Annotated in this window: 51 protein-coding genes (2 of these 51 cut by a window edge); 22 read left to right on the forward strand and 29 right to left on the reverse strand. The window is 33.5% G+C overall.

Going from position 1 to position 57671, the window contains the following annotated elements:
• Both B0I10_RS10095 and B0I10_RS10100 read left to right on the forward strand, forming a co-directional pair.
• Nucleotides 1–2595: the 3' portion of a putative LPS assembly protein LptD gene (locus tag B0I10_RS10095; protein WP_112086392.1), read on the forward strand. The gene continues 129 nt to the left of window position 1, outside the view; 2595 of the gene's 2724 nt are visible here — the last part of the coding sequence; its start codon lies off the left edge, out of view; it ends in the stop codon at nucleotides 2593–2595.
• A 34-nt stretch (nucleotides 2596–2629) separates the two neighbouring features.
• Nucleotides 2630–3010, forward strand: a complete 381-nt coding sequence (locus tag B0I10_RS10100; RefSeq protein WP_112086393.1) for a RidA family protein — start codon at nucleotides 2630–2632, stop codon at nucleotides 3008–3010.
• A 45-nt stretch (nucleotides 3011–3055) separates the two neighbouring features.
• Here the strand turns inward: B0I10_RS10100 and B0I10_RS10105 are convergent, their stop codons facing one another.
• From B0I10_RS10105 to B0I10_RS10130, 6 genes are all read right to left on the reverse strand, one after another.
• Entirely contained in the window at nucleotides 3056–3430 is a 375-nt protein-coding gene (locus tag B0I10_RS10105) for a methylglyoxal synthase (protein ID WP_112086394.1), read from the reverse strand.
• A gap of 3 nt (nucleotides 3431–3433) precedes the next feature.
• Complete coding sequence (locus tag B0I10_RS10110) at nucleotides 3434–3967, reverse strand: energy transducer TonB (RefSeq protein WP_112086395.1); 534 nt, start codon at nucleotides 3965–3967, stop codon at nucleotides 3434–3436.
• Nucleotides 3968–4017: 50 nt separating this feature from the next.
• Nucleotides 4018–4869, reverse strand: a complete 852-nt coding sequence (locus tag B0I10_RS10115) for a BadF/BadG/BcrA/BcrD ATPase family protein (RefSeq protein WP_112086396.1) — start codon at nucleotides 4867–4869, stop codon at nucleotides 4018–4020.
• 69 nt (nucleotides 4870–4938) lie between these two features.
• Nucleotides 4939–5946: a type I glyceraldehyde-3-phosphate dehydrogenase gene (gene gap / locus B0I10_RS10120; protein WP_112086397.1), complete on the reverse strand. Its 1008-nt coding sequence runs from the start codon at nucleotides 5944–5946 to the stop codon at nucleotides 4939–4941.
• A gap of 65 nt (nucleotides 5947–6011) precedes the next feature.
• Nucleotides 6012–6998: a 6-phosphofructokinase gene (pfkA, locus tag B0I10_RS10125; protein WP_112086398.1), complete on the reverse strand. Its 987-nt coding sequence runs from the start codon at nucleotides 6996–6998 to the stop codon at nucleotides 6012–6014.
• 149 nt (nucleotides 6999–7147) lie between these two features.
• The gene (locus B0I10_RS10130; RefSeq protein ID WP_245942976.1) at nucleotides 7148–11623 is read right to left on the reverse strand and encodes a translocation/assembly module TamB domain-containing protein; all 4476 of its coding nucleotides are present in this window, start codon (nucleotides 11621–11623) and stop codon (nucleotides 7148–7150) included.
• 167 nt (nucleotides 11624–11790) lie between these two features.
• Between B0I10_RS10130 and tsaD the strand changes: the two genes are divergently transcribed.
• Genes tsaD through B0I10_RS10160 form a run of 6 tightly spaced genes read left to right on the forward strand, consistent with a single transcriptional unit; the run spans nucleotide 11791 to nucleotide 17046 of the window.
• Nucleotides 11791–12813 carry a tRNA (adenosine(37)-N6)-threonylcarbamoyltransferase complex transferase subunit TsaD gene (gene tsaD, locus B0I10_RS10135; RefSeq protein WP_112086400.1) on the forward strand — a complete coding sequence of 341 codons (1023 nt, stop codon included), beginning with the start codon at nucleotides 11791–11793 and terminating at the stop codon, nucleotides 12811–12813.
• Complete coding sequence (locus tag B0I10_RS10140; protein ID WP_112086401.1) at nucleotides 12813–13517, forward strand: 16S rRNA (uracil(1498)-N(3))-methyltransferase; 705 nt, start codon at nucleotides 12813–12815, stop codon at nucleotides 13515–13517. Before tsaD ends, B0I10_RS10140 begins: the two co-directional genes overlap by 1 nt.
• Nucleotides 13518–13526: 9 nt before the next feature.
• On the forward strand, nucleotides 13527–14162 hold the full coding sequence (locus B0I10_RS10145; protein ID WP_112086402.1) for a DUF4159 domain-containing protein: 636 nt from the start codon (nucleotides 13527–13529) through the stop codon (nucleotides 14160–14162).
• 29 nt (nucleotides 14163–14191) lie between these two features.
• On the forward strand, nucleotides 14192–15280 hold the full coding sequence (locus tag B0I10_RS10150; protein WP_112086403.1) for an AI-2E family transporter: 1089 nt from the start codon (nucleotides 14192–14194) through the stop codon (nucleotides 15278–15280).
• A gap of 7 nt (nucleotides 15281–15287) precedes the next feature.
• Entirely contained in the window at nucleotides 15288–16475 is a 1188-nt protein-coding gene (locus B0I10_RS10155; protein WP_112086483.1) for a class I SAM-dependent methyltransferase, read from the forward strand.
• A gap of 4 nt (nucleotides 16476–16479) precedes the next feature.
• Nucleotides 16480–17046 carry a hypothetical protein gene (locus tag B0I10_RS10160; protein WP_112086404.1) on the forward strand — a complete coding sequence of 189 codons (567 nt, stop codon included), beginning with the start codon at nucleotides 16480–16482 and terminating at the stop codon, nucleotides 17044–17046.
• On the opposite strand, the gene B0I10_RS10165 is transcribed toward B0I10_RS10160, so the two are convergent.
• Complete coding sequence (locus B0I10_RS10165) at nucleotides 17043–17606, reverse strand: M15 family metallopeptidase (RefSeq protein WP_317047188.1); 564 nt, start codon at nucleotides 17604–17606, stop codon at nucleotides 17043–17045. The two genes, B0I10_RS10160 and B0I10_RS10165, sit on opposite strands and share 4 nt — an antisense overlap.
• A 102-nt stretch (nucleotides 17607–17708) precedes the next feature.
• Nucleotides 17709–18179 (reverse strand): hypothetical protein, encoded by a 471-nt coding sequence (locus B0I10_RS10170; protein ID WP_146740340.1) that lies wholly within the window; start codon nucleotides 18177–18179, stop codon nucleotides 17709–17711.
• A 460-nt stretch (nucleotides 18180–18639) separates the two neighbouring features.
• On the opposite strand from B0I10_RS10170, the gene B0I10_RS10175 reads away from it, so the two are divergent.
• Nucleotides 18640–21708 carry a DUF4397 domain-containing protein gene (locus B0I10_RS10175; protein WP_112086407.1) on the forward strand — a complete coding sequence of 1023 codons (3069 nt, stop codon included), beginning with the start codon at nucleotides 18640–18642 and terminating at the stop codon, nucleotides 21706–21708.
• Between the two features lie 100 nt (nucleotides 21709–21808).
• Here the strand turns inward: B0I10_RS10175 and hutH are convergent, their stop codons facing one another.
• Nucleotides 21809–23311, reverse strand: a complete 1503-nt coding sequence (gene hutH / locus B0I10_RS10180; protein WP_112086408.1) for a histidine ammonia-lyase — start codon at nucleotides 23309–23311, stop codon at nucleotides 21809–21811.
• Between the two features lie 123 nt (nucleotides 23312–23434).
• Between hutH and B0I10_RS10185 the strand changes: the two genes are divergently transcribed.
• The 3 genes from B0I10_RS10185 (at nucleotide 23435) to B0I10_RS10195 (ending at nucleotide 25505) form a co-directional block, all read left to right on the forward strand.
• Nucleotides 23435–23704, forward strand: coding sequence for a hypothetical protein (locus B0I10_RS10185; RefSeq protein WP_112086409.1), 270 nt, complete (start codon nucleotides 23435–23437; stop codon nucleotides 23702–23704).
• A gap of 29 nt (nucleotides 23705–23733) precedes the next feature.
• A complete protein-coding gene (locus tag B0I10_RS10190) occupies nucleotides 23734–24813 on the forward strand; it encodes a TlpA family protein disulfide reductase (protein ID WP_112086410.1) in 1080 nt (359 codons plus the stop codon).
• A 92-nt stretch (nucleotides 24814–24905) separates the two neighbouring features.
• Nucleotides 24906–25505 (forward strand): hypothetical protein, encoded by a 600-nt coding sequence (locus tag B0I10_RS10195; protein ID WP_112086411.1) that lies wholly within the window; start codon nucleotides 24906–24908, stop codon nucleotides 25503–25505.
• 51 nt (nucleotides 25506–25556) lie between these two features.
• On the opposite strand, the gene B0I10_RS10200 is transcribed toward B0I10_RS10195, so the two are convergent.
• A complete protein-coding gene (locus tag B0I10_RS10200; protein ID WP_112086412.1) occupies nucleotides 25557–27053 on the reverse strand; it encodes an NAD(P)H-hydrate dehydratase in 1497 nt (498 codons plus the stop codon).
• A 270-nt stretch (nucleotides 27054–27323) separates the two neighbouring features.
• Between B0I10_RS10200 and thrA the strand changes: the two genes are divergently transcribed.
• Together thrA and B0I10_RS10210 are read left to right on the forward strand one after the other, a co-directional pair.
• Nucleotides 27324–29771 (forward strand): bifunctional aspartate kinase/homoserine dehydrogenase I, encoded by a 2448-nt coding sequence (thrA, locus tag B0I10_RS10205; protein WP_112086413.1) that lies wholly within the window; start codon nucleotides 27324–27326, stop codon nucleotides 29769–29771.
• A 100-nt stretch (nucleotides 29772–29871) separates the two neighbouring features.
• Nucleotides 29872–30795, forward strand: a complete 924-nt coding sequence (locus tag B0I10_RS10210) for a homoserine kinase (RefSeq protein WP_112086414.1) — start codon at nucleotides 29872–29874, stop codon at nucleotides 30793–30795.
• A 190-nt stretch (nucleotides 30796–30985) separates the two neighbouring features.
• Here the strand turns inward: B0I10_RS10210 and can are convergent, their stop codons facing one another.
• The 4 genes from can to B0I10_RS10230 all read right to left on the reverse strand — a co-directional run bounded on the left by can (nucleotide 30986) and on the right by B0I10_RS10230 (nucleotide 34155).
• A complete protein-coding gene (can, locus tag B0I10_RS10215) occupies nucleotides 30986–31621 on the reverse strand; it encodes a carbonate dehydratase (protein ID WP_112086415.1) in 636 nt (211 codons plus the stop codon).
• Nucleotides 31622–31647: 26 nt separating this feature from the next.
• The gene (locus tag B0I10_RS10220) at nucleotides 31648–33246 is read right to left on the reverse strand and encodes a SulP family inorganic anion transporter (protein ID WP_112086416.1); all 1599 of its coding nucleotides are present in this window, start codon (nucleotides 33244–33246) and stop codon (nucleotides 31648–31650) included.
• 72 nt (nucleotides 33247–33318) lie between these two features.
• Nucleotides 33319–33609 (reverse strand): hypothetical protein, encoded by a 291-nt coding sequence (locus B0I10_RS10225; RefSeq protein WP_112086417.1) that lies wholly within the window; start codon nucleotides 33607–33609, stop codon nucleotides 33319–33321.
• 66 nt (nucleotides 33610–33675) lie between these two features.
• On the reverse strand, nucleotides 33676–34155 hold the full coding sequence (locus B0I10_RS10230) for a Dps family protein (protein ID WP_112086418.1): 480 nt from the start codon (nucleotides 34153–34155) through the stop codon (nucleotides 33676–33678).
• A gap of 106 nt (nucleotides 34156–34261) precedes the next feature.
• Here B0I10_RS10230 and B0I10_RS10235 point away from each other — a divergent pair, with 106 nt between their 5' ends.
• Nucleotides 34262–35206: a LysR substrate-binding domain-containing protein gene (locus tag B0I10_RS10235; RefSeq protein ID WP_112086419.1), complete on the forward strand. Its 945-nt coding sequence runs from the start codon at nucleotides 34262–34264 to the stop codon at nucleotides 35204–35206.
• A 33-nt stretch (nucleotides 35207–35239) separates the two neighbouring features.
• Here the strand turns inward: B0I10_RS10235 and B0I10_RS10240 are convergent, their stop codons facing one another.
• The 6 genes from B0I10_RS10240 to B0I10_RS10265 form a co-directional block, all read right to left on the reverse strand.
• Entirely contained in the window at nucleotides 35240–35437 is a 198-nt protein-coding gene (locus B0I10_RS10240) for a hypothetical protein (protein WP_112086420.1), read from the reverse strand.
• A 102-nt stretch (nucleotides 35438–35539) separates the two neighbouring features.
• Complete coding sequence (locus B0I10_RS10245) at nucleotides 35540–36331, reverse strand: TIGR00266 family protein (protein WP_394336191.1); 792 nt, start codon at nucleotides 36329–36331, stop codon at nucleotides 35540–35542.
• Nucleotides 36332–36348: 17 nt separating this feature from the next.
• The gene (locus B0I10_RS10250; RefSeq protein WP_112086422.1) at nucleotides 36349–37089 is read right to left on the reverse strand and encodes a hypothetical protein; all 741 of its coding nucleotides are present in this window, start codon (nucleotides 37087–37089) and stop codon (nucleotides 36349–36351) included.
• Nucleotides 37090–37153: 64 nt separating this feature from the next.
• Complete coding sequence (gene mnmD / locus B0I10_RS10255; RefSeq protein WP_112086423.1) at nucleotides 37154–37813, reverse strand: tRNA (5-methylaminomethyl-2-thiouridine)(34)-methyltransferase MnmD; 660 nt, start codon at nucleotides 37811–37813, stop codon at nucleotides 37154–37156.
• 5 nt (nucleotides 37814–37818) lie between these two features.
• On the reverse strand, nucleotides 37819–38271 hold the full coding sequence (locus B0I10_RS10260; protein WP_112086424.1) for a hypothetical protein: 453 nt from the start codon (nucleotides 38269–38271) through the stop codon (nucleotides 37819–37821).
• The gene (locus tag B0I10_RS10265) at nucleotides 38271–38765 is read right to left on the reverse strand and encodes a DUF4920 domain-containing protein (protein ID WP_112086425.1); all 495 of its coding nucleotides are present in this window, start codon (nucleotides 38763–38765) and stop codon (nucleotides 38271–38273) included. The genes B0I10_RS10260 and B0I10_RS10265 overlap by 1 nt, the downstream gene beginning before the upstream one ends.
• Before the next feature lie 300 nt (nucleotides 38766–39065).
• Here B0I10_RS10265 and B0I10_RS10270 point away from each other — a divergent pair, with 300 nt between their 5' ends.
• On the forward strand, nucleotides 39066–40133 hold the full coding sequence (locus tag B0I10_RS10270; protein WP_112086426.1) for a branched-chain amino acid aminotransferase: 1068 nt from the start codon (nucleotides 39066–39068) through the stop codon (nucleotides 40131–40133).
• Nucleotides 40134–40176: 43 nt separating this feature from the next.
• On the opposite strand, the gene B0I10_RS10275 is transcribed toward B0I10_RS10270, so the two are convergent.
• Nucleotides 40177–40560, reverse strand: a complete 384-nt coding sequence (locus B0I10_RS10275) for a pyrophosphohydrolase domain-containing protein (protein ID WP_112086427.1) — start codon at nucleotides 40558–40560, stop codon at nucleotides 40177–40179.
• A 369-nt stretch (nucleotides 40561–40929) separates the two neighbouring features.
• Here B0I10_RS10275 and B0I10_RS10285 point away from each other — a divergent pair, with 369 nt between their 5' ends.
• From B0I10_RS10285 to B0I10_RS10295, 3 genes are read left to right on the forward strand one after another with little or no spacing between them, the layout of a single operon-like run.
• The gene (locus B0I10_RS10285) at nucleotides 40930–41421 is read left to right on the forward strand and encodes a hypothetical protein (protein WP_112086429.1); all 492 of its coding nucleotides are present in this window, start codon (nucleotides 40930–40932) and stop codon (nucleotides 41419–41421) included.
• Entirely contained in the window at nucleotides 41421–43223 is a 1803-nt protein-coding gene (locus tag B0I10_RS10290; RefSeq protein ID WP_112086430.1) for an ATP-binding protein, read from the forward strand. Before B0I10_RS10285 ends, B0I10_RS10290 begins: the two co-directional genes overlap by 1 nt.
• The gene (locus B0I10_RS10295; RefSeq protein WP_112086431.1) at nucleotides 43220–43831 is read left to right on the forward strand and encodes a response regulator; all 612 of its coding nucleotides are present in this window, start codon (nucleotides 43220–43222) and stop codon (nucleotides 43829–43831) included. The genes B0I10_RS10290 and B0I10_RS10295 overlap by 4 nt, the downstream gene beginning before the upstream one ends.
• A gap of 161 nt (nucleotides 43832–43992) precedes the next feature.
• Here B0I10_RS10295 and B0I10_RS10300 read toward each other — a convergent pair whose 3' ends face one another.
• Both B0I10_RS10300 and B0I10_RS10305 read right to left on the reverse strand, forming a co-directional pair.
• Nucleotides 43993–44841: an isoaspartyl peptidase/L-asparaginase gene (locus B0I10_RS10300; RefSeq protein ID WP_112086432.1), complete on the reverse strand. Its 849-nt coding sequence runs from the start codon at nucleotides 44839–44841 to the stop codon at nucleotides 43993–43995.
• A gap of 93 nt (nucleotides 44842–44934) precedes the next feature.
• Nucleotides 44935–45807: a cyanophycinase gene (locus tag B0I10_RS10305; protein WP_112086433.1), complete on the reverse strand. Its 873-nt coding sequence runs from the start codon at nucleotides 45805–45807 to the stop codon at nucleotides 44935–44937.
• 283 nt (nucleotides 45808–46090) lie between these two features.
• On the opposite strand from B0I10_RS10305, the gene cphA reads away from it, so the two are divergent.
• A complete protein-coding gene (gene cphA, locus B0I10_RS10310; protein ID WP_112086434.1) occupies nucleotides 46091–48715 on the forward strand; it encodes a cyanophycin synthetase in 2625 nt (874 codons plus the stop codon).
• 84 nt (nucleotides 48716–48799) lie between these two features.
• Here cphA and B0I10_RS10315 read toward each other — a convergent pair whose 3' ends face one another.
• From B0I10_RS10315 to tgt, 6 genes are all read right to left on the reverse strand, one after another.
• Nucleotides 48800–49984 carry an asparagine synthetase B gene (locus B0I10_RS10315; protein WP_394336192.1) on the reverse strand — a complete coding sequence of 395 codons (1185 nt, stop codon included), beginning with the start codon at nucleotides 49982–49984 and terminating at the stop codon, nucleotides 48800–48802.
• Between the two features lie 212 nt (nucleotides 49985–50196).
• A complete protein-coding gene (gene dnaB, locus B0I10_RS10320) occupies nucleotides 50197–51741 on the reverse strand; it encodes a replicative DNA helicase (RefSeq protein WP_112086436.1) in 1545 nt (514 codons plus the stop codon).
• 140 nt (nucleotides 51742–51881) lie between these two features.
• Nucleotides 51882–52835: an acetyl-CoA carboxylase carboxyltransferase subunit alpha gene (locus B0I10_RS10325; protein WP_112086437.1), complete on the reverse strand. Its 954-nt coding sequence runs from the start codon at nucleotides 52833–52835 to the stop codon at nucleotides 51882–51884.
• Nucleotides 52836–52936: 101 nt separating this feature from the next.
• The gene (locus B0I10_RS10330; RefSeq protein ID WP_112086438.1) at nucleotides 52937–53824 is read right to left on the reverse strand and encodes a DMT family transporter; all 888 of its coding nucleotides are present in this window, start codon (nucleotides 53822–53824) and stop codon (nucleotides 52937–52939) included.
• Entirely contained in the window at nucleotides 53811–54887 is a 1077-nt protein-coding gene (locus tag B0I10_RS10335; RefSeq protein WP_112086439.1) for an LptF/LptG family permease, read from the reverse strand. The genes B0I10_RS10330 and B0I10_RS10335 overlap by 14 nt, the downstream gene beginning before the upstream one ends.
• 47 nt (nucleotides 54888–54934) lie before the next feature.
• Nucleotides 54935–56065, reverse strand: a complete 1131-nt coding sequence (gene tgt, locus B0I10_RS10340) for a tRNA guanosine(34) transglycosylase Tgt (protein ID WP_112086440.1) — start codon at nucleotides 56063–56065, stop codon at nucleotides 54935–54937.
• A 191-nt stretch (nucleotides 56066–56256) separates the two neighbouring features.
• On the opposite strand from tgt, the gene B0I10_RS10345 reads away from it, so the two are divergent.
• On the forward strand, nucleotides 56257–57105 hold the full coding sequence (locus B0I10_RS10345) for a transketolase (protein WP_112086441.1): 849 nt from the start codon (nucleotides 56257–56259) through the stop codon (nucleotides 57103–57105).
• A 9-nt stretch (nucleotides 57106–57114) separates the two neighbouring features.
• On the forward strand, nucleotides 57115–57671 hold the 5' portion of the coding sequence (locus tag B0I10_RS10350) for a hypothetical protein (protein WP_112086442.1). Its footprint extends 67 nt past the window's final position; only the first 557 of its 624 coding nucleotides appear in the window; its start codon is at nucleotides 57115–57117; the stop codon falls past the right edge of the window.

A 57671-nucleotide genomic window follows, 5' to 3' on the forward strand; every position in this document is an offset into this window, starting at 1 on the left:
TTGCCTAATAAGTCTTTGCGAATTGAAGCTGAAAAAGCACCTGATAGTCTGATAATCAAAGAAGAAGATTTTACCAGAATTAATGATACAATAAAAAAAGACAGTCTTCCGCAGCTTGAAAAAAAATCGCTTTTAGAGGGCAAAATAAAATATACTGCTGAGGACTATGCTAAAATTGATCAAAAGAACAAACGGATTACTTTGTATAATAAAGCTGAACTCTATTATCAAGATATCGAATTAAAAGCCGGTATCATTATTATGGATTATGAAAAAGATGAAGTTTATGCCGGAAGAATTAAGGATTCAACAGGAATTTATACTCAATTACCTATTTTTAAACAAGGTTCGAATGTGATAGAACCGGATTCTATTCGATTTAATACAAAAACAAAAAAAGCATTAATTTGGAATTCCAGAACCGACCAGGGTGAGTTTCGAGTAAAAGCTGAACTTACAAAAAAAGAAAACGATTCGGTTTATTTTCTAAAAAATGCACGTTTTACAACTTCCAAAGACATTGAGAATCCTGAATATTATTTTCAAACCAATAAAATTAAATTGGTTCCTAAACAAAAAGTTGTAACCGGATTAACCAATATGGTTATTGCTGACGTTCCCACTCCTATTGCGATTCCTTTTGCCTTTTTTCCGATGACCGACACGAGTCAGTCCGGTCTAATTATACCCACATTTCAAGACACAAGACGACAAGGTTATTCGCTGCAAAATGGGGGATATTATTTAGCTTTGAGTGATTATTATGACTTAGCAATCATGGGTGATTATTACACAAACGGTAGTTGGGCACTTCGATTTGAATCCTCCTACGCCTACATGTATAAATTCAGAGGTAACTTCAATATTCGTTTTGAAAATCTTATCCAGAGTGAACGAGGTTTTCCTGATTACAGTAAGTCAAAAATTTACAACATTCAATGGTCACATTCTCAAGATGCAAAATCAAATCCATCCTCTAGATTTTCTGCCTCGGTTAATTTAGGAAGCAGCACATTTTTTCAACAATCTCTTAATCAGGTAAATATAGGTTCCGCTCTAAATAATAACTTGAGCTCATCAATATCCTATTCTAAGACTTTTAATTCTGTTCCGCAAGTGAATATGTCGCTCACCGCCACGCACAACCAAAACTCCAGAACACAAGAAATTAATATGACGTTGCCAACTCTTCAGGTGAGTGTTGATCGAATATTTCCATTTGCTCCAAAAGACGGAGCAAAAAAAGGTTTCTTTAAAAACATTAACTTTCAATACAATTTAAGAGGAGAAAACAGAATTTCAACTACTGATTCTTTGTTTTTTAAACCTGAAATGTTTAGAGATGCAAACAGTGGTTTTCAGCATTCCATTCCGTTAAGTACCAACTTCAAAGTTTTCAACTACCTAAGTGTTACAACGAGTGCCAATTATAATGAAGTATGGTCATTAAAAACAATTAACCGCCGTTTTGATTCAGAGAGTAATACTCTTGTTACAGAAGATGTGAATGGTTTTGATGCCTTTCGAACGTATAATTTTTCCACCAGTGTAGGAACCACAATTTACGGAACATTTAATTTTGGAGAAACAAAAAAAATACAAGGAATTCGTCATACAATGCGTCCTTCTGTTTCGCATAGTTATACGCCAAGTTTTGAACAATATTTTGATACTTATGCCATGGATGCGAGCGGAAGAATGGCTGAATATACCCGATTTGAAAGTGGTATTTTTGGTGCTCCCAGTAATAATTATGCCAATAATTTAGGATTTAATCTTAGTAATACCTTTGAAGCCAAAATAACTGACAAAGACAGTACAAAGGTTGAACCCAAAAAAATAATGCTATTGAATCAATTGAATTTTTCAACGAGTTATAATATGGTGGCCGATTCATTGCGTTGGAATCCCGTTAGAATGAGTGGAGGAACAGCTTTATTTGACAACAAAATGAATGTTAATTTCGGTGCAACCTTGGATCCGTATGCTATTAATGCTGCCGGTAGAAGAATAAATACATGGAATATTGATAACGGAGGAAGCTTATTCCGAATGACGAGTGCCAACATGACCATTAATTATTCTCTTTCAAGTCAAGGAGACAAGAAAAATAATGAGAACTCGCAAGGTTCCCGCAATGGTGGTCGAGAAGATGATTTGTTTGGAACGAATACCGATTTAAGCGATCGAAGACAAAGTCAATTTAAGGATAATGATGGTGAAGATGCTGAAGACAAACCTACTGAATTTTATAACGCTAAATTACCATGGGATTTGACATTTGCCTATTCGTTGACCTACGGCAACAACAATAGAGAAAGTACAATAACTGGTAATTCTGTCATGATTTCAGGAAATATAGACCTGACTCCACGTTGGAAAATGGGTGTTTCCTCCGGATACGATTTTGTTCAACAAGGTGTTACGTTTACCCAACTCCGTTTTGAAAGGGATTTGTTGAGTTGGCGAATGGATTTTAATTGGGCTCCTTTTGGAGATTTTGCCTCTTGGGGATTTTTTATCGGAATCAAATCGTCTGTGTTGAGTGATGTTAAATGGGAAAAACGTGCGTTGCCGGATAGACAGTTGAGATAATCTTTTAACTTTTTTATATCAAATATACATCATCATGAAAAAAATAATTTTTACCGATAAAGCTCCCGCTCCTATTGGTCCTTATAACCAAGCTGTTTTAGTAGGGAACACATTATATACTTCAGGTCAAATTGCGATAAATCCACAATCGGGCGATCTAATTTTAGATTCTATTGAAACCGAAACCAAACAAGTGATGGAGAACATGAAAGCAGTTTTAGAAGCCGCTGATATGAATTTCGAAAACGTTATTAAAACCACTATTTTCATCATGAATATGTCAGATTTTGCTAAGATTAATGGCGTTTACGGTGGTTATTTTGATGAAAGCTTAGCACCAGCGAGAGAAACAGTTCAAGTAGCAGGTTTACCAAAGGGGGTAAATATTGAGATTTCGATGGTGGCGGTGAAGTAGTCCTTTGTTTGTAATCCGTTTTTATGTAATCGGTTATGGTGTAAATTAATCAAGCAACAATCCATTTAACAACAATTGAGCGGTAGCTTCATTGGTGGCTAACGGAATATTATGCACGTCACAAATACGAATAAGCATGTTTACATCCGGTTCATGAGGATGACTGGAAAGTGGATCTTTAAAAAAAAGCACCATTTTTGTTCTTCCTTCTGCTACTCTGCCGGCAATTTGTGCATCGCCTCCTTGCGGACCTGAAAGCATTTTTTTTACCTTAAATCCAGCATTTTCGGCTTTACTTCCGGTAGTTCCGGTAGCGATTAACTTAATGTTTTCATGAAGTAAAATGGCTTTGTTTTTATTTAAAAACTGAACCATATCAGCTTTTTTTCCGTCGTGGGCTATTATTGCTATTTCAGTCATAAGCTAATCTACTATAAATGTAATAGGAATTTTGTGTGATATTCTTATTGGTTGACCGCATTGATAAGCAGGAGTTAATATTGGAAACTTTGAAAACATTTGTATAACTGCCTCTTCTAAAATTAATCCATTTTGAGGACCATCAGCGGAGATAATTTCTAATTTTCCAGCTTCATCGATTTCAAATTCTAGTACTACCTTTCCTTGAATTTTATTGTCAATGGCAAAATCAGGAAAGAAAAACTTTGATTTAATAAATTTCTGCACACTTGCTGTAAAGCATTCTTTATGAGAAAGATTTTTTTCTGAATCACAATTTGGAAATTTTGGTGGAGTTACATTCGGTAAATCACATTCTGCAATGTCTTCAATAGTAACAGCATTAGATTTTCTGTCTACTTTTCTATTTTTTTCTTTTTCAATCTTAGCTTTTTCAACTTTAACCAAATAATTATTCCATTCTTTACTTCTAGAACTTTGGGCTACTGTGTTAAAAGAAATAATTAAAAGCAGTAATTGAAAAAATATAGTTTTCATCTGATAAATTAAAAATTAAAAAAACTAGGATATGAAAAAGAATTTAAAAACTATTTATTCAAAACATGATAAGCTATCAAACCGTCAATTGGTCTTCGCAGCACATTTCCGATTTTAATATCGTATTTGGTTAAAATTTCTTCCAATTCATCTTTTAAATAAAACGCAATTGAACCCACAAAGTGAACATACACATCTTTGCAATTATCATATTGCATGATATAATTTTTGGCAAACTTTTTTAATTCGCTTCTAATAATTTTTTTGCAAAACTCATTTTCTTTATGCTTGATAATAAATTTTGCCAAAGTTGCCAAATACGCATTTGGATTAGGCTCTTTGTACAAATTTGCCTTGATATAATCGGCATCTAAATTAAACTCTAACTCAAATTCTTTGGCAAGTTCTTTAGGCATTTTATTAAAATAATAACCTCTTAATAAGTGTCTTCCAAAACGATTTCCTGAGCCATCATCCATGACAATATACCCTAACGACTGAACTTTTTGATGCAGTATTTTACCATCAAAAAAACTACAATTTGATCCTGTTCCTAAAATACATACAATCGCTTGCTCCTCTTTTGGTGTAGTGGCATAAACAGCGGCATAAGTATCTTCCTGAACATCAACTATGGCATTTTTAAAATAGGATTGAAAAATTTCTTTTAAAAACAGTTTCATCCTATCGGTACCGCAACCGGCTCCGTAAAAAAACAGCTGCTTGACTTTATCTTTATTTTGAGAGATATCAAAACGATCTTCTAAACGACTGATGATTTGTTCTTTATCCAGCACTTCAGGATTTAGTCCTAATGATTGCGTCGTAAATTGTACTTTTCCTTTATCGTCAATGGCAATCCAGTCGGCTTTGGTTGAACCGCTGTCTACTAATAATTTCATGTGGTTGAGTTTGTTTGTTAGAAAAAAAAGTCCTGTTATGTTATAACCACAACAGGACTTTAATGAAAATTATAGTTTTGCGATATGAACAGCTAAATCAATCATTTTACTTGAATAGCCGTATTCGTTATCGTACCAAGAAACTAGTTTGAAAAACGTTGAATTTAAACCAATACCTGCTTTAGCATCTACAATTGAAGTTCTTGGATCTGAGATAAAATCTTGTGAAACCACATCGTCTTCGGTATAACCTAAAATTCCTTTTAACTCGTTTTCGGAGGCTTTTTTCAAAACTGCCATTATTTCTTCGTAGCTTGTTTCTTTGGAAAGTTTCACTGTTAAATCAACGGCTGAAACATCTGCTGTTGGAACACGCATTGACATACCGGTTAATTTTCCATTTAATGAAGGAATTACTTTTCCAACCGCTTTGGCTGCACCGGTTGACGATGGAATCATATTTAATAAGGCTGAACGACCACCTCGGAAATCTTTTCGAGAAGGACCATCAACAGTTAATTGTGTTGCGGTAGTAGCATGAATAGTTGTCATTAAGCCTTCAACAATTCCAAAATTATCGTTGATCACTTTTGCCAAAGGAGCCAAACAGTTTGTTGTACAAGAAGCATTGGAAACAATAGTATCTGCAGCAGTTGCATTTTCATGATTTACACCCATTACAAACATCGGTGCATCGGCAGATGGAGCAGAAATAACAACTTTTTTGGCACCACCATCAATGTGTGCCTGTGCAGTTGCCAATGTGGTAAAAATACCGGTACATTCTGCCACAATATCAACATCAACATCTTTATCATCCCATTTGATTAATTTTGGATCACGTTCTGCGGTAACTCGGATATATTTATCATTAACAAAAAGTTTTCCGTCTTTCACTTCTACTGTTCCTGCAAAACGCCCGTGAACCGAATCGTATTTTAATAAATAGGCTAAATGATCAACGTCTAATAAATCGTTGATGGCAACCACTTCTACATTATCTCTGTTAAATGTTTCTCTAAAAACAATTCTTCCAATTCTTCCAAAACCGTTAATTCCTAATTTTACTTTTGACATTTTATTTTATTTTTGACCCTTATAATAAAGGTCGGTTATTACTCTTTTTTATTATATATTTAAAATTAAATTGACATGATGTCTGATACTTTTAACAATTCTCTATCAATTTCTGAATGACCTTTAATGGCTTGTTCCAAAGGAGTTAATTCAACTTTATCATTGTTTAGCCCAACCATGTAACCTGATTTTCCTTCCAACAAAGATTCAACTGATTTTACACCTAATCTTGAGGCTAAAACCCGATCAAAACAAGAAGGAGAACCACCGCGTTGCATGTGACCTAAAACTGAAACCCGCACTTCATATTCGGGTAAGTTTTGATCGATATAATCTTTCAGTTCAAAGACACTTTTTCCAATTTTATCACCTTCTGCAATTACCACAATGCTGGACGATTTTCCTGAAAGTTTACTTCTGCGAAGGGATTCCAACAAGCGTTCTAATCCCATGTTTTCTTCCGGGATTAAAATTTCTTCAGCACCTGCACCAATTCCTGCATTTAAGGCAATGTGTCCGGCATCTCTTCCCATAACTTCAACCAGGAACAATCGGTTGTGTGAACTGGCTGTATCTCTAATTTTATCAATCACGTCAACCACTGTATTTAAGGCTGTGTCAAAACCTAAAGTGTGGCTGGTTCCAAAAATATCGTTGTCGATTGTTCCGGGAATTCCCATCACAGGAATTCCAAATTCTTTATTAAAGACAAGTGCACCCGTAAAACTCCCATCTCCACCAATAATAACTAATGCGTCAATATTCTCTTTTACCAAATTTTCATAAGCCTGCTTTCTACCTTCTGGCGTCATAAAGTCTTTTGAACGTGCTGATTTTAAAATGGTACCACCTTTATTTACAATATTATGAACAGAACGAGGCCCCATATCTTTAAAGTCACCTTCAATCATTCCTTGGTAACCCCTATAAATGCCCATACATTCTACTTTGTAGTAAGCACATGTTCTAACTACAGAACGTATAGCCGCATTCATTCCGGGAGAATCGCCTCCGGAAGTTAATACTCCTATTTTTTTTATCGTTTTAATCATTTTTTTATGTTTATAATGTAAAGTTAGCAAAGATTAGCGACTTAAAACAGTGCTTTTTTGAGTAATTGACATATTAACCGAAAATCAAACGTTTTCGTTGATAAGTTTTTACTTTATGATTACTATGCTGAATTGTGATTGTAAAATAGTTATTGTTCAGGAATATTTTCAGTTTCATTAGGCATTTGAACTTTTTTTGCAGTTTTTACTTTCTTTCTTTCATTTGTGAATTTGATAAAATCAGGAGCAAAATCAGAATCAGGTATATCGTCACTCGAACTTTTAACTTCCGTTAGTTTGGCGTTCTTAAAAATCTTTGTAATTAATTCATTAAATGTATCAAAGTCAACTTGATAAGAAATACCAATTCCTTGTGTGTAGCCAATTCCTTCTCCCACATAATTTATATCACTTTCTCGATTAAAAACACGCATATTAAGCGTGCCGTCATCATTTACTCGGTATAAAATTTCAACATCGCCCACTACTGCGGCATCATTAATTCCGCCCACCGGGACGCCTAAATTTCCGTTAACAGAAATACGCTCATTTAAATTAAAAGACGTTGTAACCCCCACGTTTCCGTCTGTTTCACGACCCGGAGTGTTATCAGGAGCTACATAATTTACATTCATAGAAATTTTACTATCTTCATCGTTAAAAATGTTATCAAAAACACCACTGAACGTTTCAAATAAATTATTATACAATGCATTTTGCCCCAATGCTCCGTCGGGACTTAAGAAACTGCCTGAAGCCAAAAGATAAAGGGCTTGTGTTTGTCTAGTATCTTTATCATCCAACTTTGTTTGAATTTCAGACTTTAAAACAGAACTGATGGTTGGAAAATTAATATTAAAATCAGGTTCCGGATTACTGATTGTTCCGGTAATTGCGATCCCAACTTCAACAGGTACTTTTTGGTTAACAGTTGTATTATTTAACAACATTCCGGGATTAGCCCGAGTACTGTAAACCGCTTCAAGATTCAAGCGGGCTCTCAGCGGATCACCTTCCCAAATGATGCTGCCGTATTTTTTAACATCAAATCGTTTGCTAACTAATCCGCGGTATTTAAAGTTATATATTCCATCATACACTTGGTAATCACCAAAAATATTAAACTTTCCAAATGTATTTATTTCCATTTTTATATTGCCAACTCCTTTACCAATCATATTATGACCGGTTTCTTTATCAAGAATGACTTCAATTTCCGCCTCTGTCGTTAGCGTTAAATCAAAATCGAGTTCTAATCCATTATAATTCCTATTGAATTTTGTAAGGTTGGTATTATAATTATATTTTTCTTCGGGTGAAATAAAACGAATGTAGTTCTTCTCTCCCACAGATTGTACATTTGAAATTGGAATTTTTATCGCAGTTCCTTTTTTGGAAGTCGCATTGACAGAAATTAGCAACGCGTCTGTTGGTCCGCTAATGGTTGCATTTCCTGCTATGAAAGCTTTACCATAATAATACGCTTCGTCATCATCTTTTGTATCTAAAACCACCAAATTATTTGTGTTCACTTTTAAATCCAGTTTCCAATCAGATAAATTTGAATGCCTGATATTCCCGTCTAGTACACCTGTTGTTTTATAATTTGAATCTGTAATAGTAATATTTCTGAGTAAAAATTGTCTTTCTGTTAAATCAACAACTGCATTATTCTCTAAATTATAATCTACATTTAAATAGGGTATGGTTAAACCTGCCTCATTTAAAAAGAGTCTTCCATTAATTTCCGGATTAGAAAGTGTTCCTCTAAAATTGGCATTGCCGGTCACTAAACCCCGAATATTTGAAATTACTTCGCCTCCCATAGTACTAAAGGCTCCAATATTAAATTTGTTTAATCTTAAATCCATATTCATGTATGGTTTTTCCTCTTCAAAAGAAATAGTACCTTCTGTTAAAAAGCTTTCTATTTTGTCATTTTTAATAATTCCATCAACTGCAAACGTTTTAAAATCATCAGTACCTTTTACATCTAAATTTAAGACTCCAAAATTAATATTGTTAACTTTTAAATCCATAATTTCAATCGAAGCATACGGTTGATATAATTGACCGTTTTGTTTAAAATCAATTTCACCGTTCATATTACCCTCCAAGACAAAGTTCTCGATTTCTGGAATAATTTTGCCAACATTTACTTGATTGAAATTTAATTTTAAATCCTTAAACTCTTTTCCTTTAATTTTGCCTAAAAAGTTGATTTTTTGTTCCTCATGGGTAATAGCAAAATTTTCAAAAACAAAACTGGATAACTTTTTATCAAAAACCACTCTGTTTTCATTGTTGCTTTGTTCGTTGATATACCATAGGTAGTCTTTAAATTTCAATTCAGACTTAAAAATGCCAACCACGCTGTTTTTTTCTTCGTCAATGGTGTGATAGGCATCAATATTGTAATAATCTTCGGCTTTGTTTCCTCCTTTAAACTCTGTTCTAAAAAATAATGTGTCTCTTTTAGTAACATTAATTAAATTGAAATCTGAGATTTTATAATACTTTGTTTTTACACTATCAATACTAACGTAGGTATTGAATAAGGGGTTTTTATTATCCAGTTGGATATCAACTTTTTCAAATGTATTGTCAAAAGCAATAATTTCCGGCGAATCAAAATCGAGTTTGAAATCGTTGGCGTCAGAATTTATACTTCCTTTTATAAACGTATTGGTACTTACTGTTATTTCAGGATAAAATATTTCAATAATTTTATTAAAAATTGAAAAATTAAATCGAAGGTATTGACCTTTATTGATTTTATTGGGATTATAATTGGCGTAAATACTTCCCAATGAATTTTCTAACATAAGTGGCAATTGATTAAAATCAAATTTACCTACTAGTTTTCCTTCAATTATATCGGGTGAATTAATAGAAATGGTGCGTTCTCGGCTTTCATCGAAAGAAGAAATAATACTAAAGGAATCAAAAATATAAATATCACGCTTATTTTGATACGAAGCTTGTTCAACTAATACATTACCCTGCAAATTATTTAAACTATTGCCGGAAAGATCACTATAAATTTTTCCTTTAAAAATGGATATACTATCGTTCTTAACAAAATTGAGCTTGCTCAAATCAGCATAATCTATTAAAGCATCAAATTTATAAATGTTTTCGCGTTTTGAAACATCAACAATTCCGTTAAAATCCATGAACAAATTTGGGTCATTGATGTTTACTTTTCCTTTAAAAATTGGTTTTTTAAAACTTCCATCAACAATAATTCGCTGATAATTATATTGATTATACTGAAATCGGCTTACATTTCCCTTGATTTTTGTATCGATTAGATTTTCTGTAAAACCTTTTCCTTTTACTACAACATTCATCGAAACAAAACCAATATCGTTTTCGCTTATTAATGCCCCTAAATTAAAATTATCCAACACAAGAACACCTTCATAGGAAGCATTATCAATATTTTGTAGGTTATTCATCACCATATTAGTTTGAAGATTGCCTAACACAGAATTCATTATCAAATCTGTTTTAATCGTTTGTGTTGTAAATTCTATATTACCTTCAATAGTAAATTGGCCTAGTTTTTTTAACGAAGTTGGTAACGATTTGCCTAATATATTTGGTAAAATTGATGCTAAATCGTCATAATTTGACGTTAATTTTTCAAAATCTCCTTTCAGATAAAACGAACTGTTTTCTTTAGAAAAAATATTTTTAAAATTAATAGTACCAATGATTTGAGTTCCGTTTATATCTTTTAAAACAAGATCATGTGTTGTGAAATCATTTAATGTGCCTAGTAAATTCGTTTTAAACAAAAAATTATTATTTTTCCCTAATTCATTATAAAAATACCTGATATCGTTAGAAGCTACTGAGGCAGAATCAATCCTTGCGTCAAAAACAACTTTGTTGTTAAAATCGGAGAAGTCTTCTCGTTTATAACGCAAAGCAACACTACCATTTATAATTGATTTTTTTGTTTTGGCTTCTAACTTCTCTAACAAAATATTTTCCTTGGTGTAGGTAAATTGCGTTTTTACATTTTGCACCTGCAAACCACGAAAATCTCTAAAATTCATTTTGTAGATTGTGGTATTTACATCTGATCCTTTAATTTTAAAATCATTCAACGTAGCATTTATGTCTAAAAAATCTACCACTTTTTCATTTTGCTGATTCTGATCTTCCATCAAAAACCGACTATCTTTAAGTTGCATCGATTCGGCGGTCATTAAAAATTTACCCGATGAAGGCGATCCATCGTCAAATGCTTCAATAAATTTGTCGAGATTGGTATATTTTTCTCCTTTGTATTGTTTCAAATTAAAAAACAAGGATGAAACATTGACATCGCCAAAAAGCAAATCGCCATCAAGTAAACGATTAAAATCTAAAATATTGGTTTTGATTCGATTAGCAAAAATAAGCGTGTCTTTATGATGATCGCGAATTAAAACTTCTTTGAGTTTTACGCCACCAAATAGGTTGAATGTAACTTGTTCAACATTGATATCTGTACCAAAATCCTCATTAATTGAGTTGGTTAAATACTGCCCTATTTTTGTTTGAACTGCGGGTAGAGAAAGTAGTATGCCGAGAAAAAGCAATAATAGTAGAAATACCACTATGGAACGCAATACTATTTTTTTAAATTTTTTGATACCCTTAAATGTTATAAATTTGCGGTGTTTTGGTGAAAAATCATACTTTTACACGAAACAAAAATAATTATTTTAATGTTGTGAAATACTATTCTATAACGCTAAAATAATGGTAACAAATATATTCAAAATTCGTGCCTTTTATGTCAAATGATTCCGTTTATATTTTAGCGATTGAAAGTTCGTGCGACGACACGGCTGCTGCTGTGCTAAAAAATGATAAAGTACTTTCTAATTTAGTTGCCAGACAAAGCATTCATGAGGAATTTGGTGGTGTTGTTCCGGAGTTAGCGTCACGTGCACATCAACAAAATATTGTGCCGGTGGTAGACATGGCTCTTAAAAAAGCCGGAATTAATAAAAACCAATTGAATGGAATTGCTTTCACGCAAGGTCCTGGTTTAATGGGTTCATTGCTTGTAGGAAGCTCTTTTGCCAAATCGTTATCCATGGCATTGGGAATTCCTCTGATGGCCGTGAACCACATGCAAGCACACATTATGGCTCATTTTATTGATGAAGAAGGATTTGACAAACCAACTTTTCCTTTTTTGGCTCTTACCATTTCCGGTGGACACACACAAATTGTGAAAGTTTCCGGTTTCTTTGACTTAGAAATAATTGGCGAAACCACCGATGATGCTGTGGGCGAAGCATTTGATAAAACAGCTAAAATTCTTGGTCTTCCCTATCCCGGCGGTCCGTTAATTGACCAATTTGCGAAAGAAGGAAATCCGAAAGCTTTTCCATTTACGAAGCCAAAAGTGGACGGTTTGAATTTCAGCTTTTCGGGTTTAAAAACTCAGATTTTATATTTTGTGCAAAAAAATGTTGCCGCTAATCCCAATTTTATTGAAGAAAACAAAGCTGATATTTGTGCTTCTGTTCAAAATATTATCATTAAAATTTTAATGGATAAATTGAAATTAGCTGTTGAAGAAACCGGAATCAATCAAATTGCAATTGGAGGTGGTGTTTCTGCCAATTCCGGTATACGCAAAACTCTAAAAGAAGCCGAAGCAAAATTTGGCTGGAAAACATACATTCCAAAATTTGAATACACCACCGATAATGCCGCTATGATTGGCATTGTGGGCTATCAAAAATATTTACACAACCAATTTGAAAATGCTTCCGTCGTTTCAAAAGCTCGAATTGAATTATAATGCAATTATTCTACTTTAAAGATATAAACGAACATTCACAATCATTTTCTTTTGATAAAGAAGAAAGCAAACATATATCTAAAGTTCTACGCAAGAAAGAGGGTGATATTTTATTTGTTACCAACGGTTTAGGATTTTTATTTAAAACCGAAGTAGCAATCGCTTCCGATTCAAAATGTACAGTAACTATTGTTTCTTTTGAAAAACAAGAGCAATCCAAATTACATTTACATTTAGCTGTTGCTCCTACCAAAATGAACGACCGTTACGAATGGTTTTTAGAAAAAGCTACCGAAATTGGTGTTCAAGAAATCACCCCTATTATCTGCGATCACTCCGAAAGAAAAGTAATCAAAACAGAACGATTCGATAAAATTTTACTGTCTGCGATGAAGCAATCCAATCAGTATTTTTTACCGATTTTGAATGAACCGATAACATTTAAAGAATTTGTAAAAAAACAATTTAACGGACAAAAATTTATTGCTCATTGCGAAGAAACCGATAAAAAAACCTTGAAATCAGTTTTAAAAACAAGTGAAGATTGCACGATTTTAATTGGTCCCGAAGGAGATTTTTCTGTTAAAGAAATTGAAATCGCTCTTGAAAAACAATTTTTTCCTATATCTTTAGGCAATACAAGATTGCGAACGGAAACGGCTGCTGTGGTGGCTTGTCATACGGTGGTTTTGATGAATGAATAACTTGAGATTATGAAAAAACTTCTTATTATATTTCTATTTGGTTTAATGGCTAACGCCCAAGAAATTGCCCTTTTGAAATACAGTGGCGGTGGCGATTGGTATGGAAATCCTACTTCGTTGCCCAATTTGATAAAGTTTTGCAATCAAAATATTAATACTAAAATCAAACAAAAACCAACAACAGTTGAACCGGGAAGTTCTGATTTATTTTCCTATCCTTTTGTGCATTTAACCGGTCATGGAAATGTGGTTTTTAATGATAATGAAGTGAAAAACCTCAGAGATTATTTGACATCCGGAGGATTTTTGCATATTGATGACAATTACGGAATGGATAAATACATCCGAAAAGAAATCAAGAAAATTTTTCCGAATAATGAGTTGGTAGAAATTCCATCCACGCACAAAATCTTTCAAGGTCCTTTTTCTTTTCCAAACGGATTGCCCAAAATTCATGAACATGAAAAACAAAAACCACAAGCGTTTGGTATATTCATCGAAGGAAGATTAGCTTTGGTTTACACTTTTGAAACCGATTTAGGCGACGGCTGGGAAGACGAAGAAGTGCACAATAACCCGAAAGAAGTGCGTGAAAAAGCGCTGAAAATGGGTGCCAATTTGGTGCATTATGTATTTGTAAATTAAATTTTCCTATTTTTATCAAAAATACAACTATGACTTCAAAAACCATTTCATCCGGAATTTTAAGAGCGATTGGAACCTTAGTCTTAATTGCGTTAGGTTGTTGGTTTTTGTATGCCATTCAGTCGATTATAATTTATTTGGTTATTGCTTTAATTTTAACCCTAATTTGTAATCCTGTTGTTGAATTTTTAAAGAAAAAATGCAAATTTAATAATACCTGGGCTGTAATAACGACGATAATTTTACTTCTGATTTTAGTAGCATTGTTCATTTTAATGTTTGTGCCGTTAATCTCCTCACAAGCACAAAGTTTATCGCTTTTAAACACAGAATCTATCCAGGAAAAAATCATGCTACTCTATTATGATTTGAATCTGTATTTAGTAGATCGTGGTATTCTTATAGAAGACATTTTTAAAGATTCTGATATTGCTTCCTACTTGAATATGAATTTTTTACCTTCTTTTTTCAACGGAGTTTTATCAACATTAAGTTCAATTGGAATTGGCGTTGCATCGGTTTTATTCATCACTTTTTTCTTTCTGAAAGATAAAGTCGTATTTTTAGTTGGTGCAAAAAAAATCATTCCTGATGATCATGAGGCCGAAACATTAAATTCGATTGCAAAAATTAATGATTTATTATCTCGCTATTTTATCGGTTTAATTTTCCAGCTTTTAATTTGCTTTATTTTATATTTTATTGTTTTATTGATTTTTGGAGTAGAAAATGCTTTTGTTATCGCTTTTATTTGTGCCATTTTAAACATCATTCCATATATCGGACCATTAATTAGTAGTATTTTAGCAGCTTCTTTAACCATGATTGGAGGAATTGGCGGTGATTTTCAAACCGAAATTTTACCAACCGCCATTTACGTTTTAATTGGTTTTTATGTAGTTCAATTAATTGATAATAACATCAGTCAACCATTAATTTTTTCAAACAGCACAAAATCGCATCCATTAGAAATTTTCTTGGTCATTTTGACAGCCGGTTTTATTTCAGGCATTATTGGAATGATTGTAGCAGTACCACTTTATACAATTATAAAAGTGATTGCTAAAGAATTTTTTCCTGAATATAAAATCGTTCAAGTACTCACCAGAAAATTATAAATCAACCTTGAAAAATTTTGATTTTTTAGGACTAAAAGAAGTGCAAGATTTTATCGAAGCCAATTTAAATGAAACTATTTCAAAATTAGCTTTACAAAAAAATCCTTTTCCCGAGTTAGATTGGAAAGAAATTCTCAATCAAATTGAAGCGAAATCAAAATCAAAAGATAAACTTCCTACTTGGTTTAATGCAGAAAATATCATTTTTCCAAGTAAAATTTCAGTAGAGCAAACGTCATCCGAAAAAACAGCTCTTTATAAATCAAAACTTATTTTCGGTGAAAAAATAATCGATTTAACCGGCGGTTTTGGTGTAGATGCCTTTTACTATTCCAAACAATTTTCAAAAGTTATTCATTGCGAACACAATTCGGAATTATCTGAAATTGTAAAACATAATTTTGATAAGTTAAAAGTACAAAACATTCAATGCATTTATGGTGAAAGCGATGAAATTTTAAAAGCTTACAATGAACAATTCGATTGGATATATATTGATCCATCGCGAAGAAATGATTCCAAAGGAAAGGTTTTTATGTTGCGTGATTGTGAACCAAATGTTCCAGATTTATTGGATTTCTATTTTAATTATTCTCCCAAAATCCTGATCAAAACTGCTCCTCTACTCGATTTGACGGCGGGATTAAAAGAATTAAAACATGTTTTTGCCATTCACATCGTAGCGTTAGAAAATGAAGTGAAAGAATTGCTGTGGGAAATTCATCAAGGTTATGAAGAGAAACCAGTCGTTAAAACGGTCAATATTTCTAAAAATAGCGAAGAAAAATTTGAATTCTATTTAGGTGCATCCTTAAGTGAAGCTAGTTATGGTGAACCGAAAAAATTTCTATACGAACCTAACGCTGCCATCATGAAATCCGGCGGTTTTGATGAAGTCGGCAATCAATTTATTTTGAAAAAAATTCATCCGCATTCACATTTATATACGTCAGATGAAAAAATTGATTTTTGTGGCAGAGTTTTTGAAATTATAGACGTAATTCCCTATCAAAAAAGCGAAATGAAATTGTATTTAGAAAACAAAAAAGCCAATATTACTGCTCGAAATTTCCCTGAAAGTGTTGACATTATTAGAAAGAAATGGAAAATAAAAGACGGTGGAAATTTATATACTTTTTTTACAACCGATATAAAAAACAACAAAATTGTGTTACTTTGCAACAAAATTAAATGACCCCATGAGATTCTTACTATTTTGCTTCTTATTTTTATATTTTATCCCTTCAATTGCCCAAAAAAAATGTGAATACGACGTTGAAGTAAACGACAGTATCGGTTCATTAAAAACCACCAAAGAATTTTTGATATACGAAAAAAAGTTTGGTAACAATGAAAGTTATGTCTTTCTTTCCCTTTCAAATGATAACGGAACTCCGGTGTTGAATTTTCAATTAGTACATAAAAATAGTGACTTTGTTAAAGCCTATTGTATTGACGCAAAAACAAAATTATACCTTCAATTAGAAAATGGAAAAATTGTTACAATGCTTCATCCTAACGTTGAAAACTGTGGTAGTTTCATGCGAAATGATGAAAGAAACGTCAGAATATTAACTGCTAATTTTTTGTTTTTAAAGAATCATTATGAAGATTTAAAAATAAGTCCAGTTGTTTCCATGCGAGTAAAATACACTACTGAAACAGTAGATTATATCATCCGAAAGGAACTGCAATCAGAATTATTGAATCAATTCAGTCGTCCGCAAAATTATTTTATAGACTATTTGCACTGTGTGGAGAATTAGTTACAATCCCATTTAAAATTGGATAGTTTATCGCTTTCATCAGTTTGAAGATTATAATGCCACCATTCCGATTGAAAAACTTTAAAGGAACAACTTTCCATAATTTCTCTTAAAATTTTTCGGTTTTGTAAAACTTCGTTTGAAAAGTCTTGATAGGTGTGTGCCGCTTCTTTTCCAAAATGATCAAAATCAGTACCCATAACTAATTCAACACCATTTTTATCAACCAGTGTTAAATCGACAGCTCCGCCTCTATTGTGGATAGAACCTTTTTTAGGATCGGCCACATAAATAGGATTTGAAACAATTGCCCACATTTTTTTTTGCACATCCAACGGTCGGTAACAATCGTATAACTTGATAGTGTAACCAAGAAGATTAAATTTTTGATTGGCTTCGATTAATTTTTTTACGGTTTTGAATCTTAAAAAACATTCGGCACAATCATAGACTTTGGCATTAAGGAAATTATTTTCGGTAGCATACCGCATATCATAAACAAAATCATTAGAATAATCTTTTAGATTAACAAAAACGGTATCATTTACTGATTGTCTCATTGGAACCTCTTTTAACTCTTGACCATAAGAAGAGGTTATAACGAATAAAAAGAGTATCAAAATTCTAGACATCACCTAATTTTTGAATAAATATACTGAAATTTATTCTAAAAACTCAGACCAATAAAGATGAATGAGTGCTTTGTGTTGTTCATAAAACAACTGAGCTTTTTCTCGGGAACGAAATGCTAAAAATTGAGGAAGGACTGCGATACCATAATAAGGTATAAATTCACCCGCTTTGATCTGCGGAAAAATGGCATAATTATCCAATTGATTACTCCAACCGCTAAAGTAGGATTTTAGTAATTGTGACAGTTGAGCTTTTGCCAATACCGATTTTGCTTGATTTTCAGTGGTAAAAACATTTTTGTTTTCTTCATTCACCGGTCGATTTTCGTAAGTTTCAATTTTCGAGAAACTATCAATATAAAAGCCATTTACCTCGTTTAAGTCCATCCAGCTCGCAATGAGTTTTGGATTTTCTTCGAGGTATTTTTTTAAAGCTCCAATTTCGTCCAGGTTTTTCTTCTGTTGAAGTTCGAGAGCATTTAAACGGTTAATTATGTTCAATTTTTCTTCTGGGGTCATCATTACAACCTTATCAAATCATAAAAATTGTATGTAGTAGTTGGGGCTACAAACAAGTACTTCGTAAAAAGTTAGGAAAGGTATGATTTTATTGGTAAAATTAATCAATCTTGCTTGTGAAAAGTAAAAAAAATCGTTTAAAAGTCAATTTTAGACACTTAATCTATTCAAATTAAAAACAAAATTAAAAGTTTATGAAATAGACTCAAAATAACATTATATTAAATGTTGTTTAATTTATCAGTAAAAAATTTTAAATAATTATTTACCAATTATACTAACAAAAACCTTCAAAACACGATGTGAAACATACTTAATATGCTGTTTTGTAATGTTTTAAAAGTTAAAAACAAGTGTTAAATGCTTCCTAAAAATAGCTGAATAAATTTTATTGTATATTGTTTATGATTAATTTTATAATGTTAAACAAAAAACAATAACTATGAAAAAAATTACTAATCTATTTTGGCTCTGCCTAATCTTCATCAGTAGCATTAGCTTTGCCCAAACAGCGAGAGTCCAAGTGATTCACAACTCGCCTGATTTAGCGGCATCTTCTGTAGATGTCTATTTAAATGATGTGCTTCTGCTAAATGACTTTCATTTCAGAACTGCAACACCTTTTATTGATGCACCTGCCGGTGTCGAATTGAGTATAGATATTGCTCCTTCATCCAGTTCGTCTTCGGCAGAAAGTATTTACAACCTCACTACAACCCTGAGTGAGTTTGAAACGTATATTATTATAGCCAATGGTATTATCTCACCAACAGGCTATTCCCCTAGTACACCTTTCGGATTACAAGTTTTGGTGGGTGGCCGAGAAGGAACAGCTGTTCCTGATACCACTGATGTAATTGTATTCCATGGCTCCACAGATGCTCCAACAGTAGATGTAGTAGAATTAGCTGTGCCTGCAGGAACCATCGTTAATGATATTTCTTATGGCAGTTTTTCTGAATATTTAGAATTACCGACAAATAACTATGTTTTGGCCGTTCGCGATGAAACAGGCACTGCAACAGTAGCTACTTACTCCGCTCCTTTAGCTGATTTATTTTTACAAACTGACGCGATTACTGTACTTGCTAGTGGATTTTTAGATCCATCTCAAAACAGTAATGGACCAGAATTTGGTTTATGGGTGGCATTGGCTAGTGGCGGAGATTTAATTCCTCTTCCATTATTCCACAATCCTACAGCTAGATTACAAGTTATTCATAATTCACCAGACCTAGCAGCCTCTGCTGTAGACGTTTATGTAAACGGTGCTTTATTATTGGATAATTTTGCTTTTAGAACTGCAACGCCTTTTATTGATGTACCGGCAGGAATTGCGTTAAGTATTGACGTAGCTCCGTCAACCAGTACTTCTTCTGCTGAGAGTTTATACAATCTAACTGCAACGTTGAATGAATTTGAAACGTATATTATTGTAGCAAATGGAATCGTTTCGCCTACAGGTTACTCCCCAAATCAACCTTTTGCTCTTGAAGTTTTGGTGGGTGGTAGAGAAGGAACTGCTGTTGAAGATACGACCGATGTTATTGTATTCCATGGCTCACCGGATGCTCCTACGGTAGATGTAGTAGAAACTTCTGTACCGGCTGGAACGTTGGTTGACAATTTAGATTATGGAAGTTTCTCAAATTATTTGGAACTTCCAACAAATAATTATACCATTGATGTTCGTGATGAAACAGGGACTGTAACTGTCGCTACGTACTCTGCTCCTTTGGCCGATTTATTTTTACAATTGGATGCAATAACAGTCGTCGCTAGTGGCTTCTTAGATCCTTCTCAAAATAGTAATGGACCAGCGTTTGGCTTATGGGTTGCAAAAGCAACCGGTGGAGCGTTAATTCCATTACCATTAGTAGAAACACCAACCGCTCGTTTACAAGCTATTCACAACTCAGCGGATTTAGCAGCAGCTTTAGTGGATGTGTATGTAAATGATGAATTATTATTAAATGACTTTGCTTTCAGAACGGCAACACCTTTTATTGATGTGCCTGCCGGAGTTGAATTAAGTATTGACGTAGCTCCATCAACCAGTACTTCTTCTGCTGAGAGTATTTATAACCTAACCGCTACTTTAGCCGAAGGTGAAACTTATATTTTAGTAGCTAACGGAATCGTGAGCCCAACAGGTTACTCGGTAGCTCCAAACTTTGCCATCAACGTATTTGCGCAAGGGCGTGAAGTGGCCGCTAATTCAGCTAACACAGATGTATTGGTAAATCATGGTTCACCGGATGCTCCAACGGTTGACGTGGTAGAAACGTCTATCCCGGCGGGAACTATCGTTGATAACATTTCATTCCCTGAGTTTCAAGGTTACTTGGATTTACCAAATCTTGATTTCACATTAGACGTTCGTGATGAAACAGGAACTGTAACTGTAGCTTCTTACCAAGCTCCACTTCAAACGTTAGGTTTAGAAGGTGCTGCCATCACTGTATTAGCAAGTGGATTCCTTGATCCTTCAGCAAACAGCAATGGTCCAGCATTTGGATTATGGGTAGCATTAGCTGAAGGTGGAGCGTTAATTCCATTACCATTAGTAGAAACACCAACCGCTCGTTTACAAGCTATTCACAACTCACCGGATTTAGCAGCAGCTTTAGTGGATGTGTATGTAAATGATGAATTATTATTAAATGACTTTGCTTTCAGAACGGCAACACCTTTTATCGATGTGCCTGCCGGAGTTGAATTAAGTATTGACGTAGCACCGTCAACCAGTACTTCTTCTGCTGAAAGTATTTATAACCTAACCGCTACTTTAGCCGAAGGTGAAACTTATATTTTAGTAGCCAACGGAATCGTGAGCCCAACAGGTTACTCGGTGGGTCCAAACTTTGCCATCAACGTATTTGCGCAAGGGCGTGAAGTGGCCGCTAATTCAGCTAACACAGATGTATTGGTAAATCATGGTTCACCGGATGCTCCAACGGTTGATGTGGTAGAAACGTCTATACCGGCGGGAACTATCGTAAATAACATTTCATTCCCTGAGTTTCAAGGTTACTTGGATTTACCAAATCTTGATTTTACGTTAGATGTTCGTGATGAAACAGGAACAGTAACCGTTGCTTCTTACCAAGCTCCACTTCAAACCTTAGGTTTAGAAGGTGCTGCCATCACTGTATTAGCAAGTGGATTCCTTGATCCTTCAGCAAACAGCAATGGCCCTGCATTTGGATTATGGGTGGCATTGGCTAGTGGTGGTGATTTAATTCCACTTCCGGAAATTCCATTAAATGTTGATAGTTTTAACCTTAATTCAATATCATTATTTCCAAATCCAGCTAAAGAAACAATCAATCTTTCTATCCCATTTGATTATGAAAACTTTAGTGCAACAATATACGATTTGAGTGGAAGACTTGTGAAAACAGTCACTACTCCAACTGATATTGATATAAGCGAATTAAATAGCGGTCTGTATATTTTAAATACAACCCTTAACGATCTTAGTTTTAATCAAAAGTTTGTTAAAAACTAAGCATTTTTCAAACCAGTAGTTATTGAAGGGTCATCAGCAATGATGGCCTTTCAGTTTTTAGATTCTAGCGTACAAATTATGACGGTGGAAAGCTCAAACATTATGGATACAATTCAATCTCAAAACTCCTCAAAAAAGCAATTGAATTTTCAATATCATAATGTAAAATACGATCCTCTTTTACAAACGAAACTTCTTTGCGATAGGATTTAATAAACTGTTCTATAAATTCACTCGATTGTAATGGTCTCCTAAACTCAATCGCTTGTGCAGCATTCAGTAATTCAATTGCTAAAATACGTTCCAAATTCTCAATGATTTTAAAGCATTTTGTTGCTGCATTTGCTCCCATGCTTACATGGTCTTCTTGTCCGTTGCTGGAAACAATGCTATCAATACTGGCCGGAGTGGCCAATTGTTTGTTCTGACTTACAATACTCGCGGCCGTGTATTGTGGAATCATAAAACCGGAATTTAGACCCGGATTATCAACCAAAAAAGCAGGTAAGCCACGAAGACCGGAAATCAATTGATAGGTTCTTCGTTCAGAAATACTTCCTAACTCGGCCAACGCAATACCAAGAAAATCTAACGCTAACGCCAACGGTTGTCCGTGAAAATTACCCCCGGAAACGATGATATCTTCGCCAACAAAAACATTCGGATTATCAGTTACAGAGTTAATCTCCGTTTTAAAAACGCGACGAGCATAATCCATCGCATCTTTTGAAGCTCCATGCACTTGTGGCATGCAACGGAACGAATATGGATCTTGTACGTGTGCTTTCTTTTGATTGATGATTTGACTTCCAACTAGAAAATCAGTAATGCGTTGAGCCGTCTCTATTTGTCCTTTGTGCGGACGAACCAAATGAATTAACTCATTAAACGGATCAATTCGACCATCAAAACCTTCTAACGAAATAGTTCCAATCAAATCTGCCAAATAAGACAGTTTATATGATTTTAATAAAATATGAACACCATACGCACTCATAAACTGGGTTCCATTCAATAAGGCCAATCCTTCTTTAGATTGCAAAACAATGGGGTTCCAATCAAAATGGGCGAGAACTTCTTTGGAATGGACTTTTTTCCCTTCAAAATATACTTCACCTTCACCTAGCAATGGTAAACTTAAATGTGCTAATGGAGCCAAATCGCCCGAAGCACCCAACGAACCTTGCGTGTAAATTATCGGTAAAACATCATTATTATAAAAATCAATCAAACGCTCAACGGTTTGCAATTGAATACCGGAATTTCCGTAACTCAATGATTGAATTTTAAGCAATAACATCAATTTTACAATCGAGTTTGGCACTTCATCACCGGTTCCGCAAGCATGCGATTTTACAAGATTTTCTTGAAGTTGTGAAAGATTTTCATTTGAAATTTTCACATTACACAACGACCCAAATCCGGTATTGATTCCGTAAATCGGATCGGTTTGTGATTGCATTTTTTTATCTAAATAATCGCGGCACTTTTGAATGTTAACCTTCGCTTCTTCTGATAAAGCCAACGATTTATTTTCAAGTAAAATTTGATTAATTGTATCTAAAGAAAGTAGGTCAGTGCTGATATAATGATAGTGATCCATTTATTGTTTAGTTGAGCTTTCAAAATTCCGCAAACGTTTGCATAAATGCAACATAATTGTGGTTTTTTTAATAACAAATTTTAACTAGAATTTCATACTTTTGAGAAACTAAACAAGTATACCATGAAAAAAATCATCGCTTTATTATTCGTAATTTGCTTTATTTCTTGTCAAGATAAAGAAGTTATCACCACATTATCTGGAAAAATTGCAGGAACAGATTCCAAAGAAATAGAATTAGAGGGTATTAATTTTTCAAAAAAAATTCCACTTCAAGCCAATGGAACTTTTGCAGACACCTTAGAATTGCCCTATGATGGCATGTATTATCTGCTTTTAAGCGATGAAAAATCGTATTATGTTTATTTAGAAAATGGCTTCAGTCTGAATTAGAAACAAAGTCAGATGATTTTATCAATTCTATGAAGTTTACGGGAGTTGGTCAAGATGAAAACAATTACCTTATTCAGAAAAACAAAGTAATTGAAGCAAAATACGGTGACCAATCCAATTTTGAAAATGTGCTTAAAATATATACTGATGAGGAAGCTGTTTTTCTGGAAAATATTAAAAATATTAAGAAAAGTATGCTCGAAAAATTGACTGCTTCTGCGATAAAAAATGAAAAATTTATCAAAAATGAAAAGAAAGAAATTGACATTTTAGCATTAAAATACTATGAGCAATATGCTCCTTATCATGGGTATGCAATTAATAATAAAGAGTACAAAACCGGTGAAGGTTTTCCAAAAGCTGGAGATGATTTTGATATGAATGATGAAGAGACATTTAAACATTCTTATTCTTATCGTAACTTAATTAGTGGAATTTTTCAACGCATTATTTATGGTACTCCTTCTGATGACAAAACTCCATTTGACAAGGGAATGGATAAGTTAAAGACAATTAAAAGTAAAATGATTCGCAGTGAATTAGCCAAGAATTTAGTTTATGAAATGAATCTTGCTGCCACAAACATCGATTCTGTTTATAAAGGATTAATGGAAAATTCAACTGATTCGGTTTTTAATAAAGAAACCACGTTGAAATATGAAACGTTAAAAAAGTTAGTGAAAGGTTCGCCCTCTCCTACTTTTGATTATGAGAATGTGAATGGTGGAAAAACTTCTTTAGAAAGTTTGAAAGGAAAATTTGTATACATTGATGTTTGGGCTACTTGGTGCGGACCGTGTATTGCCGAAATTCCGGCTTTAAAAGAAGTTGAAAAAGAATACCACGGAAAAAATATTGAATTTGTAAGCATTTCCATTGATGATAAAAAAGATTATGAAAAATGGAAAAAAATGGTGGCTGATAAAGAATTAAAAGGCATTCAGTTATTTGCGGATAACGACTGGAAATCTGATTTTGTGAAAAAGTATGCCATCGACGGAATTCCGAGATTTATACTAATTGATACCGAAGGTAAAATCGTAAATGCTGATGCTCCAAGACCTTCGGATGCTAAATTAAAAGAATTGTTGAAGGAAGTTGGATTGTAGATTCAAACATCTTACTTATTTTTAAACCATTAAGAAATTAAGTTAATTTTTTAATGGTTTAATTTTTGATAATAAATTTATAAAAATATACTTTGAAAAAGAAATTCTACATACTACCAATCTTATCATTTCTGATTATTTCTTTATTATTTTTAAATTATTTCGACTTTTCTATTTTTACCAAAAAAGATAAAATTAGTAGTGAAATTGAATCAGAAATACCAAAATCATCTTTTAATCTTAAAAGAGACTTCTTAGAATTTAAAACCAAAATGAATAAATCTGATACAATAAAAATTTGGTTTGATCACTCAGTTTGTAATTTTCAAGGTTATGAACGAATAAAAATATCAAAAAAATCAGATTCAATCTATGTTATAAGTGAGTTTAAAGATGAAACATTTGATGATATTCCTGAATGGAAATTAATGTACAGTAAAAGCATTCAAATAAATGATACGAATTGGAGATTTGAAGATTTTATCAAACTTAATCTAAATCGAATGAACAAAAGTGTAACTGAAAATGATAGGTTAGTTTTACAAATCATTAATAAAGATGATAAAATTGAATTTTATACCAATGGATTAGTTGACTACAATATATTTTTAAAAGACTATGTAAATATTATGAGAGAGCTACTTCCTAGCAAGAAATACTTTATCCATGATGTTGATATAATTCATGAGTAAATAGCAAAAACATAAAACACAAACCTTAATAAATCTTAATTTCTTAATGGTTTACTTTTTCAACTCGAAAAATACTCTTCCTAAATACTTTATAATATCCGAAGCAATAAAACCTTCGTAACCCATATCATTCATGGCAATGTCAGCCGTTCGTCCGTGAAAATAAACGCCTAAAAGTGCTGCATCCACAGCAGAATAACCTTGAGCTCGAAAACTTGTAATCATCCCGGACAATACATCTCCACTCCCACCCGTGGCTAACGCTTGATTTCCGGAAGAATTGACATACACATTTTTATCATCTATAATTAAGGTAAAAGCACCTTTAATTAAAACGACCAAATGATAGGTTTTAGCAAAAGTTTTTACTTTTTCAATTTTGTCAAAGTCGTCTTCCCAATTTCCAATCAATCGTTCTAATTCTCTAGGGTGAGGCGTTAAAATTGAGTTTTTTGGTAATAAACTTAACCAATCTTGATTTTCAGAAAGTATATTCAACGCATCCGCATCTATCACTAAAGGAATGGCATTATTATTTAAAAAATGATAAAAAGCTTCCGCTGTTTTCGTATCTTGACCAATACCCATACCAATTCCTATTGCTTTCGGCTGAAAATTAAACTCAATATTAGTTATTTTATGATAATTTTCATCGGTCATAACCATTGCTTCCGGTGAAGCAGTTTGTAAAATTTCATAACCACATTTAGGAACAAAAACCGTTGCTAAACCACAACCGGATCGCAAAGCCGCTTGCGAGGCCAAGACCATTGCTCCTATTTTTCCAAAACATCCTCCGATCAACAAAACATGTCCTTGTGTTCCTTTGTGTGAAAATTTTGAAATAGGTTTGTAACGTTTTTTTATCTCTTTTAAATCGGTATAATAATAATGGGTTGGAATAGATTCCATCACATTTTCATCCAAATCGATTGACAATAGCACAATTTCACTGATAAAATATTCATTATCAGGAAGATAAAAGGCTAATTTTGGTAATTGAAAAGTTAAAACCACATCCGAATGGATGGCAATCGTTGTTTTTTTATCTAAAAATAATCCCGAAGGCACATCAATTGAAACTTTAAACGATTGATGATAATTTATTTTTTGAATGAGTTTTTGAATCCAACCCGCTAATTCTCTGGTTAAACCAATTCCGAAAACAGCATCAATAATAACATTATTTTCTGCAATATCAGGAAATTCCGTAGCTTCATTAATTACTTCATAACCTAAGTTGCATTCTTTTAAGCGACCGAGATTTGAATTAAAATCTGCCGAAAAATTTTCATTAAACGGAACAATATACACATGAACATCAAAATAATTTTGTTTCAACATTCGAGCAATTACCAATCCGTCACCACCATTATTTCCTACCCCACAAAAAATATGGTAAACGGTTTTTTTATCCTGAAAATGGTTTACTAACCATAAAAAAGCTTGTAACGCAGCTCTTTCCATTAGTTCTAAAGAAGTGATTTGTTGCTTTGCTATTGTTGATTTATCAAGTTCTTTGATTTTTTCTGCACTAAATATTTTCATCTGCTATCGGATTAGAAAGATTATTGAAGTATTCGTAAAAGTTTAAAATAACTTTTTTCTTTAGGTAAATTTATTACATTTGTTTCAGATGAAATCACAAAAGAACATATTTTATTCAAACCAATCCTTCAATTCGTTGAACGGATTTTCTTTTGGCACATCTTCTACAACTACAACCCCATTCGGGGTATAATTTTCACATATCATCCGCATCTATGCTTATTCGAAAGAATAAAATAAAATCTATGTTTTCCTGTAAAAAATAATTAAATGAAGGTATTAAAATTCGGCGGAACTTCGGTGGCCAATGCTCAAAATATAAAGTTAGTTCTTGAAATTGTTGAACAAAAATCAACAGAAGATAAATTAATTGTTGCTGTTTCTGCCTTTAGTGGTGTTACTGATTTGCTTTTATTAGCCGCTCAACAAGCTTCAACCAAAGACGATTCATACCGAGACGTCGTTTTGCAAATTGAGAAAAAACACCTCGAAGCCATTAAAGAACTTGTTCCGGTAAACGAACAAACGGCTTTATTACATTATTGCAAAAAGAATATTTCCTATCTAGAAACATTATTGGATGGTTGTTATTTGTTGGGCGAATTGACTTTGCGTACCTCCGATATGATAGTGAGTTTTGGTGAACTATTATCGTCTTACATCATTGCCGAAGCAATGAAACAGAAGGTTTCAAATTGTAATTTTAAAGATAGTCGAGAACTCATCAAAACTAATAATAACTTTGGAAAAGCAGAAGTGAATTTTGAAATTACGAATACAACTATTATTGATTATTTTGATTCGCAAACTACTCAAGTGACGCTTATTCCCGGTTTTATTGCTTCTTCATTAGATGGAAATACGACAACTTTAGGTCGTGGTGGTTCTGATTATACTGCTGCGATTGTTGCTGCAGCTTTGAAAGTTAAAGAATTAGAAATTTGGACCGACGTCAACGGAATGTTTACCGCTAATCCGAAAATTGTCAAACAAGCTCAACCTATTGAAAAAATTACATACGAAGAAGCAATGGAATTATCTCATTTTGGTGCAAAAGTGCTTTATCCACCTACAATTCAACCCGTTTTGAGTAAAAATATTCCGATTTGGATAAAAAACACGTTTGAACCGGCTGCTTTTGGAACGTATATTTCATCTGAATCCAATCCAAACGGAAATCCGATAAAAGGAATTTCACATATTGACAAAATCAGCTTAATTACGTTAGAAGGTTCAGGAATGGTGGGCGTTGCCGGCGTTTCCAAACGATTGTTTGAAGTACTTTCAAATCATACCATTAATGTTATTTTTATTACACAAGCTTCTTCGGAACATTCGATTTGTATCGGGATTTTGAATGCCGATGCAGCGATTGCTAAAATGGCGATTGATAAGGTTTTTGAATTAGAAATAGCTCAACAAAAAATCAATCCGTGTGTGGTTGAAAAAGATTTGTGCATCGTGGCTTTGGTGGGCGAACAAATGAAAAACCACCAAGGAATTAGTGGAAAAATGTTCAGCACGTTAGGCAAGAATAACGTAAATATTCGTGCGATTGCTCAAGGTGCATCAGAACGAAATATTTCGGTGGTGATTAATGAAAATGACGTAAAAAAAGCACTGAATACCTTACACGAACGCTTTTTTGAAGAACAAACCAAACAACTGAATTTATTTGTCATGGGGGTTGGAAATGTGGGCGAAAAATTCATCGAACAAATTCACCAACAAAAGAAATTCTTAAAAGAAAATTTAGAAATAAACTTGCGGGTTATTGCACTTTCTAATTCCAGAAAAATGGTTTTTGATGATGAAGGTATTTCCTTAAAAGATTGGAAAACAGATTTGGATAATGGTGAAAAAGCTTCAAAAGCTGATTTTATTGAAAAAACAAAAGCCCTCAATCTTCGCAACAGCATTTTTGTGGATATCACTGCCAATGAAGAAGTCTCTAAAACCTACGAACATTATTTACGACAAAATATTGCGGTGGTAACGTGTAACAAAATTGCATGTTCATCAAAATATGAAAACTATCAAAATTTAAAACGCTTGTCGCGAAAATACAATGCTCCCTTTTTGTTTGAAACCAATGTTGGTGCCGGTTTACCAATTATTGACACTTTGAAACATTTAATAGCTTCAGGTGATCGAATTCATAAAATCCAAGCGGTTTTATCCGGTAGTTTGAATTTTATTTTTAATAATTTCAGCGAAACTTATAACTTTCATGATGTAGTGAAAGAAGCTGGCGTGCAAGGTTTCACCGAGCCCGACCCTAAAATTGATTTAAGCGGTGTGGATGTAGCACGAAAAATTCTGATTCTAATTCGCGAAAGCGGTTATCAAATGGAAATGGAAGATATTGAAAATAGTTCGTTCTTACCAAAAGAATGTATGGCAACTACAAATAATGAAGACTTTTTCAAATCATTAACCAAACACGCGAGCCATTTTGAAAATTTATTAAAAGATGCCAAAGAAAAAGATTGTCGCTTGAAATTTGTTGCTAAATTCGATAACGGAAAAGCTAGCGTTGGTTTGCAATTCATTCCAAAGGAAAGTCCGTTTTACAACTTGGAAGGAAAAGACAATATAGTTGAATTTTTCACCGATCGCTATGTAGATCAGCCCTTAATCATCAAAGGTGCGGGTGCCGGTGCTGCAGTAACTGCTTCGGGTATTTTTGCGGATGTGATTCGGATTGGAAATGTATAATAAAGGTGCTGAGACACTAAGTTTCTAAGGTGCTAAGCAACCTCAGAACCTCAGAACCTCAGAACCTCAGAACCTCAGAACCTCAGAACCTTTTTAAAAAATGAACCAAATAAAAATATTCTGCCCTGCCACAGTAGCCAACTTATCCTGTGGATTTGATGTGCTCGGATTGTGTTTAGAAAGTATTGGTGACGAAATGATCATTCGCAAAAGCAATGAAAAAGGTCTTCGAATTACCAACATAACCGGAGCCGATTTGCCGTTGGAAACCAATAAAAATGTGGCAGGTGTTGCCGGAATGGCGTTATTAAATCACCTGGATTTGGAATTCGGATTTGAAATTGAAATCCATAAAAAAATCAAAGCCGGGAGCGGTATTGGAAGCAGTGCCGCAAGTGCTGCCGGTGTTGTCGTTGGAATCAATGAATTGTTGGGTAATCCGTTGCACCGAAAAGAGTTAATTCCGTTTGCGATGGAAGGCGAATTTTTGGCTAGCGGAAGTTATCATGCCGATAATGTGGCTCCGGCCATTTTAGGCGGATTTATCTTAGTGCGAAGTTATGATCCGTTAGAAGTGATTAAAATTAAAAGTCCTAAGGATTTATATGTTACCATCATTCATCCACATATTGAAGTGAAAACTTCTGAAGCTCGAAGTATTTTGCCAAAAGAAATTCCATTAAAAACCGCCATTACGCAATGGGGAAATTTGGGCGGTTTGATTAGCGGATTATATACGGAAGATTACGGATTACTAGGTAGAAGTTTGCAGGATGCGGTAGCTGAACCTTATCGGAAAAACTTAATTCCGGAATTTGATAATGCGAAGAAATCGGCTTTAGAAAATGGAGCTTTAGGTTGCGGGATTTCAGGTTCCGGCCCATCTATTTATGCTTTGAGTAAGGGTTTGGAAAATGCTAAAAATGTCGCTGATGGACTTAAAAAAGTGTATATAAAAACAGAAATTAGATTTGATGTTTATGTGTCAAAAGTTTGTGATAAAGGAGTGATTAAACTACAATAAATTCCTTTCTAATTATTGGATTTAGGCTGTTTTTATCATTTTATTTTTCACAAGTGTTCTACCACTATCCTGAGCATAAATAGTTGTTTTTAAAAACTATTTGTACATCATCTCATTGGCATTTTTTTTTCATAAAAATACCCCAAATAGTTTCAAACTTTTTGGGGCATGTTCAATATTGAACTTAAATTTAAAATTTCAATTGATAAACTTCGTCTAATTCATCATTATTTTTGAAATTAACGCCTAAATCGGTGACATAGCCGCTATTAAGACCATAAACCCAGCCGTGAATGGTTAATTCTTGACCCGATTTCCAAGCTGATTGGACGATTGATGTTTTCGCTAAATCGTATACCTGTTCTTTTACGTTTAATTCCACAAATTTATTAAATCGCTCCTCTTCATTTTCAATACCATCTAATTCAACTTGATGAAAACGATAAACATCTTTAATGTGTCTAATCCAATTATCAATTACACCAATTGAACTATTACCCATCGCAGCTTTTACACCACCACAACCATAATGTCCGCAAACAATAACATGTTTTACTTTTAGGGCATTTACGGCATAATCCAAAACACTTAACATATTCATGTCAGTATGAACGACCATATTGGCAATATTTCTGTGTACAAAAACCTCGCCTGGTGCAGCACCAATTATTTCATTTGCAGGTACTCTGCTGTCTGAACATCCAATCCATAACAATGGGGGATTTTGACCTTTTGATAATCCTTCGAAAAAATTTGGGTCAATTTTTAACTTATTCTCAACCCACTGTTTGTTGTTGTCTAATATTTTTTTATAGAACTCGCTCATTTTTTATTTTTATTTTTATTGTTAATTTATTCTTTTGATAAGAACACATGTTGTCCTTCGTCTGTATTATCTAGATTATATGCATCTTTAAAACCAATTAGTATAACTTCAATTTGATCTTCAACGGCTCTAATGTCTTTAAATTCTTCAATTAAATCAAGAACGTCGTGTGCAATATAAACTGTATCAGAAGCGTCTATTACTACTTTCGACTTTTCAGGTAAATTGTTCAACGTATTTTTAATCGCTGCTTTATTTAAGAAAGAAACTTCTTGAGCCAATTGAATATGGATAACATCGTCATCATGATAATCTTCTTTTTTAAAGGAATAAGCTCTTTTGAAATTTCCTCTTAATACAAAGAAAATACTAATAAGCATTCCTAAGGCAACTCCTTTTAGTAAATCTAAAAACACTACGGCTACCACAGTGGCAATAAACGGAATATACTGGTATTTACCTTTTTTAATAAAATGTACAAAATGGGAAGGTTTAGCCAGCCTATATCCAATTAAAAGTAAAATTGCAGCTAAAGTAGCTAACGGTATTTTATTTAATAAAGGGGCAATTGTCAGCACACTAACCATCAACAGAAGTCCGTGAATAATGGCAGAAGATTTAGTTCTAGCTCCTGCATTAGCATTAGCAGAAGATCGAACAACTACCGAAGTCATTGGTAAACCACCAATCAAACCACTCAATAAATTACCAATTCCTTGGGCTTTTAATTCCACATTTGTATTAGTAAAACGTTTATATGGATCCATTCTATCAGCCGCTTCAATACACAATAAAGTTTCAATAGAAGCTACAATGGCAATGGTTATTGCAACTATCCAAACTTTAGGATTGCTAAGGGTAGCAATAGAAAAATCGGGAAGAACAAACATTTCTTTAAACTCTGTAAAAGTTGATGGTGTTGGCAACGAAACTAAATGATCATTTGATACTTGCAATATGCTTCCGGTTCTAATAAAAATCTCATTCATAATAATTCCAGAAAAAACAGCGATTAAAGCGGCCGGAACCAATTTTAAACTTTTTAAGAACGGAACCTTGTCCCACAAAATCAAAATAGCCAATGCTATTAATGTGATAATTATTGAACCATAATTAATGTAATTAAACGCATCAAAAATCGTTTCAAACATGTTAGAACCTCCTTTTTCAAAGAATGATGTATCACCTTCACTAACTTTATCATAACCCACAGCGTGTGGAATTTGTTTTAAAAAGATAATAATTCCAATACCGGCAAGCATTCCTTCGATTACGTTGGTGGGAAAATAATTTGAAATACTTCCTGCTTTTAAAAAGCCTAATAGAAGTTGTAACATTCCAGCAATAATTACTGCAGTTAGGAAGATTTCATAAGCTCCCAAATCGGTAATTGCTGTTAAAACAATTGCTGTTAAACCCGCAGCCGGACCAGTAACACTAATATGAGACTTACTCAAAAATCCAACAATAATTCCTCCGATTACACCAGAAATAATTCCGGAAAAAAGCGGGGCTCCGGATGCCAAAGCAATTCCTAAACATAAAGGGAGTGCTACTAAGAATACCACCAAACCGGATGCGAAATCTGATTTAAGGTGACCTAAAAGATTGTTTTTTTTTGTCATTGACCTTGAAAAATATAATAATGAATAGAAAGCAAAAGCTACTAACCTCGTCTGTTAACGTAGATTATTTCATTATAATAAATCAGGAGGCGGAGAAAAAATTTCTTCTAAAATTGAATCGTATTGAATATGGTTTTCACTGACAATTTTTTTCGATGTTGGCATTTGAAAGCCAATTGAAAAGATTTGCTTACTTGTTTTTATAGCATCTTTTAAGTTGAAGACTTTGTGAACTTCCTCTTCTTCAGACAAGTTGTAAACAACAGATAAATCTATATCATCCTTGTCCAATAAACCAACAACAGTTGGCAACGACAAAAATGATATAAATAAAAAAATAACTGTGTAAACAACTGTTTTCATTCATGCAAATATAGTATGTAGGAAATACAATTGTTAAAAAAATCTTATAATTTAAAATAAATTTAACTATATTTCTTCTTCTAACCAAGCCTTCATCATCCAAATCGTTTTTTCTTGCTCTTTAATAAAGTCGCTCATCATAGAGTTAGTTCCTTCGTCTAATGCTTCATCAGACTGTTTTAAAATTACTCTTTCAATCTTTAATAATTGGGCTAACGAATTGACTATCAAACCAACTGCTTCTTCATCGTTGGAAATATCTTTTCCCACAAATAATTTATTGTTTTTTATGTAATCGTCAAAAGTATGCAATGGTCTTCCGCCTAAGGTAAGAATTCGTTCCGCAATTAAATCAATTTTCAATTGACTATCGTTATACAATTCCTCAAATTTAACATGAAGATCAAAGAATCTTTTCCCACGGATATTCCAATGTAGCCCCCGTAAATTTTGATAATATACTTGGAAATTTGCCAATAAAATATTTAACTCAGCTGCTAATATCTCTGTTTTCTTGACGTCTAAACCTAAACTATTCGTTTTCATAATATTTTATTTTAAATTTATTTGTATAAATATACAAAAAAAAGAGGGTTATATAGTATCAGTAAAATTGATAGTTTTTATCTTTGCATCATATTTAATTATCAAAATGACAATTACACAACTACATTATGTGTTAGCTGTAGCTGAACACAAGAATTTTACCCTGGCGGCTGAAAAATGTTTTGTAACGCAACCAACTTTAAGTATGCAAATTCAAAAAATTGAGGAGGAGCTTGGCATACAAATATTTGATCGAACTAAAAAACCAATTCAAATGACAGAAATTGGTCAGAAAATAGTGAATCAATCTAAAAACATTGTTAACGAAGCTAATCGAATTCAAGACATTGTAGATCAACAAAAAGGATTTATTGGTGGCGAATTCAGGTTGGGAATTATCCCAACCATTATGCCTACTCTCTTGCCGATGTTTTTGAGTAATTTCATCAAAAAATATCCGAAAGTCAATTTAATCATTGAAGAATTAAACACCGATGAAATTATTGTTAAATTAAAAAATGGACATTTAGATGCAGCCATTGCCGCTACTCCATTGGAAGAAGAAAAAATTAAAGAAGTGGTTTTGTTTTATGAACCCTTTGTGGCTTATATTCCTGAAAGTCATGCCATTTTTGATAAAAAGGAAATTGAGGTTGCTGATTTGAATTTAGATGAAATTTTATTGCTTCAAGACGGACATTGTTTTAGAGACGGAATTTTGAATTTATGTAAAAACAATCCCGGAAACTCCGATAAATTTAATTTTCATATTGAAAGTGGAAGTTTTGAAACCTTAATTAAATTAGCCGATGAAGGTTTAGGCACCACACTTCTTCCCTATTTGCACACCTTGGATTTAAAAGAAAAAGACAAAGCTAAACTCAGACAATTTAAAGATCCAAAGCCGGCACGTGAGGTGAGTTTAATTTACCCGAAAAATGAATTAAAAATTCACATTATTGATGCCCTACGCAATGTGATAAGCGGCGTTGTTCGTGGAGCAATTGCCTTTCAGGATATTCAGATAATCAGTCCAATACAAAAGAAATAAAATAAAAAAGGAGCTGTTTAGGCTCCTTTAGTTTTATAGATTAACATGAATTAAACAATTCTTTAGCTCTGGTTTTTCTTTTGTAAAGTTCAACAACCAATCTTTTAGTTGTTCTATTTCATAAGGCAACAATTGTTTCATTGCTTTTACAAGTTCTTTACTAAAAAGTTTAGGATCAAAACTTACGCTTTCTAAGATTTTCTTAGTGTAAGCAAACATCGGTCTTGTCATATTTTCGTTTTTTATGTAGGTTTGGTTTTAAAAAGAACGCTGAGTAAATTTAATAAATTTTAAAATACATCCTGTTTTTTTAACACGTCAATTGGCTAAAGTTTAACGGTTATCACCGTCTAAAAGATTTCCTAAACCACCTAAAAGACTTCCTTCTCCTTTTTGTTTTCCACCACCTTGAGGAGCTGCTGCCCATATTCTGCCTGCTAATCGACTAAAAGGCAACGACTGAACATAGACAGTTCCGGGACCTTTTAAAGTGGCAAAAAATAATCCTTCTCCACCAAAAATTGTATTTCGTATTCCTCCTACAAGTTGAACATCGTAATCCACAGTTTGTGTAAAGCCAACCACACAACCGGTATCTACTTTAATCATTTCGCCGGGTTTCAAATCAATTTTTGCCATGGTTCCGCCGGCATGAACAAAAGCCATTCCGCTGCCTTCTAATTTTTGCATGATAAAACCTTCGCCACCAAACAAACCGCGACCTAACTTTCTGGAAAATTCAATGCCGATTTTCACACCTTGATTGGCACACAAAAAAGCATCTTTTTGACAAATGAATTTTCCGCCCACTGAATTCAAATCAATTGGTAAAATCTTTCCCGGATAAGGCGAAGCAAATGAAATCTTGCGTTGGTTGGGATAATTATTTTCGAATAAAGTCATAAACAAACTTTCGCCTGTAAGCAATCTTTTTCCGGCGGAAAATAGTTTGTCCATAATTCCGCCTGCATCGCTTCCGTCTCCAAAAATGGTTTTCATTCGGATGCCATCTTCCATCATCATAAATCCGCCGGCTTCCGCTACAACCGATTCTGAAGGACTTAAATTGATTTCAACATATTGCATTTCTTCACCGTAAATGGTGTAATCTGTGACTTTATACATGTTTATAATTTTAAATTTTAATAAATCATTTCCAATAAAATAATTCTTTTAATAAAATAATCTGTTAAATCAGCTTTGTCATAAAGTAATCCAGAGGCTACATTGCTACAATCAAGAAAACCTGCACTTTCTTTAATTCTTTGAAAATTTTTAAAAACCGCACCTCTTTTTTGTATATTAAACAAAGCTATATTGTATTTTCCTAAAGAATTAAATTGGTAATGATTTAAACCTTTCGAAATAATTTCTTCCTCAGTAAACTTTTCAAAATCAGTAAGTCCTGTACAATGGTTTTCAATTTCAAAATCATATTCTACTTGACCAGAGTGATTGAAACTTTTATATCGTTTTATTAATTTAGGATATTCTTTATCACAATTTACTTTCATCACTACTTTATCATCTTCTATATCACTGTGTTTATCTCTAGCTATCCAAACAGAATCAGGTTTTAGATAGATTTCTGAAAATAAATCACTGTTAGAAAAAACAGAATACATTTTTTTATGATTTGGATACTGTTTTAATGAATTTCCTTTTTTTATATCCACTAAAAAATTATTATATGCTGAATCAAGACTTTGATTTTTGTAATGAAATTTCAAATAATTTTGCTCAAAATCCTCCAAAAGTAAATTGATTGTAGCAACATTTTTCTCACCTAATTCTTTCTCAAATTCGGCAATATCACTATCAATATACTTAGGTTGACAAGAATAAAATAAGACAAAAACTAATGAGCAAATTATACTTTTCATATCCTAACATTGATAAAACTTACCAGACAACTGACAACTGACAACTGACAACAGACAACCTTCCCTACTTCCAACCTCTCAACATTTCCCTTTTCCCCGGTGGTCCTGCTAATTTTTCTATTTTGAAGCCTGCTTCCTTCATTGCATTTTTAATTGGCCCGCGGCAAGCATAAGTGACTAAAATTCCACCTTCTTTCAAAGCTTCAAACATCTTAGTAAAAATTTCTACACTCCATAATTCCGGTTGAACACGATAGCCGAAAGCATCAAAATAGATGATGTTAAATTGATTTTTATCGTTGATATCGTTGAATAGTTGTTTTCGTTTTGTTAGTCGAAAGGTATGAGAAATTGTTACATTCTTCTCCCAATCTGAAGTATGCATTGTTTTAAATTCTGATTCAAATTGATAAGCATTCAACTGATTAACATAATTCATTTGCAAAACTTCGTCAGCAGAAATAGGAAAACCTTCTATGCCAACATACGCAATGTTTTGATTCGTTTTTTGACTTTCTAAAAAAGTGATAAACGCATTCAAACCTGTGCCGAAACCAATCTCTAATACAGAAACGGATTGCCCTTTGCAAAGTGACAATCCGTTTTTGATGAATACGTGTTGAGCTTCTTGAATGGCTCCGTGTTTCGAATGATAACTTTCATCCCACTCAGGTAATTGAATGGAAGTGGAACCATCCGAAGTGATAATAATTTCTCTTTTCAACGTAATTATGGTTTGAGTTGCAATTTTTTAATTCTAGTAATTGGCCCGGAACATTTCACTTCATGACATGAAATACAGGCCTGAATTGCATTAGAATAATGTTCTTTTGCATTTTCGGGATCTTTATAAATCATCTCTTGTGCTCGTAAAAATAGATTGGCATTATCTCTAAAAAATTGATCGTTTTCGGATGGATCGGTCATTATGGCACCATGAATTTTTCCAAAATGAGATGGGAACTCGCCCACCGGTTCACCTTTTTCAATACGTTCTTTTAACCGTTGATTATCAACATACATTTGTTCCATGAGCATTGCCATTTCGGAAAGCTCATACATTTCAAACGATTTTTTCTCAGTGGTAGCGGTTGAATCTACTTTTTCATCATTCGATTCTGCCTTTTTCTGACAACTGATGAAGAACGAAATCATACATCCAAAAATCAAAATTTTTTTCATTACTCTTTAATTAAAACGCCATTTGATAAAAATGAGTAGGATACTTTTGGCTCTGTAATCGAGTCGATGGCTGCTTGTGATTTACCGGCATCTTTTGCATAATGTTTTAATTCATCCACCGTTTCAACAGATATGAAAGCTTTTCCGTTTACGATTGCTTCACTTCCTGCAGCATTTAATGGCATAAAAAATCCATAATCTTTAAAACGAACAAACGCATTTTTATCTTCGTTTAAACTCATGTTCATCCAACAACCTTTCTTTTGACAAACATCTTTTATGTCTGAGCGGAATTTAACTTCAATGGTATCACCTTCTTTTAAGGTTTCATATTTGGCTAATAAATCTTCTCTCGAAATCACTCCATCTGCCGAAATTGAATCGCCAAACGTTTTGAAATTTTCAGTTTTTACTTCTGCAACTTCCTTTACTTCTTCTTTTTTACAAGCAATCATCGAAAAAACGGCAATAGCTACTAAAATTGTTTTTTTCATTATAGTATGTTTTTCATTTAAAAATTGAAATACAAAAATAGTTAGTTTAATTCTTATGAGATTAAATTTCTAATAATTTTTAGTTCAAAATGCAAAATTCTCAATAATTTATATTCAATTTAAAGAAATGTAAAAAAGTAGTTCATTTTTGTGATGTTTTTATAAAACATTCAAAAAATTACTGTTTTTTTTATATTTTAGCCAAATCATAAACCACTTTTTACATTTTCATCATTTAAAATCGTAAAACGCTGTTTATCAATTATTTAATTAAACTTTTTATATTAAAATCATATTTAAATGAGTTCAAATCTTATTAACGAAATCGATATAGTTAAAGCGTCAACGTCAAAAATCAGCAGTGTGGATTTTGAAAATCTCACTTTTGGAAATATTTTCACCGATCACATGTTGATGTGCGATTTTAAAGATGGTGCTTGGCAAAAACCGGTTATCAAACCGTATGAACCTTTTATGATTGATCCTTCTGCCAAAGTTTTTCATTATGGTCAAGCTATTTTTGAAGGAATGAAAGCGTATAAAGATGAAAAAGATGATGTTTGGATGTTTAGACCTGATGAAAATTTTAAGCGTTTTAACCACTCTGCCAAACGTTTGGCCATGCCGGAAGTAACCGAAGATATTTTTATTGGCGGATTAAAAGCGATTTTAGATTTAGAACGCGAATGGGTGAAAAAAGGAAAAGGGAACACCTTATATATTAGACCTTTTATGATCGCGATTGGTTCGGGTGTAATTGCGCAACCTTCAACTCAATACCGCTTTATGATTATTCTTTCGCCTGCTCGCTCCTATTATTCGGGTGAAGTGAAAGTAATTATTGCCGAACATTACAGTCGTGCTGCTAATGGCGGAATTGGTGCGGCGAAAGCTGCCGGTAATTATTCGGCACAGTTTTATCCAACAAAATTGGCTAACGAAAGAGGTTTTCAGCAAATTATTTGGACAGATGATGCCACGCATACCAAATTGGAAGAAGCTGGGACTATGAATGTTTTCTTTAGAATTAACGATACCTTATATACAGCACCTACCGGTGAACGAATTTTAGATGGTGTTACCCGAAAAAGTTTAATTGATATAGCTAAACGTGACGGAATCAATGTTGAGATTCGTTCCGTTTTAGTAACCGAATTAATTGAAGCCGCAAAAGATGGTTCACTCAAAGAAATTTTTGGAGCCGGCACAGCCGCAGTTGTAAATCCGATTGTAGGATTTTCATACCAAGACAATTATTACGAATTACCAAAGTTAGAAAATTCGTATGCATCGCAATTGAAAGAAAAACTGACTAACATTCAATACAAACTAGCGGACGATACGTTTGGTTGGACGGTAAAGGTTTAGTGGGTTGTCGGTTATCTGTTGATGGAAACCGACAACTGATTTTTTATTTTAGAATAGCCTCAAAATTAGGTTTGAAGTAATTGGGACCTTTTAAAACTTTTCCGTCTTCGCGGTAAATTGGCTTTCCATTTTCGCCTAGTTTGCTCATGTTACTGCGTTGGATTTCGTTGAAAACTTCTTCAATTTTATGTTGCAAACCGTGTTCGATGATTGTTCCGCATAAAATATAAAGCATGTCGCCCAACGCATCGGCAACCTCAATAATGTCATTATTCATGGCTGCTTCGAGGTATTCTTCGTTTTCTTCTTTCATCAAATTAAAACGAAGTAAATTTTTATTTTCGCCTAAATGTATGGTTGGTTCTTCCTTAAAATCCAATCCGAATGCCGCATGAAACTCTTTGACGGCTAAAATTTGTTTTTGCATACTTTCTTTTTTTTTGCTAAAAATAACTGTTTTTTGAATGTGATTTGAAGGAGCTATTCAAAAACAATTAACTATTTTTGTTGAAAAATTAAAACTATGTTTTCAACCGGTCAATGGGTCTTTGCAGGTTTCTTTGTAGTATGCTTTAGTGCGGTGATGATTTATGTGTATCGAAAGGATTTATCGCTTCATAAACTGCATTATAAAGGAAGTTTTAAAGTGCTGTTGGGCTTTATTTTCTTCATACTATTGTTGTTTCTCATCAAAATATATTTAAAAAAATAATCAAAATTTAAAAATCCCTATTTGTAGGGATTTTTTTTTGTAAATTACTTTCGACTTTTGACTTCAACTTTAAAACTATACATTATGGAAGATTTAACTTATACTGCAACTGGTGAGATAGACGTCGAAAATCGTTTAATAAAATTGGAGATATACTTACCAATTCAAAGAGAGGAGAACCCTTATGAATTCAACTACAATTTTAATTTATCAAAAATTACAATTTTTGATAAAAAGTACAATGTTATATTTAGCCATTTAAAATTAAGAAATGATCCTGGAAATTTATTGAACAGTCAAAATAACGTTCATAAAATGACTTTAGATGTAGATAAATTAATCCAAAGTAGATTTTTGGGAAGTACTGATTTTGATTTAAATATGGATGATACATTATTTCTACTTCTTCATGATGATAGCAGTAAAGAAGTGCTAAAAGATGCGGAACTTCTATTTGCAAATGTCGAGAATATCTATGAGAAAGTTATATCATCAGGAAATCAGACCATTGATTTACCTTATAATAATCTAACACTGAGACCTAGAAGATTAGGAATGAGCATTATAATAAAATAATGAAGCAAAATGAATCTTATAGAATATTCCCACTTATTATTTTTTTAATAATAAGTGGGTTTGTATTTTCACAAACTCCCGACTATGCTAAAGTAGATAAATTGATAACAGAAGGTAGGAATTATTCTGTTATTAAGTATCTAACTCCTTTTCAATCGATAAAAAATAAAGAAGAATTAGCAAAAGTTTATAAATATATAGCATCCGCCTACAGCAAAAACAATCAAGAAGATAAATCCTTTGAATACCTAACAAAATCAAAATTAAAATACTTAGAAGCCGGCAATAAAGAGGAAGCAATGGGAATTACATTAGACATTGCTTACTTATTTACCACGCAAAAACATAATTTCAAAAAAGCAAAAAGGATTATTCAAGAATATATAGTTTTTGCAAAAGAAACTGAAAAAGATGATTTACTTGCCAAGGGATATAGCAGTTGGGCATCCACATTGATTGAGGAAAACCCAGAAGAAAGCAAAAAATATTTTAAAAAAGCTTTTGACCACAACAAAAAAGCTTTTAATGAAAAAACTTTCACCACAATAAATAACAACCTTGGCGTATTATATAGTGAAAAATTAAATAAACCTGATTCAGCATTATTTTACTTTAATAAAAATTTAGAGATATCCATTCAAAAAAATGATTTGGATGAAATTTGTACAAATTATATAAACATAGCCGCTGCCTATTATTATAAAGGTGAATATCAGGAAGCAATAAAATTATTAAATAAAGCGAACGAAATTGAACTAACCGAATATAAAGACAATACAAAATGTCTTATTCATAAATTTTTATCGTTCAATTTTGAAGCGTTGAATGATTATGAAAATGCCTACAACCATCTTTTTGAACATACAACCTTACAAAATAAAATAAACGCAGAAATGCAGGATATTAAAGTATCCGAACTACAGATTTTCTATGAGACAAAAGAAAAAGACCTCGAAAACAAAGATTTAAAAAATAAAAATAGTTTATTGGAAAGTAAACGAAAAATCAATCTTTTAGTGCTTTTTGTATTAATTGGCGTGCTGATTTCTATTATAGTAATTTCATTATTAACGGTTAAAAACGCAAAAAAGAAACAACTAATTGCGGAACAAGAAAAACTACTGGAAAAACAAAAGTTAGCTACAACGTTAAAAGAACACGAGCTTCAAAACATTGATTTAATGTTGGAAAGTCAGGAACATGAACGAATTAAAATGGCCAATGAACTTCATGACAATTTAGGAAGCATGTTGGCCACCTTGAAATTGAACTTCCAAAACCTAAAACGTCAAAAAGAAGGATTAATAGATGAAGAAAATAAACTCTACGAAAAAACGGATGATTTAATTGAAGAAGCCTATCAAAAAGTGCGTGACATGGCTCATTTGAAAAATTCCGGAATCATTGGTAACGAAGGATTGGTTCCTGCCGTTAAAAAAATGGCAGATAAAATGAGTATTTTAAACCTCATGGAGATGAATGTTATCCCTTTCGGATTAAAAGACAGATTAGATAATAAGTTAGAAGTTAGTCTTTTTAGAATGATTCAAGAATTATGTACCAACATTATTAAACACGCCAAAGCGAGTGAAGTAAATATCTATTTAACACAACACAACGGAACAGATATTAACTTAATCATTGAAGACAACGGTATTGGTTTTGATCCGAAAGCAATGAAATCGAGTGACGGTATGGGCCTTAAAAACATAGAAAAAAAAGTAGAACAAATGGGCGGAACTTTTTCTATTGATTCCATCAAAGATAAAGGAACAACTATTATAATCGATATTCCATTATGATACGAATTGTTATTGCAGAAGACCATCAAGCTCTTATTGACGGAATCAAACTCATGATTCAATATGAGCCAGACATTGAAGTAGTTGGAGAAGCAAATGATGGGGAAGAGTTAATCGAAATAGTGCGTAAAAAAAGACCGGATATTGTTTTAACCGACATACGAATGCCCAAATGTGACGGAATTTGTGCTACCAAATCCATCATGGAAAATTTTCCCGAAACCAAAGTAATTGGTTTTAGCATGTTTGAACAAACTGAAGCTATTAGTCAAATGAAAACTGCGGGTGCAAAGGGATATATACTGAAAAATTCCTCGTTAAAAAAAGTATTAGACGCCATTAGAACTGTGGCAAAAGGCGAATCTTTTTTTGATGATGCAATTACAACACACGATTCGAATACCAAAGAAGAAATAATTTTGAGTAAACGAGAAAAAGAAATCTTACAACTCATTGGTGAAGGTAAAACATCACAAGAAATTGCCGATATTTTATTTATTGGAAAAACAACTGTTGACACTCACCGTAAAAATATCATCAAAAAAATAAACATTCACGGAAAAACAGACTTAATTCGGTTTGCCGTTGAACGTAAATATGATTTTTGATAGATTTAAAAACAAAGAAAGTCCCCACTACAAGGACTTTCTTCTAAATTTCCAAAAACTACTAACACGGTTATGGCTAATAATTAACAAATTAACTAAAGCAAAGTTAGTTAATACACTAATACCAAAACATCCCTAGAAGTAGGTATTTTTTATTTTTTTTAAGCTCCGAAAACTTCCTCCTTTTCCCCATCAAAACTGGCAAAAACCATGCTTGGATGAGAATCTTGATGAAAAATGTTTCCGTTTTTATCAATTGCAATTGCTCCCGCAAAACCATCAAAAGGTTTGAGTTCATTGAAGGTTTTCTCAAAAGCAGCTTCGAGAGAAAAACCGTCAGTTACACGTGTAACAATTTTGGTTGCCACTGCTCCACTCACAATATCTTCGCCAACACCGGTTAGACTTACACCACAGAATTCGTTGGCATAATTTCCGGCTACGGTGGCAGAATCAGATATTCTTCCCGGAATTTCAAAACCTTTTCCACCGGTTGAAGTCGCAACTGCAATTTTTCCATTTGCATCTAATGCCACACAACCAACAGTTCCGGTTCCTGTAGATTTCAATTTGGCTTCATATTCTGCTTTTCGTTGTGGGATTTCAGTTGAAAAAGACTCAAAACCGTGCCTTCTGGCAAAGTTTGTAGCTCCACTTCCACCCAATATGCGATCATCCACATTCATCAAAACTTCAGCCACTTGAATTGGATTTTTTACTTCTTCAATATTAATTACACCGCTCATTTTCATCGACGATCCATCCATCAAAGCGGCACTCATTCTAATTTTTCCATCACTTTGAATTTGTGAACCAATTCCTGCATTAAACAACTCGTCATCTTCCAACAACGAAACGGCATAAACAACGGTTTCTAAAGCAGAATGTGTTTGTAAATAGTCATAAGAATCTCTTACAATCAGAATTAATGCTTTTTGCTTAGCGATTTTGGTTTCGAGATTGGTTGATGATTCTGAGAAAAATCCTCCGTGAATTATTATTTTAGACATAATTGAAAATTAAAAAGAACACAGATTGAAGAAATTATACAAATTATAAAAATTTCTCAAATCTGTGTTCCAAAACTATTTAAAAATTTACTATTAAATGTATTGTGAAGAATGAATATGCATCTTAAAAGTACTCAAATCAAAAGTATCGTGAATACTCAAAACGTGAGTAACCAAATGATTGATTGAAATAGGTTGACCGAGTTCCACTTGCGTTAAATTGGTGTCTTTAATCTCACGACCATCAACTAAAATAACTAATCCGGAACCAATCGCTTCCATTTTGGTATTATGAGTTATTAAAAGTCCGGTATCTTCTCCTAAACCAATTCCTAACACTTTTGGATTTCCAACAACCGCTTGAAACAAACGACCAATTCGGCCACGTTGCACAAAATGTGTATCGATAATTACATCATCAATTAAGCCCAAACCACTGGTTATTTTAACTTCACCTTTCAAAAGAGCTTCGTGGCTGCTTCCCTGATAAATCATATTGTTAGATGCAGCGGCGGCTCCTGCAGAAGTTCCGGCATAAATAAAATGTTCGTTTTTATATTTATCCAAAATGATGTCATGCAGCTTAGAACCTCCTAAAATAGAAGATAATCGAAGTTGATCACCGCCGGTAAACATGACAACATCAGCAGCTTTTATCCGATTCAAAACCTCTTCATCACTTGCTTGTTCTCTCCTTTCAATATGCAGCACGTCTACATTGGAAGCATTCAAATATTGAAACGCTTTAACATATTCAGGACCAACTTCTCTTGGGATTTTTGATGCGGTAGTAATAACTTCAATCCGTGAATTTTCTTTGTGTTTTGATTCTTCGATGATTCGTTTAATGATTCCTTTTTCAAAAAAATTCATATTTTTTGAAACATCTTTATCAAAACTCGCTTCAGTAAAACTGCCTTTATCAACAGCTCCTCCTATAATAATTAATTTTCCTTTGGTATTCATGCAGCAAAAATAACAAAATCTTAAAACTAAATTGAAGTTTTACTGAAAATGAATTCTGCAAATAACAATTAATTCATTAAAAATAACAGAAATGAACAAGCTATCTATAAATAAATGAAAGCTCTAAAATTCTGAAAATCAAATATAAAAATCGATTTTTAATGCCATTTCAAATAAATTTTGATAAACCACGCAAAAAATATATTTTAGTAGAACAAATATTTCTTATTTTTAACAAAATCATTACAAAAAACTAAACTAACCTTTCTGTCAACCTAAGTTTATGAAAATATTAAAAGTACAAGCTCTTCGCGGACCAAATATTTGGAGTGTTCAACGAAAAAAATTAATTCAAATGCGATTGGATTTGGAAGAGATGGAACAATTCCCAACCAATAAAATTGAAGGATTTCAAGAACGACTTGAAGCCATGTTTCCCACTATGATTGAACACCGATGTTCCGAAGGTGTTCGTGGCGGATTTTTTATGCGAATTGAACGTGGGACATGGATGGGACATGTCATTGAACATATAGCTCTTGAAATTCAAACCCTTGCCGGAATGGAAACCGGTTTTGGAAGAACCAGAGAAACCAAAACTCCGGGAGTTTATAATGTTGTTTTTAGTTATACGGAGGAAAACGTTGGTATGTTTGCCGCAGAAAGTTCAGTTAGAATTGCCGAAGCATTAATTGCCGGAACCGATTATGATTTGGAAACGGACATTCAAAAAATGAAGGAAATTAGAGAACGAGTTCGACTTGGTCCATCAACGGGAAGTATTGTGGAAGAAGCTGTCTCCAGAGATATTCCGTGGATTCGTTTGGGAACAAATTCTTTAGTTCAGCTAGGTTACGGCGTAAATCAAATGCGTTTTCAAGCCACAATTACTTGCAAAACCAGTAACATTGCTGTGGATATTGCCTGCAACAAAGAAGAAACGAAACGTATGTTAGACATGGCTTCTATTCCTGTTGCCAGTGGTTCAATTTGTGTGGATGAAGAAGATTTAGAGCTAACAATCAAAAAAATTGGCTATCCAATAGTGATTAAACCGTTAGATGGAAATCACGGAAAAGGTGCTTCTATTAATGTTGTGACTTGGGAAGATGCAGTAGAAGGTTTGGCTCATGCCAAAAAGTACAGCCGTCGTGTGATTGTTGAAAAATTCATCACCGGATTTGATTTTAGAGTGTTAGTGATTGATAATAAACTGGTTGCGGCCGCTAAACGAGTTCCTGCTCATGTAGTGGGCGATGGAAAAAAAACAATTCAAGAATTAATTGACATTACCAACCTAGATCCAAAAAGAGGTTACGGTCACGAAAATGTGTTAACGGAAATTACAGTTGATAGAGACACAACTGATTTGTTAGCAAAAATGAATTATACGTTAGAAACCATTCCAAATAATGGCGAAACGGTTTATTTAAAATCTACTGCAAACTTAAGTACAGGTGGAACTTCGGTGGATGTAACCGATATGATGCATCCCGAAAATATCTTTTTAGCCGAACGAATTTCGAGAGTTATTGGCTTAGATGTCTGCGGCATCGATATTATGGCAGAAAATTTGACGCAACCATTAAAAGAAAATGGCGGTGTAATTTTGGAAGTCAATGCCGCTCCCGGATTTAGAATGCACTTAGCTCCATCAGAAGGATTGCCAAGAAACGTAGCTGCACCGGTAATTGATATGCTTTATCCTCCGGGAAAACCAAGTCGAATTCCGATTATTGCCGTTACGGGAACGAACGGAAAAACGACTACTACCCGACTGTTAGCCCACATTGTAAAAAATAATGGGTATAAAGTTGGTTTTACAACCTCGGATGGAATTTACATTCAAAACCACATGTTGGAAAAAGGTGACACGACAGGTCCAATTAGTGCTGAATACATTTTGAAAGATCCAACGGTTGAATTTGCCGTTTTAGAAACAGCTCGTGGTGGAATTCTTCGATCCGGATTAGGATTTAATCGATGTGATATCGCTTTGATTACCAATATTCGTGAAGACCATTTGGGATTAAATGACATTGATACGTTGGATGATTTGGCACGTGTAAAAGGCGTCGTTGTGCGAAGTGTAAAAAAAGACGGTTGGGCAATTTTGAATGCCGATGACGAATATTGTATGAAAATTGCCAACGATTTGAGTTGCAATATTGCTTATTTTTCGATGGATGAAGATACTCCACTAGTCAAAAAACTCAGCAAAGAAGGAAAAATTGTCGCCGTTTACGAAAATGGATACATCACCGTTAAAAAAGGAGATTGGAAAATTAGAATCGAAAAAGCACTTCATATACCACTGACTTTGGGTGGAAAAGCGAAGTTTATGATTCAAAACGTGTTGGCTGCCACTCTGGCAAGTTATTTATATGGATTTAAAACGGATGACATTAGTCTTTCCTTGCAAACGTTTATTCCGAGTGTAGCTCAAACCCCGGGAAGAATGAATATTTTTGAGTTCAAACGATTCAAAGTCATGATTGATTTTGCTCATAATCCGGCTGGATATTTAGCCATCGAAGATTTGTTGAGCAATATGGAAGCTACCCGAAAAATCGGAATTATTGCAGGTGTGGGTGATCGTAGAGATGAAGATATTCGTGATTGTGCTGAAATTGCCGGTAGAATGTTTGACCATATTATTATCCGTCAAGAAAAACACTTGCGTGGAAGAACTGAACAAGAAATTATAGATTTAATATTAACAGGAATTCAAAAAGCAAATCGACCGGTTACCTACGAAATTATTCCTAAAGAAATTGAAGCCATCAAACACGCCATTAATATTGCTGATGACGGAACGTTTATCACCGCTTTAAGTGATGTGGTTACCAATGCCATTGGAATTGTTCAGGAATATTTGGATAAGGAAAATGAAGAGAATTTGAGTTGATTTGATGTAAAAGTTCGACAAACTTGAATAAAATAATCCAAAATTAATTAAACTTTAATTTTGGATTTTTTTGCTTTTAGAACATTACGTTTTCTGTTTCTTTTTCTTAGCCGCCGGAAACAAAACGTTATTTAAAATTAATCGGTAACCAGGTGAATTCGGATGTAAATCTAGAACGGTTGGAGCATCGCCTACTAAATGTTGATAATCTTCCGGGTCGTGGCCACCAAAAAAGGTAAACATTCCTTTTCCTTTAGTCCCGTGAATGTAACGAGCTTCGCTGTTGTACTGATTTTGTCCCATCACTAAAACGTGCGATTTTACTAAATCGCTATCAAAAGAAGTGGTTTGCCCCATAAAACCTTTGACTAACATGGTATGATTTTGACACAGCATTGTTGGAATCGGATCCCATTTGGCAGAATATTCCATTAGCGTGAAATAATCTTTTTCCATCGGAATTCGTCTTTTTGTGGTCATATCAATGTCTGAAAATTCATAAACAGTTGGTGTTCTTTCCAAAATAAAATCTTTAAAAGCGAAAGTTCTGGAGTAATCTATTTTGGATTGATAATTGGGCTCGCTTTCATCGCCGTCAAACATCGGTTCGCAAATATCAACGCCTTCCGCAGAAAGAGCAATATCAAAACTATCGGTTGCCGAACACATCGCAAACATAAATCCGCCTCCAATGACGAAATCACGAATTTTTTTGGCTACAGCCAATTTAGACTCTGACACTTTGGAATAACCTAATTTAGTGGCCAAAGCTTCGGCTTCTTTTTTCTGCTCAATGTACCAAGGTGCATTTCGGTAAGCTCCAAAAAACTTACCATATTGACCGGAAAAATCTTCGTGATGCAAGTGCAACCAATCATACAAAAGCAATTGATCAGATAAGACTTCTTCATCATACACCGCTTTAAACGGAATTTCGGCATACGTTAAAACCAATGTCACGGCATCATCCCAAGGTTGTTTTCCTTTTGGAGTATAAACCGCAATTTTAGGAGCTTTTTCCAACACCACCGATTCCATATTTTGGGATGGACTACTTATTTCTTCCAAAATTTGATTGGCTTGACCTTCTGATAAAAGTTCAAAAGAAACGCCTCGAATTTGGCATTCTTTTCTAATTTCAGGAGCATCCGGTAATAAAAACGAACCACCTCGATAATTGAGTAACCAACTGGCTTTATAATCATTTTCTAAAGCCCAATACGTAATTCCGTAGGCTTTTAAATGATTTTGTTGCGTGCTTTCATCCATCGGCAAAAGGATGAAATTGGCTTTTACCGTGAAGGAAATTAAAAATATAAATAAGTAAAAAATCGTTTTTTTCAAAATCTGCAATTTTTTTAGTTGGCAAAAAAAGTTCTTAAGTCAAAGATAAACGATTTTGTGTGAAGAAAATGATAAAATTAATAACCTTATAAGTCACATAAATTAGTTGATGATTATATGACTTATAAGGTAAAATTTTAAAACGGTACATCCGAATCGTCTTCTTCCGCATTCATATTGCTACCAAAAGCTTCATTGGCAGAAGGAAGATTTTTGGTAATAAAGGTGGTTTCTTCCGCATTCATTCGTGAAGGTAAATCACCAAAACCGGATGAATAATCATCTAAATTATCAAACTTACCAAGATTTCCAATGAATTTCAAACGGATATTTTCTAAACTTCCGTTACGGTGTTTAGCGATGATAAATTCGGCTTGACCTTCTGTTGGCGAACGCTCATCATCATCCCATTCATCAATTTTGTAATATTCCGGACGATAAATGAATGATACAATATCGGCATCTTGCTCAATGGCTCCCGATTCACGAAGATCGGAAAGCAAAGGTCTTTTACTGGAACCACGGGTTTCAACCGCACGAGAAAGCTGCGACAATGCAATCACGGGAACGCTTAATTCTTTTGCTAATGCTTTTAAATTTCGAGAAATAGTTGAAATTTCCTGTTCACGATTTCCGCCACCTTTTCCACCACCGCCGGCAGTCATTAATTGAAGGTAATCGACAATTATTAATTTTATTCCGTGCTGCGATGACAAACGTCTGGCTTTTGCCCGTAAATCAAAAATAGAAAGTGAAGGCGTATCATCAATAAAAAGTGGTGCTTTTTCGAGGTTTTTTACTTTTACACTCAACTGTTCCCACTCGTGTTTTTCCAATTTTCCGGTTCTTAATTTTTCGGAAGACAATCCTGTTTCGGAGGAAATTAAACGCGTAATTAACTGAACAGAAGACATCTCCAACGAGAAAACTGCAACAGGCTGATGAAAATCGATGGCCATATTTCGAGCCATTGAAAGTACAAATGCCGTTTTCCCCATCCCCGGCCTAGCCGCAATAATAATTAAATCACTGGGTTGCCAACCTGAAGTTACTTTGTCCAATTTATCAAAACCGGTAGCTACTCCGCTCAATCCTTCTTTATTAGCAATTTCTTCGATTCTTTTTTTTGCTTGGATAACTAAACTCTGTGCAGTTTCTGAACTTCGTTTGATGTTTCCTTGTGTTACTTCGTATAATTTTGATTCGGCTTTGTCTAATAAATCAAAAACATCGGTGGTTTCGTCATAGGATTCTTCAATAATTTCGGAAGATATTTTGATCAAACTGCGTTGAATAAATTTCTGTAAAATGATTCTAGAGTGAAATTCAATGTGAGCCGAAGAAGAAATTTTTTGTGTAAGCTGAATCAGATAAAAATCACCACCTGCCAAATCTAATTTTGCATTTCGTTTTAATTGTGCCGAAACGGTTAATAAATCAATGGGTTGTGTATCTGTAAACAATTGAACTATCGCTTCAAAAATATGTTTATGAGCATCTTTGTAAAACGCATCCGGTTGTAGAATATCAATTACTTCATCAACCCCTTTTTTATCAATCATCATCGCACCCAACACGGCTTCTTCTAAGTCAAGAGCCTGTGGAGGTAGCTTTCCTTTTTCTAAATTAATTATCGTTGTTTTATCAACTTTAATTGGGTTAATATTTCGTAAATTTTCCATTTGGCTAAAGTAACTATAATATAAAAAATTGCCTGAAGTATTTGTTAGTAAAAGGATGTTAACAACTAAATTTTATTGTTAATAACCCAAAAAAAATCCGAAGTTCAGGGCTTCGGATTTTAAGTATAATAATGTAAGAATTATTCTTTGAACTCGCCCATTTTACTGTATTTATCCATCCTTTGAGCTACTAACTCGGTTGTTGATAAATCTTTTAATTCGTTATATCCTTTGATAATATATTGCTCCACAGTTTTGAATGTTGTTTCTCTGTCGTAATGTGCCCCTCCAAGCGGTTCTGGAATAATTTCATCAATCAACTTCTGTTTTTTCATGTCGTAGGAAGTTAATTTTAAAGCTTCGGCAGCTTGCTCTTTGTATTCCCAACTTCTCCATAAAATGGACGAACATGATTCCGGAGAAATTACGGAATACCATGTGTTTTCCAGCATATAAACCCTGTCTCCTACTCCAATTCCTAATGCTCCACCGGAAGCACCTTCGCCAACAATAACGGTAATAATTGGCGTCTTTAAACGTAACATTTCAAAAATATTTCTGGCAATGGCTTCACCTTGACCACGTTCTTCGGCTTCAAGACCCGGATAAGCTCCGGGAGTATCAATTAAAGTTAGAACAGGAATTCCAAATTTTTCAGCCATTTTCATTAAACGAAGAGCTTTTCGATATCCTTCAGGATTTGCCATTCCGAAATTTCTGAACTGACGGGTTTTGGTATTAAAACCTTTTTGTTGACCCACAATCATAAACGATTGACCACCAATTTTTCCTAACCCACCGATCATCGCTTTGTCGTCTTTGAAGTTTCTATCGCCAAAAAGCTCCAAAAACGTTCCGCCACACAAAGCTCTCACATGATCCATTGTATAAGGTCGACTTGGATGACGCGACAATTGCACACGTTGCCAAGCGGAAAGATTTTTGTATATTTTTTTCTTAGTTTCTTCTAATTTTTTCTCAATTTGTTTGCACGTTGCGGTAACATCCACATTCGATTCTTCACCGATAATTTGGCATTTGTCCAATTGATCTTCCAATTCTTTGATAGGAAGTTCAAAATCTAAATATTCCATAGGTTTCGACAGATTTTAGTTTAGTTTGATTAGCAAAGATAGAATTTTATCTTGTTAAGAAAAGTTATTTTTAATGTTAAGTTTTAAAAAAAAGTAAAAAATTAATCGCGTTTATTTTTAAGTCTGTACTTTATAATTCCGTTCAAAACTACTGTTAAAAGAATTATTATTGCTCCTAAATAGAACTCAGGACTCATTTTTTCTTTGTCTTTAAAGATAAGCAAGGCTAAAATTATTCCATAAATAGGTTCTAAATTAATAGTTAGCATTACAGTATAAGGACTGATAAATTTCATAACTTTTACAGAAGCAATAAAGGCATAAGCTGTGCAAATTGAGCTCAAAATAATCAGGTAAAGCCAATCGGAAGGTTGTAGAATAAAAAATTCTTTTGAAAAACTATTCGTTAATAAAAGATAAACTGAAAAACAAAGAACGCCGCCGGAAAGTTCGTAAAACGAAATAACTGTTGAATCATACATTTTGGCATATTTTCCATTAATCACAGAAAAAAGAGCTGATAAAAATGCAGAGGTTAACGCTAAAATAATTCCTAAATAATAATCTCCTTCAAAATTGAAAATAATATAAAGTCCGCCTACAACAAGTAATCCAAAGAAAACTTCGTACCAAATTACTTTTCTTTTATATAGAATTGGTTCTAAAAATGAAGTAAAAAATGCTCCTGTTGATAAACATGCTAACGTTACAGAAACATTAGAAACTTTAATTGCTTTAAAAAAAGTAAGCCAATGGAGAGCAATCACTAATCCTAAAAACAAAAAAACCATCATTGTTTTGCGAGGAATAGTTAAATCGGTTTTTTTATAGAACATAAAAAGAACGATAAAACCAACTGCCATTAACATTCTAAACCAAACTAATGGCAGTGCATCCAAAGAAATCAATTCTCCCAAAATGGCGGTGAATCCCCAAATAAAGACGATTAAATGAAGGTGTAAATAACTTTTTACGTTATCGTTTTGCATTTCTGAGCAAATAAATAGCTAATAAACCAAAAACAAAATTGGGAAACCAAACGGCTAACAAAGGCGGAATGCTTGACTTTTCTGCCATAGTTCCAAAAATCTTATCAAAGAAAATATAGGTAAATGCAATTACGATTCCGATAGCAAGGTTGACCCCCATACCTCCTCTTCGTTTCATAGAGGACACTGAAACGGCAATAATGGTTAGGATAAATGCGGTTACAGGTAAGCTGTATTTACGATACAAAACAACAAGATACGTATTGATATTTGCATTTCCTCTCGCTTTTTCTTTATCAATAAATCGAACCAAGTCGGGTAAAGTCAGTGTTTCTGCAATATAAATAACGGGCGTTAAATCTTCTAAATCAAAAGTAAAAACGGTATCTCTTTTTTCGGATTTTTCTAAAATATCACCCAAAGGACCAACTTTTCTTTTTTGATAATTAAACATGGTATAAGTGCTATCTTTCTCATTCCATTTTAGTCGATTAGCGGTGATTTTGTAAACTAATTTTTCATCTTTAAACTTTTCTAAAGTGAAATTGAAAGCGGTTTTTGAAACTGAATTAAAATTACTTACGTACAAAAACTCATCATCGCTAATTTGACGAAATACATTCGAATTTTGCCTTACTTCTCTATTGCTTTTTAGATAAGTATACCTAAAATCATTAAATCCTTTACTGGCTTTGGGTACCAGAAAGAATCCCATTAACAAGGCAAAAACAGATACGATAGTTGCTCCTATAATATAAGGTCTCAAAAACCTAGTGAATGAAATTCCGGAACTCAAAATAGCTATAATTTCTGTGTTATTCGCTAATTTTGAAGTAAACCAAATGACCGATAAAAATAAAAATATAGGGAAAAGTAAGTTAGCAAAATAAATCGTAAAATCTAGATAATAAAGAGCAACAGCAGAAAACGGAACTTTACTTTCCAGAATTTTATTGATTTTTTCAGCTACATCAATCACAATACCGATCGGTATGAACAACAAAAGCATCACTGTAAAAGTGGCTAAATATCGTTTGAGGATGTATTTATCAATTATTTTCATACTGAAAATTGGAAAGTTCTATTTTTTGATGATTCATTTACTGATTATTACAAACGTTGACTCATTTGCTTAACCATTTGGTCTTTCCAAACTTTGAAATCTCCTGCTATAATGTGTTTTCTGGCTTCGCGAACCAACCACATATAAAATCCTAGATTGTGAATGGTTGCAATTTGTTTACCAAGATACTCATTTGCCGCAAATAAATGACGTAAATAGGCTTTTGTGTACTCGGTGTCAACAAAAGTAATTCCCATTTCATCAATAGGAGAAAAATCATCTTCCCACTTTTTATTTTTGATGTTGATGGAACCGTTTGCTGTAAAAAGCATTCCGTTTCGGGCGTTTCTGGTTGGCATAACGCAATCAAACATGTCAATTCCCAACGCGATATTTTCTAGAATGTTGATTGGAGTTCCTACACCCATCAAATAACGAGGTTTATCTTGCGGTAAAATAGCCGTAACCACTTCGGTCATTGCATACATTTCTTCTGCAGGCTCGCCTACTGACAGTCCACCAATTGCATTACCTTGTGCTCCTGCATTGGCGATATATTCGGCAGATTGCTGACGTAAATCTTTGTATGTACTTCCTTGAACAATTGGAAAAAAAGTTTGTTCAAAACCATATTGAAAAGGAAGTTTTTCTAGGTGGTTAATACATCGGTCTAACCAACGATGCGTCATGTGCATCGAACGTCTGGCGTAGTTGTAATCGCAAGGATAAGGCGTACATTCGTCAAAAGCCATGATAATATCAGCTCCAATTGTACGTTGAATTTCCATTACATTTTCAGGTGAAAAGAAATGGTAGGAACCATCAATGTGACTTTTAAACTTCACCCCTTCTTCTTTAATCTTTCGATTGGAGGAAAGCGAATATACCTGATAACCGCCACTATCGGTCAAAATATTGCGATCCCAATTCATAAATTTATGTAAACCACCAGCTTTTTCTAGAATTTCGGTTTGAGGTCGAAGGTATAAATGATACGTGTTTCCTAAAATTATATCCGGATTAATATCATTTTTCAATTCGCGTTGATGCACACCTTTTACTGAAGCAACCGTTCCTACCGGCATAAAAATGGGTGTTTCAATCACACCGTGATCGGTAGTAATCGAACCGGCACGGGCTTGCGAATGAGGATCAGTCGTCAATAAATCAAACTTCATATCTTTTTTTTACAGTTGGCAAAGATATAAGAATTCATATTTCCTGCGTCTGTTTTATGAATAATTTATAGATGACAAGCTCAGGTTTACTAACAATTTATCTTGAAAACTTTCACAAATTCAACGAATACGAATTAGTCAAAGTATAATAATTGAATTACCTTTGCCGAAGTTTAACTTTTATCATAAAAATGAAACCCAACACACAACAACTAAACGACTTTTCAACACAAGTCAGAAGAGACATTCTTCGCATGGTTCACGCCGTAAACTCCGGTCATCCAGGAGGTTCTTTGGGATGTACAGAATTTTTTGTCGCTTTATACCAAGTTTTAATGGACAGAAAAGAAGGTTTTGATATGGATGGAAAAAATGAAGATTTATTTTTCTTATCAAACGGTCACATTTCTCCTGTTTTTTACAGTGTTTTAGCCAGAAGTGGTTATTTCCCGGTATCAGAATTAGCAACTTTTCGGTTAATTAATTCAAGACTACAAGGTCATCCTACAACGCATGAAGGTTTACCCGGAATTCGCGTGGCATCAGGTTCACTTGGGCAAGGAATGTCGGTTGCTATCGGTGCTGCTTTAGCAAAAAAATTAAATAATGATTCACATTTAGTTTATTCGCTTCACGGTGATGGCGAATTACAAGAAGGTCAAAATTGGGAAGCGATAATGTATGCTTCGGCTTATAAAGTGGATAATTACATTGCTACCATCGATTTAAACGGAAAACAAATTGACGGTGCAACCGACGAAGTTTTGCCAATGGGTGATATTAAAGCAAAATTTGTTGCTTTTGGATGGGATGTTTTAGAAATCAAAGAAGGAAATGACATCGAAGCTATCATTTCAGGAATGACAGAAGCCAAAGCCAAAACAGGTAAAGGTAAACCAGTTTGCGTGTTATTACACACAGAAATGGGTAATGGTGTTGACTACATGATGCACACCCACGCATGGCACGGAAAAGCTCCAAATGATGAGCAATTAGCTAATGCTTTGGCACAAAATCTAGCCACTTTAGGTGATTATTAGGTTATTAGAATGAAATATTTACTTTTTATATCAATAATATTTTTTTCAACATTTTCTAATAAAGAAAGTGATTATTACTTTGATAAATATATTGAATATGAAAATGTTGAAAATAATACAAGAGAATATTTTATGTTTAATGAAAATTCAAGTGATTATTACTTTTCTTTTTACTTTGATTTTAACAATAAGCTTTCTGGAGTAATACGTGATAGTAAAAATTTGAAATCACATCACTTTCTGGTTTCAAATGATGATTTGGGTATGAAATTTACTTATTTAGAAAGTACAAGCTATTTGCTTAAAGAAAAAAACAAAACTTTTAAAGAATATCATTTTGAATCAACAGAAAAAAAGATCGATAGCGTTACAAATGAAGTTAATCTCTTAAAATTCAATAATCCAAAAAAGAAAAAATTAAGTAAAGCCTTTGATATAGTTTATGAAAAAAATAACATTCTAATAGATCAACGCTTTCTAAATCTTTTTTGTCATGGTTATTTTTCAAATACTGATTTTGAATTCTCTATCCCTTTACCTAAAAAATTGACAGTTTATCATAATGA

Source organism: Flavobacterium lacus (assembly GCF_003268815.1).
Taxonomy (GTDB): domain Bacteria; phylum Bacteroidota; class Bacteroidia; order Flavobacteriales; family Flavobacteriaceae; genus Flavobacterium; species Flavobacterium lacus.

Bases quoted from the DNA above. Each gene is read 5' to 3' on its own strand.
- B0I10_RS10100 (WP_112086393.1), top strand. From the start codon at position 2,630: ATGAAAAAAATAATTTTTACCGATAAAGCTCCCGCTCCTATTGGTCCT.
- B0I10_RS10105 (WP_112086394.1), bottom strand. From the start codon at position 3,430: ATGACTGAAATAGCAATAATAGCCCACGACGGAAAAAAAGCTGATATG.
- B0I10_RS10110 (WP_112086395.1), bottom strand. From the start codon at position 3,967: ATGAAAACTATATTTTTTCAATTACTGCTTTTAATTATTTCTTTTAAC.
- B0I10_RS10115 (WP_112086396.1), bottom strand. From the start codon at position 4,869: ATGAAATTATTAGTAGACAGCGGTTCAACCAAAGCCGACTGGATTGCC.
- gap (WP_112086397.1), bottom strand. From the start codon at position 5,946: ATGTCAAAAGTAAAATTAGGAATTAACGGTTTTGGAAGAATTGGAAGA.
- pfkA (WP_112086398.1), bottom strand. From the start codon at position 6,998: ATGATTAAAACGATAAAAAAAATAGGAGTATTAACTTCCGGAGGCGAT.
- tsaD (WP_112086400.1), top strand. From the start codon at position 11,791: ATGTCAAATGATTCCGTTTATATTTTAGCGATTGAAAGTTCGTGCGAC.
- B0I10_RS10140 (WP_112086401.1), top strand. From the start codon at position 12,813: ATGCAATTATTCTACTTTAAAGATATAAACGAACATTCACAATCATTT.
- B0I10_RS10145 (WP_112086402.1), top strand. From the start codon at position 13,527: ATGAAAAAACTTCTTATTATATTTCTATTTGGTTTAATGGCTAACGCC.
- B0I10_RS10150 (WP_112086403.1), top strand. From the start codon at position 14,192: ATGACTTCAAAAACCATTTCATCCGGAATTTTAAGAGCGATTGGAACC.
- B0I10_RS10160 (WP_112086404.1), top strand. From the start codon at position 16,480: ATGAGATTCTTACTATTTTGCTTCTTATTTTTATATTTTATCCCTTCA.
- B0I10_RS10165 (WP_317047188.1), bottom strand. From the start codon at position 17,606: ATGAGACAATCAGTAAATGATACCGTTTTTGTTAATCTAAAAGATTAT.
- B0I10_RS10175 (WP_112086407.1), top strand. From the start codon at position 18,640: ATGAAAAAAATTACTAATCTATTTTGGCTCTGCCTAATCTTCATCAGT.
- hutH (WP_112086408.1), bottom strand. From the start codon at position 23,311: ATGGATCACTATCATTATATCAGCACTGACCTACTTTCTTTAGATACA.
- B0I10_RS10185 (WP_112086409.1), top strand. From the start codon at position 23,435: ATGAAAAAAATCATCGCTTTATTATTCGTAATTTGCTTTATTTCTTGT.
- B0I10_RS10190 (WP_112086410.1), top strand. From the start codon at position 23,734: ATGAAGTTTACGGGAGTTGGTCAAGATGAAAACAATTACCTTATTCAG.
- B0I10_RS10200 (WP_112086412.1), bottom strand. From the start codon at position 27,053: ATGAAAATATTTAGTGCAGAAAAAATCAAAGAACTTGATAAATCAACA.
- thrA (WP_112086413.1), top strand. From the start codon at position 27,324: ATGAAGGTATTAAAATTCGGCGGAACTTCGGTGGCCAATGCTCAAAAT.
- B0I10_RS10210 (WP_112086414.1), top strand. From the start codon at position 29,872: ATGAACCAAATAAAAATATTCTGCCCTGCCACAGTAGCCAACTTATCC.
- can (WP_112086415.1), bottom strand. From the start codon at position 31,621: ATGAGCGAGTTCTATAAAAAAATATTAGACAACAACAAACAGTGGGTT.
- B0I10_RS10220 (WP_112086416.1), bottom strand. From the start codon at position 33,246: ATGACAAAAAAAAACAATCTTTTAGGTCACCTTAAATCAGATTTCGCA.
- B0I10_RS10225 (WP_112086417.1), bottom strand. From the start codon at position 33,609: ATGAAAACAGTTGTTTACACAGTTATTTTTTTATTTATATCATTTTTG.
- B0I10_RS10230 (WP_112086418.1), bottom strand. From the start codon at position 34,155: ATGAAAACGAATAGTTTAGGTTTAGACGTCAAGAAAACAGAGATATTA.
- B0I10_RS10235 (WP_112086419.1), top strand. From the start codon at position 34,262: ATGACAATTACACAACTACATTATGTGTTAGCTGTAGCTGAACACAAG.
- B0I10_RS10240 (WP_112086420.1), bottom strand. From the start codon at position 35,437: ATGACAAGACCGATGTTTGCTTACACTAAGAAAATCTTAGAAAGCGTA.
- B0I10_RS10245 (WP_394336191.1), bottom strand. From the start codon at position 36,331: ATGTATAAAGTCACAGATTACACCATTTACGGTGAAGAAATGCAATAT.
- B0I10_RS10250 (WP_112086422.1), bottom strand. From the start codon at position 37,089: ATGAAAAGTATAATTTGCTCATTAGTTTTTGTCTTATTTTATTCTTGT.
- B0I10_RS10260 (WP_112086424.1), bottom strand. From the start codon at position 38,271: ATGAAAAAAATTTTGATTTTTGGATGTATGATTTCGTTCTTCATCAGT.
- B0I10_RS10265 (WP_112086425.1), bottom strand. From the start codon at position 38,765: ATGAAAAAAACAATTTTAGTAGCTATTGCCGTTTTTTCGATGATTGCT.
- B0I10_RS10270 (WP_112086426.1), top strand. From the start codon at position 39,066: ATGAGTTCAAATCTTATTAACGAAATCGATATAGTTAAAGCGTCAACG.
- B0I10_RS10275 (WP_112086427.1), bottom strand. From the start codon at position 40,560: ATGCAAAAACAAATTTTAGCCGTCAAAGAGTTTCATGCGGCATTCGGA.
- B0I10_RS10285 (WP_112086429.1), top strand. From the start codon at position 40,930: ATGGAAGATTTAACTTATACTGCAACTGGTGAGATAGACGTCGAAAAT.
- B0I10_RS10290 (WP_112086430.1), top strand. From the start codon at position 41,421: ATGAAGCAAAATGAATCTTATAGAATATTCCCACTTATTATTTTTTTA.
- B0I10_RS10295 (WP_112086431.1), top strand. From the start codon at position 43,220: ATGATACGAATTGTTATTGCAGAAGACCATCAAGCTCTTATTGACGGA.
- B0I10_RS10300 (WP_112086432.1), bottom strand. From the start codon at position 44,841: ATGTCTAAAATAATAATTCACGGAGGATTTTTCTCAGAATCATCAACC.
- B0I10_RS10305 (WP_112086433.1), bottom strand. From the start codon at position 45,807: ATGAATACCAAAGGAAAATTAATTATTATAGGAGGAGCTGTTGATAAA.
- cphA (WP_112086434.1), top strand. From the start codon at position 46,091: ATGAAAATATTAAAAGTACAAGCTCTTCGCGGACCAAATATTTGGAGT.
- B0I10_RS10315 (WP_394336192.1), bottom strand. From the start codon at position 49,984: ATGGATGAAAGCACGCAACAAAATCATTTAAAAGCCTACGGAATTACG.
- dnaB (WP_112086436.1), bottom strand. From the start codon at position 51,741: ATGGAAAATTTACGAAATATTAACCCAATTAAAGTTGATAAAACAACG.
- B0I10_RS10325 (WP_112086437.1), bottom strand. From the start codon at position 52,835: ATGGAATATTTAGATTTTGAACTTCCTATCAAAGAATTGGAAGATCAA.
- B0I10_RS10330 (WP_112086438.1), bottom strand. From the start codon at position 53,824: ATGCAAAACGATAACGTAAAAAGTTATTTACACCTTCATTTAATCGTC.
- B0I10_RS10335 (WP_112086439.1), bottom strand. From the start codon at position 54,887: ATGAAAATAATTGATAAATACATCCTCAAACGATATTTAGCCACTTTT.
- tgt (WP_112086440.1), bottom strand. From the start codon at position 56,065: ATGAAGTTTGATTTATTGACGACTGATCCTCATTCGCAAGCCCGTGCC.
- B0I10_RS10345 (WP_112086441.1), top strand. From the start codon at position 56,257: ATGAAACCCAACACACAACAACTAAACGACTTTTCAACACAAGTCAGA.